We start from the raw sequence: 49,434 nt of genomic DNA, 5'->3' as shown, positions 1-49,434 counted from the left end.
TAATGGAATAAATTACAGCGATCGCGTTGCCCACAAAATTAAGCTTGCCGGTCCACTACTGCCGTGACAACCCTAAAATGGTGGGTTACGGCGGATTGATAGATTGCTATCACAGTCTAGGTTTTAGCCGCCTAACCCACCCTACGCTAATGCACATTTTTAGCTGTGTCACGGCACTACAAGGATTGGTAATTATAGGGGTTTAATTGGACTTCTCTTCCTTGAGCAGGGTCACCACCCGACGCAATACCCCATTAATGAACCGATATTCCTGTTCGCCACTGTAGCGTTTTGCTAATTCCACTGCCTCATTAATGGCAATCCGTTCATTGAGATTAACGTACAAAATTTCGGCCACGGCAATTCTGAGAATATCTTGATCGATACGCGCAATGCGCTCTAGCTGCCAATTCACCATCGCCTTAGAGAGCAGGGAATCCAACTCCTGACGGTTTTGACTCACCCGACTGAGCAATTCTAGGGCATAATCTTGAACTGATTTTTGATCGCGACATTGATGGAGAATTTCTGGAAACTCCATGGCACTTCCCAAACGATTAATCGCCGTTTGAGTCAGTTCAATGGATTCTTTCACCATGGCCCTAGAACTGGCAATATTAGGCGCTACGGTTTCACTCTCCAACAGGCGATCGCTGCCTCGCTGCAACTGAGCGGCTGCCACCTCCAAGGATTCTGAAGCCTCCGTTTGCAACATCTTTACCGCAGCTAACATCATTTTCTCCAGTGCTGGAGCCTCTTTTCCCCGATAATTAGAAAACTGGGAAAGACTGAGCAAAGCAAGTTCACGAGCAATTTGGCGCGGTTGCATAATCCATTAAAAGCCGAAGATTGGCCCTCTAACACTACTCAACTTCAGAAGATTCCTCCAGACTCAAAGAAACGGCCAGGCCTAGTTTTTCCGCCGGATTCTCAGTCACGGTCGAATTCTTCCGATCCTCTAGTGTATATCCTGATTGGCCCTTCGCAGGAGCGAGTAATCCCACCGTGGGGTTAACAATGCCTGCCGAAACCACCACCTTAAAGGCATCCTCAATGGAAATCGCTAAATTAATTACATCCTTCTCTGGCACGATCGCATACCATCCCGTTGTTGGATTGGGTGTTGTGGGGATAAACACATTAATCATTGGCTCTGGAAACTTGGAACGTAACTCTGGACTTAGGGGCCCAGTCACAAACCCCATCGACCATAGACCCTCACGGGGATATTCCACTAATACCACTCGCCGAAACTTATCTTTAGAATCTTTCAGCAAGGTTTCCAGCAATTGCTTTAAGGTCTTATAAACGGAACCGGCCAAGGGAATGGCCTGCACAATACGCTCCCCCACATCCAGCAACCAGCGGCCGGCAATATTCCGAGCCATCAGACCAATCACAAGGATACTAAGTAAGGGAACGGCTAATCCCACCACCAAATTGAGAAAATAGACCAAAATCGGATGCAGTCCATCAAACGGGTTGACCTGTTTGGGAATCCGAGTGAGGACATTAACCACCCAACTGGCGATCGTAATGGTGAGCCAGATTGTGGTTGCCAAGGGGATCACCACCAGCAACCCAGCAATCAAATCATTCTTTAAATCTTGCTTCAAGCGTTGGAACACAAAGATTCTGTACTCAGGGAACAGGGAATAGGGAACAGGGAATAGGGAACAGGGAATAGGGAGTAACCCGCTTTCTAGCCCGACTCCCGAATCTTGACTCCCCATCAAGATGATCCCCACTATTGGCTATTTTAAAACACTTTGCCGGCGATCTGTGGAACCGCCGACGAATTGATGGCTATCTACACGAAGGGAAGTCTAGGGAAGCAAGGAAGAATTATTCACTGACTTTGACTTCTTTGGGTTCTAGGGGAACTGCCTCTTGAGCATTCTGGGCAGAATCTTCCTGTGGCTTTAGACTGTGTAGATCTAAGTCAGGAACTGGTAAATACTGCATTTCCCAGGTTTTCAATAAAATTAGATACTCATAAAAGGCCTGTAGGGTACACCAAGCTAAACCAGGGGAACCGTCCCAACATCCGCCCAAAATAAAATACATATAGAAGAATCTTACAATCGGTCGAAAGGGCAGGCGCAAGGACAAATCTTTGAGCGCTCGTCGTCTGGCGACTTCAGTTTTCCCAAACACTAAATCAGCCCAATTGACGTTTCCCTTTTCCAGTTGACGGATAGTTTCGGCTGCTTCATCGGTGGAATAGCGGTTATGCTTTTCGATCCAGCGACTCAGACCTTTACTACAGGTATAGTGGGGATAGGTTTCTTTGAGAAATCCGGTGGGGCCATCACAGACTTCTCGTTCGGTGTGACCATAATCAGAAAACCAAACGCGATCGGGGCGCAGAAGGCGTAATTGATACCGAGGATACTGGGTACTGTGACGAATCCAACGATTCATGAAAATCACTCTCTCGGCCACATAATAGCCTACTTTGTCGGCTGATTTAATCGTCTCTAAACACTCGTTAAATAGCTCAGGAGTCATGCGCTCATCAGCTTCGAGGATGTAAATCCAAGGATGTTTAGCGGGGACTTCTTTGAGCATCCAGGTGCGTTGACGGCCGTGACTTTCAAATTTATGCTCAACGACGCGGACGGGATAACGTTGGGCTACTTCGACGGTGCGATCGCTACTTATCGAGTCTACAACAATCACATCATCGGATAATAGGGCCGATTCAATACAGGGGCCAATATCGAGTTCTTCGTTATAGGTGAGGATATAAATGGAGAACATTTTCAGTCAATCAGAGCGAATACTTCAGGGTCATGGAGCATCAATGGAGAGCAAAAAACCGATCGCCGATCCCTATCGGTTTCTAGGTGTGGGCGATCGGTTTTTCTCTCAGGGTCTTATCGACGGCGTTTCTTCCGTTTGCCACCGCCTCCGAGTTGCACACCAGCCAAACCAATTCCCAAATAGCCAACGGCCAATAGGGCCCCATTCATCGATTGAGACATAGATTTGAGCGTAGTGACTTGGGCCCTTTCTTCCCGTTGGGTTTTTTCTTGCTCAATTTGACTTCTAGCCCGTTGGGGTAGAGCATCAACCTGTTGATCGATGAAGTTATCGATCGCACCGGGATTATCCCTGAACTGTTGGAGTAACTGAGCTTGTTCCTCTGGTGCTTCCTCTAGAGCTTGTTGAAACTGCTCCTCATTGCTAATTAAGGTATTAATCTGGGTTCTAAACTGTTCGCGACGCTGATCTAAACCCGCTTGAAATTGCGGGTTGTCCAATTGCGCTTGCAATTGTTCTTCCGCTTGTTGGGCTTGAGCATCTAGACTTCTGAGGGCGCGGTTACGACTTCGCACCGTATCGATACTGTGGAGGGGAACCACTAAGAGATAGACCAGCCCTAAGACCAGGGAGACCAATACTGCTGCCGATCTTAACATCCCTTGTTTAGAGCTGCTGGTTCCCTCGGACTCTTTGATCCAAACTCCTCCTAACAGGAGGGCAACTCCCACTAAAGGAATTACACCTCGGTCAATGAACTGACTGGTAAAACTCAGTCTCCATTGGGGACTGAGCAGGTCAGGAGGAATGGCAATAATGAGAATATCAATAATAAACGAGACAATCATCACTAAGCCTACCAGTTGCAGTGACCGGGAGGCTAAGGGAGAGATAGGGTTGCTACTTGCTTTCATATCAAATGGTTACGTTTTGCGATCGGAATATTAAGAGACCCTTGAAAATGCCCTGAAGTCCTTGGACTAAGATGACCAGAACCAGGATAACATCGAAAACCAATGAACTGGCAAACGTGAGGTTGTCCTAGCCTCTAGGTTAGGGTGCTGGTTATATTACAGTTTAAGCGACTGTATAGTGTATGCATTATCCTCATATGGCTTCAGGTGTCTCATGTTTTCTAGTTTCACTCCAATTTTGACAAACGTCTATTGTGCGATCGCTCTGGTTACTTTAGGACTCGGTTTTTGGGCACAACCGGCCCTCGCTCGGACAGATGTTCTCCTATGGATGGCTCAAGAGGAGACGAGCAATGAGGATCTTCAGGAGGCTCAAAAGTATAATCAGCAAGGGATTGAGTTGATGAAATTGGGGGACTATGCTGAAGCGGTAGAAGCCTTTCAACAGGCGGTAGAAATTTATCCTGATTCAGAGAAAATTTATTCTAATCTGGGTATTGCTCTGGGCCACGATCGCCGATTTGAGGAAGCGGTGAATGCCTTTCAACAGGCCCTAGAGATTAATCCCCAGAATTGGGAGACCTATAATAATTTGGGTATTGCCCTAGGGAGTCAGGAGAAATACGATCAGGCGATCGCCGCGTTTCAGGAGGCGATCGCCCTCAATCCTGATGCTCCCATGTCTTACCATAATTCAGCCGTCGCCTATATCAAACAAGAGAAATGGGAAGAGGCGATTACGTCCCTAGAAGCTGCCCAGGAGCGCTATATTAACTTAGGCCAGACCGAGGTGGTTGAGTTAATCGATCGGGTTTTATCCGATTTGCGCCAGAAACTCGAACCCCCATCCAATTAACCATCTAGGGAGCGAGACGCTCCCATTCTAGTAATATCAACCGATTTCAGGAGTGCGGGCATCTTGCCCGCTTCTTGAATCCCATTTTGATGTCCGCTTGCGGAAACCAGGCTTGATATTAGAAGAAACTCGGTTGATGACGAATCAAGTTTAAAAACTCTTCACGCACTTTTTGGTCTTCCTTAAACACACCCACCATGGAGCTAGTGACTGTCCAAGAGCCGGGTTTTTGCACGCCGCGCATCACCATACACATATGATTGGCTTCGACCACCACCGCGACTCCTTGAGGGTCAAGGATTTCTTGGATGGCTTCGGCTACTTGCCGAGTTAGGCGTTCTTGCACTTGCAAGCGACGGGAATACATTTCCACAATCCGCGCTAATTTACTTAAACCTACTACCTTTTGATTGGGAATATAGGCCACATGGGCCTTACCCATAAACGGCAGCATATGGTGTTCGCACAAACTAAACAGGTTAATATCGCGCACGAGTACCATTTCATCATGGCCTTCATCAAAAATGGCTCCATTAACCAGCTCTTCCAAGGATTGATGATAGCCATTGGTGAGGAAGCGCATGGCTTCTGCCACTCGTTTGGGGGTTTTGAGCAGTCCTTCGCGTTCTGGATCTTCGCCGAGTTCTGCTAACATGGTCTGCACGGCATCGGTTAAGGCTTCATTGCTGACCTCAGAGGGAGGATGGGAAATTCTAGACTCCATACCATGGGTCGTAGCACGATCCGGCCGACTCGACAACGGTTGATTTTCCTTGGTCTTCTGATCCGAAGAAGAACTCATGGAAGGAGAACCATTAGAGGAAGCAATAGTCATAAGATAGAAAACTCTCTTTTCATTTCAGGTGGGTGAGCTAAGACAGACAAAGGGTCACTTTGCCTGGATTCAGATGGAGCCAGAGCAACTTGTCGTCAAGTGTCTGGCGGGGGTATTGTTCCATGCCTCGATCGCTGCTGAGGGAGGAAGCAATGGGGTTTGAGATCGTTTTGCAGTTATGGGGATCTAAAGAATCTAGGGTTGACATCACCAGAGATGCTTTGTAGCCCGATACTGGGGCTACGCTTTGGAGAAATTGAAATAAAGCCGGAGAAGTTGGGACAGCCCACGCCAGGGAGGTTAAGCCGTTGTCATCTAAACTTCTTCGATAAGCAAAACTCAAATCGGTAATGAGGGAAATGTAAACAATTGTTACTAGAGGTCATTATAACTCCGATCGCCCCGGTTAACACAAGCCCAGAGCCTAGGCGCTGGCTTCCAAAAAGACTCCAATCTGTCTAAACTTCTGATAGCGCTGGTCTCGACGTTGTTTAGGGGATAGGGTATCGAGTTCAGACAGGTGACGGAGGATAGAGGTTTTGAGGATATGAGAGGCTTTTAGGGGGTCGCCATGAGCGCCACCTAGGGGTTCAGGTAATAGGTCATCTAAAATCCCCAATTGTTTTAAGTCTTCGGCCGTAATTTTGAGGGCTTCTGCTGCTTGGGGAGATTTTTTAGCATCTTTCCAGAGAATGGCAGCACAGGCTTCTGGGGTAGCGACGGTATAGACCGCATGTTCAAACATCAGCAGGCGATCGCCCACACCGATGCCTAATGCTCCTCCCGATCCGCCTTCACCAATGACGGTGCAAATAATGGGGACATCGAGGCGGAACATTTCCCGCAAATTATAGGCGATCGCCTCTCCCTGTCCTAGTTCTTCTGCTTGCAACCCTGCCCAAGCCCCTGGAGTATCAATAAATGTTAGGATGGGCATCCCAAAGCGATTGGCATGATTCATCAATCGCATGGCCTTGCGATAGCCTCCGGGTGAAGCCATGCCAAAATTACGGGCCACATTATCTTTGGTGTCCCGGCCCTTTTGATGGCCGAGCATCACCACCGATCGCCCTTCAATGCGGCCAATACCGGCCACCAGGGCCGGATCGTCACCGCCACAGCGATCGCCATGCAACTCAATCCACTCCTGACTGATAGATTGGATATAGTCCAACGTCGAGGGACGACGGGGATGGCGAGCCAATTGCAATCGTTGGCCGGGAGACAAATTGGTAAAAATCTCCTCTCGCAGTTCAATCGCTCGTCCTTCCAACTGATGAATTTGATCCGAGACATCGACACCGTTTTCCTGGGCCAATTCCCGAATTTGTTTAATTCGGTTTTCTAGCTCAAACAGTGGCTTTTCAAAATCGAGCAGTAGGGGTTTACGTTCAGAGGTACTCACATTCACTAAAGGAAAATAACAGTTTATTGATCCACCCGTTTCCAATTTTATCGGATTCGGGTCATCTACAGGCAGATTTTTGCCTTACATTTTGGACAATAACAGGGGGCGAAATCCATGTTTTAAGGAAGATTTGCCTATTTTCTCCATTTTTTCCACGGTAATTTGATTACGTCCCCAAGAAAAACTCTCATACCACTGTTCAAATTCCAGAAGCATGGCTTCGGCAAAACAAGCAAATAATTGACGTTGAGGTACGTCCATTTGCACAATCTGCATAATTTGCCATTCAATATCCAGGGAATGTTCCACAATGCCGCCATTGACCACATACACTCCGGTATCTTGCAGTTTCGTGCCCAAATTTTTTGGATATCCCCCATCAATCATCAAACAGGGATCTTTCAACGTTGAAGGGTCAATTTCTACCCCTTTGGGCATACTCGCCACCCAAACCACCACATCGGCTAGGGGTAGAGCCTCTTCTAGGGCCAAGATCTTGCCTCGTCCGAGTTCCGATTGCAGGGTTCTCAGCCGTTCTTGATTGCGAGCGACTAATAGCAAATCTGCCACATCTGTTTTCTGGTTCAGCCATCGACAGACGGCACTCCCGATATCGCCGGTTGCTCCACAAACGGCGATCGTTGCTTGGGATAGATCGATCCCCAACTGAGCCGTTACTTGCTCCACCTGTTGGCAAATAATATAAGCGGTATGGGTATTACCGGTCGTAAACTTTTGAAAATCTAATTCTACATTTCGCACCCGTGGGTTGTCATGAAGATTAAATTCTTCAAAGATAATTGAGGAAAATCCCCCCAAGGCGGTGGTATCAATTTCATTTTTCTGGGCATGGGCCATGGCATTGAGAATTTTGCGGATTGCCGCTTTAATCCGCCGATTGGCAAGCATTTCAGGTAGAAAACACGATTCGATATACTTACCTTCAATTACTTGTCCGGTAGCACTGGTGACTTTTATGTTGTCCACAATTTGCGGGGGGGCAGAACACCAGAAATCTAACCCCTGATCTGCATATTCTGGATATCCCAAATCCCTGGCAACGGATTGGGCATGTTCTAAGCTAGTAAGGTGACCGATCAGACCAAACATGGATGTACTAAGTTAAGCCGTCTGCTATTTAGAGTAAAGGAGAATGGAACGAAATAGGAAATCGACAGCGCAAAAGACCGATCGGAGAGCTAAGTCCGACCGGTCTCTGTCCGCGAATCTGGGAAAGCAATAAATCAATGGAAAACTGTCTCAACCCAGGTTAACAGGGTCGCAGACCATAGGCAGACATCCGCATGATCTCCCCGGTTTTAAATCCAATGTTGCCGAGGGCTTCACCATAGGCAATCATGAAGTCTTCAATCAGGGATTCTTTTTCCATGGCTAGGATTTTGGCATCCTTTTCCACTTGATTGAGCATTTTCCAGACGATGGGCAAGTTTTGCCGGTTGGCTTCTTGCAGTTCGGCTTTAGAGTCTTCAAAGTTGGCTTTGAGCCATTCTTCTCCGAAGTTGAGATGGGTATATTCGTCTTTGACGACTCCTTCGGTGATTTTGCGAGCGAAGGGGTCAGCCACGGGAATATAGATATTGTAGGCGGCGATCGCAAAGCACTCAATAATCAAGGATTGGATCAGCAGACAGGTAACCACTTTGCCTTCGGCTAGAGCATCCTGAAAGTTTTGGTGCAGTTGATTAAAGTATTCTTTGGCAAACGCCATATCGGGGGTGACGCTTAAGTTGTTGCCGCAAGCCTGGAAGCCTTTCATGTGGCGTTTTTCCATTTTCGCCAGCTTGGTTAATTCTTCTTTGTCATTGGGCAGCAGACTAGCCAAGTTAATGTAATTGTCATAGGCTTCCTGTTCCCCTTCAATGACGATCGCATTGATCCGGCTATAGGCATCTTTGTAAGTTTCACTTTGATAGTCGAGTTCAGTGCTAACTGCAAGCTGCTGCATAGGTGATTAATCTCCTAATGTGTATGATGGTAATCCTGATTTGATGGCAAACCGTTTTTGCCGATGGGAGGACTGATGACGATTAGTAGGTTTAAGTGTAACTTAACCCTTGCCGGTTTTCATCTCATTCTGGGAAAGACCGCTCAAGAGTCGATCGCTCATCTCGGTCTCGATCCCCTGACCCTAGGATAATTTGCATGAATGAGTGCTATTTCATTGATTTATCTGATGATAGCGTAAAGTTATCCTCTATTCATCGGTCTGGAGAGTTAGATTTAGGAATCTGAGAGCCATTGTAGGCGGATGCTGGAGCGATCGCCTTCTTCATCGGGGAGCCGATCTTGTAGGGGAACCTCTAGAATTTCACTGGTGAGGGGGCCGAGTTGATTAAGCATGGATCTTAGATGGGGGGTACTCGCTCCTGTGTCTACAAACAGGCGATCGGCTAGATTCCCCAACCTTCGCCAGGTTAAATATAATTTGGCTACCGTTTGTTCGAGTTGGGTGGCTTGTTTGAGCAGTTCCGAGGCCGTACTTAAACACCCTAACCGCAAGCTCTCATCTAGGGCCATCTCTAAATCTACGGAGGATTGACTCAGGATTTGCACTTGGGCGGCTGCATCCAAATATTTGGCTAGACTCCGGGCTTCTGAGGTCATTTGTTTAACCGTTTCCACATCCGGGTTAGCCGCTACCTCTTGTTGAATACTCTGTAGGTGAGTATCCGGGAGTTTGCCCAATTCTTTGACTAAGGGGGCCAAATGCTTAGAAGCCATGGTTCCGGAGGCGGCTTTTTCCTTGACTTCATTGGGCAAGAGATCGGAAGACATGGCTGTCCATTCATCGGCCAATTGTTTCACTTCTCGGCGGGTAATGCGATCGCCCCGACTGGCTGCATCGGTGACCAATTGTTGCACTTCTACCGGTGCTTTTGCCGTTTCTACAAAGGCCCGTTTACTAAAATTATTCACCGATTCGGGGTCTAATTGTCCCTCTTCGACTAAGGTATCGGCGCTATTGGCCAATTGAATTAAAGAATAGGCTTGACTTTTAGTAATTTCCTTCGATTTTAACCAATTAATAAACCCCGTACCCCGACCATCACCGCCTTTTTTTTCGCGATCGCGGATCGCCCGCAAAATTCTACCCCGCCAAATATCCGTTTGCAAATCAAAGCGATCGCAAACCAACCAGGCCGTATCTAGACGCTCCTGAAACTCCTGATCGGCAATCTCCTCATCATCAGGATCGGGTAAATTAAAATCGAGTTGGGGTTGTTCCCCCAAAAGGGCTAATAAGTCGGCAGGGGACTGATCCATAACGGGCTTGGGTGGTGTGGCTCTTAAGATTTCTGAGTTTTTATCATACACGCTTTATTCGATCGTTGATAATCAAGAATATAGACATAGCTCCTAACTGTGAATGTTAAATCCTGCCACAGATCTAACCCCGACTGAACTCAAATCCGCCATTGTTAGACATCCCTTGGTGGTCGCTCCTAATGCCAATGTGCGAGAGGCGATCTCGAAAATGAGTGCTGCCCATCTGTGTTGCCACACTACTCGCACTCAAGACACTCAACGGAATCAACTCCACCTCGAAGTCCTCTCCAGTTGTGTCATTATCATCGACAACCAAAAAGTGATCGGTATCCTCACTGAGCGTGATGTCGTCCGTTTACTGGCCCAAGGGCAACCCCTTTCCTATTTGCGCGTTGAACAGGTGATGAGTCCTTCTGTTGTCACCCTCAAAGAAGAAGAGTTGACTGACTTGTTTTTTACCATTAACTTGCTCAAACAGCACCGGATTCGCCATCTCCCCATTCTCGATGCCCAAAACCACCTAGCAGGTCTAATCACCCATGAAAGCTTACGCCAGATCTCTTGCCCTATCGATCTATTGCGTCTGCGAGAAGTCCAAGAAGTGATGAGTCCCCAGGTAATTTGTGCGGCTCCTCAGACTTCTCTATTGCAGATTTCCCAACTGATGGCCAACCACCGGGTGAGTTCTGTGGCGATCGTAGAATCTCGTGAGACTTCTAGCGGTTCCCTCAATGTTCCTGTGGGCATGATTACCGAGCGAGATTTGGTTCAATTTCATAGTTTCTATCCCCATCTGCAAGACTACATGGCTCAGAGCTTAATGAGCAGCCCCATTTTTGCGGTTAAACCCCAAGATTCTCTCTGGAGGGTACAGCAAATGATGGAGCAATATTTTATCCGGAGAGTGGTGGTGACACGCGAGGATGGAGAACTGTTGGGAATTGTGACTCAAACTAGCCTGTTACAGGCTCTAAATCCCTTAGAACTCTACAAATTGGTGGAAGTCTTAGAAGGTAAAGTTAACCATCTAGAGGCAGAAAAACTGTCTCTGTTGCAGAGGCGCAACGCTGAACTCGAAGCCCAAGTGCAAGCGAGAACGGCTGCTTTGGAAGCGCAACGGGAGCGGGAGCAAGTGGTGGCCGATATTGCCAACCGGATTCGTAAGTCCTTGGATCTAGAAGAGGTTTTAGAGGTGGCTGTCTCGGAAGTGAGGAGGCTTTTAGGGTGCGATCGCGTGGTAGTGTGTGAATTTCAAGGCAAGGGCCAAGGGCACATCATTGCTGAATCCGTCGATCCTCAATGGCCCTCCGTCTTCGGCCATACGATCGCCGACTCTTGTTTTAGTAACCTAACTAAGGATCGCTCCATTGCTGTCCCTAATGTGGACAGGGCTGGCTATACCCCCTGCCATCTCGACCGATTAGCCCAGTATCACATCAAGTCCAATCTCGTAATTCCTATCGCCCTAGAAGAAAAACTCTGGGGATTTCTAATCAGCCACCAATGCGACCATTATCGCAACTGGAGTCAGGAAGAACAGACCCTATTAGAAGAAATTGGGGTACAACTGGCGATCGCCATCCGCCAAGCAAGCACCCACCAAAAATTAGTCCAAGAACTGCGGGAAAGACAACAGGCTGAAAGCCTCCTGATCGAGAGTCAGAAACGATACGTTACTCTAGCCCAGAGCCTGCCGGTAGGGGTATTTCGCACGGATGAGGCCGGTCAATGTGTGTATGTCAATCAGCGCTGGTGTCTATTGGCCGGACTCTCGGAAGCAGAGTCCATGGGAGAGGGATGGATGCAGGCCGTACATCCAGACGACCGGGAACGGGTGAGAAATACCTGGGTTCATGCTCTCGAACATCACTCTAGCTGTGAATTAGAGTTTCGTTTGCAACAGCCTGATGGCCAGATGTGCTGGGTTTATGCTCAATCGACAGTAGAGCGCAACCATGAGGGAGAGGTCATCGGTTATGTAAGTAGCATCACTGATATTAGCGATCGCAAACATATGGAAACCGATCTCAAACAGGCCCAGTTAGCCCTAGAAGAACTCAATCAAGACCGGGAAGATCGAGTAGCAGAAATTTGAGACCCGTTAGATGCTACGGCAATGGGATGGAACTGGACACCCGCGTCTCCTCCATGCTGATTTGTACGCTATGGTAATTTTTAAGGGAAAAACGGCTAACCGATGACCGATGACCGATTACCAGCGTGAAGCGCTGTAAACTGAGCCATGTTCTTGAACTTTACCATCTTGATGAAACGGAGCGAGTGTCACGACGCTATCCTCAGAGATGCCTTGGTTGTATCAGCCGATGCTCCCGTGAGTGAGGCGATCGCCAAAATGAGTACCGTTTGCATCAATTGCAACTTAACGGATAGTCACCAGAGGATGGCTGAGGATCTCTATATTAAATCCCTTTCTAGTTGCGTTATTGTCACAGAAAGTAGAAAAGTAACCGGTATTCTGACAGAGCAAGATCTGGTACGCTTATTTGCTCAAGGACAACCCCTAGACCAACTCACTGTTTCAGAGGTGATGACCCATCCCGTCATTACTTTACAGGAGGAAGAGTTTACGGATGTATCAATCGGGATTAACCGACTCAAAGTGCATCAAATTCGCCATCTACCGATTGTTGACCCGGAAGACAATCTGGTGGGATTGGTGACTTATGAGAGTCTGAGGCCAGGGTTTGGGCCGATGGATATATTGCGCTTGTGTTTAGTGCAAGAAGTGATGACACAGGAGGTGATTTGCGCGAGTCCCCAGGATTCCCTATGGCAGATTTCCCAAAAGATGGCCGAGCATTCGGCCGATTGTGTGGCGATCGCCGAAAATGGGGTTCCGGTGGGTATACTTACAGAGCGTGATTTGGTGCAATTTCATGCTTTGGGGGTGAACGGGGAACGGACGATCGCCGAGAATGTGATGAGTCATCCGGTATTTACCCTGCGACCGGATGATTCCCTGTTAGCAGCAGTGCAACTGATGGAGAAGCACTTAATCAGCCGTGTGGTGGTTACGTCTACTGAAGGCCAACTCTGTGGAATGATCTCAGAAACCCACTTATGGCGATCGCGACAGCGATGCGAAGCATTATCGCTCAACCCTCTAGAGCTATATAAAGTAGCCGAAAGTTTGGAACAACAAGTCATACACCTGCAAACGGAGAAGGTAGCCTTACTCGAAGCTCGCAATGCCGAATTAGAGCGAGAGAAACTGATGGCGGATATTGCTGCTCAGATTCGCTCTTCCCTAAGTTTAGACCCCATTTTGCAAACGACCGTGGAACAGGTCAGACCCTTACTGGGGTCAGATCGGGTGCAAATATGGCAGCAACAACCCCATGGAGAAGTCCAGGTCGTTGCCGAATCCATCGATCCCGGCCAATTGTCTCACCTCGGTGAGATCATCGGCTGCTGTATCCCAGAGATCGATCGCGACTCTTTTGAAGACGGGATTTGGAACCTCGCCAACATTGAAACCGCTCCCCTCTCCGAGGGTTATCGCCAACAGTTGAGGGACTTGGATATTCGATCGCAAATTCTAGTCCCTTTACATTGCAACAATTGCACCTCTCAAGTCTGGGGTTGGCTGAATGTGAGCGAAAGTGGGCAACCGCGTCTATGGAAACCGTCAGAAGTCAAGCTCTTGCAAGGGTTAGGCGTACATTTAGAGATTGCCCTTCAACAGGCAACCACCCACGAAAACCTACAACAGCAACTCAAAGAAAAAGAAGAGGCCCAACATCGTCTGCGCCAAAGTGAGAAACGTTACGCCAGTTTAGCAGAAGCCCTTCCCGTGGCTATTTTCCGCATGGATCGGGCAGGTCAGTGTATTTATGTGAATCGCCAATGGTCTGCCCTGACGGGAGTCCCTCCAGAGGAAGCTCTGGGAGACAAATGGATCGACACGATCTATCCAGAGGATCGGCCAAGACTGCTGAAGGCTTGGACACAAGCGGTTGAAAACAATGCCTCTTTTGGCCTAGAGTGCCGCCTGCAACATACGGATGGTCGGGTGATTTGGGTCTATGGACAATCGGTGGTCGAGCGCGATCATACTGGGGAAGTGCTGGGTTATGTGGGGAGTGTGACGGATATTAGCGATCGCCAATCCGCCCAATTGCGTATTGAACAGGAAAATCGCTTTTCTGGGCAAATTTTAGACCAAATGGCGGAAGGGTTATGTGTCTGTCATAACATTGAAGGATTTCCTTTTGTCCAGTTCACTGTCTGGAATCAGCAAATGGAAAGGATTACCGGCTATACCCTAGAGGAAATTAATCGCTTAGGCTGGTATCAGAGTTTGTATCCAGACCCGAAAATCCAAGAGCAGGCGATCGCTCGCATGGAGCAGATGCGAGACGGGAATAACCTGATGGCTGAAGAATGGGAAATTGAACGCAAGGATGGTTCTAAACGACTGATCGCCATCTCCACATCTTTACTCCAGGGTGAAGAAGGAACCCACCATGTGTTAGGGCTGATGCAAGATATTACCGAGCGCAAACAAACCCAAGCTGCCCTAGATAATTTGGTCATGGGAACCGCAGCAACCACTGGAGCAGATTTTTTTCCGACCTTGGTTGAATATATTAGCCAAACCCTCAAGGTTTCTTATGCCATCGTGACGGAAAGGGTTGAGGATAGACTCTCTACTTTAGCGTTTTGGGGTGAGGGGAGATGGCAACCCAATTTTAGTTGTGAGTTGGCAAACACGCCTTGCGAGCAAAGTCTTGAAGAGGGAGTTTATGCTTGTGTTGAGTGCATTCAGCAGCAGTTTCCCGACGATCTGTATTTAGCGCAAATCTCTGCCGAGAGCTATCTGGGAATTGCCTTACATAATACTCAAGGAGAGGCGATCGGTAATCTTTGTATTTTAGACACTCAACCCTTGCAAAATCCCCAGTGGGCAGAAAAAATCCTTCGGGTGTTTGCAGCTCGTGCAGGGGCAGAACTCGAACGCCAAAAAGCCAGCCGTCTCCTGGAAGAACTCAATCAGCAACTCGAACATAAAGTAATTGAGCGCACGGCGGCTCTACAGGATCGGGAAGCTCGCTATCGAGCGCTCATGGATGGAGCAGGGGATGCGATTGTGTTAACAGATTGCCAGGGCAAAATTCAGGAAGTTAATATCAAGGCAGAAGAATTATTCGGCTACAGTCGAGCGCAACTGTGCCAAATGTACTGGAGTGACTTGTTCCCACCAGAAGCATCAGTAGAGATTATAAGGGCGTTTGAGGCGATCGCCCATCAAGACATCTATCAACTCTTCGATATAGAGTGCCAAGATGAAACTGACGAGCTTGTGCCGGTTGATGTGTCTGCTTCCGTCATTACCATTGAAGATGAAACCTTAATTCAGGGAATTTTCCGAGAAATTACCACCCGCAAACAAGGGGAGCTAGAACGCCAGGAACTGATTGCTGAGTTATCTTGTTTTAAGGAGGCTCTCGATCAATCCGCAATTGTTGCCATTACGAATTCAAGAGGAATTATTACTTACGTTAATGAGCATTTTTGTTGGGTTTCCGGCTACTCACGGGAGGAACTGATCGGTTATACCCATCGAGTTGTCAACTCAGGCTACCATGAACCCGCCTTTTTCCAAGATCTTTGGCTTACCATTAGTGGCGGCAACATTTGGACTGGAGAAATTTGTAATCGCTCTAAAGATGGCCAGTTATATTGGGTTTCTAGTACCATTGTGCCCTTCATTAATGAGAAGGGTAAACCCTTTCAATATTTGACCATTCGCTTTGATATCACTGCTCGAAAATTAGCCCAACTCGCCCTGCAAGAGCGAGAAACTCAATTATTATTAGCTTTAGAGGTTTCTAAGGCGATCGCCTGGCAACACGATCTGCGAACCGATCAAATCTATTTTTCCTCAACAGTTACATCAGATATGCCGGTACAACTCTCTTATCAGGAGTCTTTAGCTAGGGTTCATCCTGATGATGTTGAAATTCTCGATCGCGCCAATCAAAGGGCGATCGCCGAAGGGGGATCGTTCCAAGTTGAGCATCGAGTGATCGTTTCTGAAGATCCAGACGATGCGGTTTATCTGTGGTTTGAAGTCAATGCCACCGTTGTACAAGATCCAAACGGAGAACCGATCCGGGTGATTGGCATGTCCGTAGATATTACGGAGCGCAAATTAGTCGAACAAGAATTACAAGAAGCCAAGGAAGCTGCCGAATATGCAAATCGGGCTAAAAGTGAGTTTTTAGCGCTCATGAGTCATGAGATCCGCACCCCGATGAATGGGGTTTTAGGTCTGACTCATTTGATCCTGAAAACTGACTTAAATGAAGAGCAGAAAGATTACTTAAAAAACATTGAAAAATCAGCCCAGTCCCTCTTGGCAATTTTGAACGATATTTTAGACTTTTCTAAGATTGAAGCGGAGAAAATGCAACTCGAAAAGGCTCCCTTTCAATTAGAATCAATTTTAGACAACTTGTATAATCTGTTTTCATTTAAGGCGAAAGAAAAAGGACTCGACTTGTTGTTTGAAGTCGATAGTGATGTGCCCAGTTATGCGATCGGAGATTCTCTGCGGTTGAGCCAGGTGTTAATTAATCTGACCAGTAATGCGATTAAGTTTACGGAACAAGGCTGTGTGATGATTGCTATTGAGACCTCCGCCTTAACGGAACGGTCGGTTAAGCTTAAGTTTGAAGTCAACGATACGGGGATTGGGTTAACTCCAGATCAGCTCAATACCTTATTTGAAGCCTTTACCCAGGCGGATGCGTCCATTAGTCGCAAATACCAGGGAACTGGGTTAGGATTAGCCATTTGCAAACGTCTGGTGACGTTAATGGGGGGCATGATTCAGGTCGAAAGTCAGGTGAATCAGGGGACGACTTTTTCTTTTGAATTGGAGTTTCCGTATTTGTGTGGTTTAGGGGAGAACTATCAATCTTTGGAGCTACCTAATTGGGAAGGCTTCAGGGTATTGGTGGTTGACGATCATCCTTTTTCTAGGGAGATGCTCATTAAGATCTTAAATTCGTTTGGCTTGCAAGCGATCGCCGTGGGTTCTGGCCAAGAGGCGATCGCTTCCTTACAAGAGACAATGGATAAGCCGTTCGACCTGGTTTTAATTGATGCTTATATGCCCAGAATGGATGGTGTGGAAACTTTAAGAGAGATTAAATCCGATGCCAATTGGTCTGCTATCCCTCACATTTTAATGGTTACCGCCCATTCTCAAGAACGGTTTCTAGGAGAGACCCCTTGGTTAGATGAGAATCATTTGGTGACTAAACCAATTAATCGCTCTCAATTATTAGAGACGATTATGATTATTTTGGGCTATAACGTCCCTCTGCACGACAATAGACTCACTCCTTCTGGTTCTGTTTTAGAGGAAGAACTGCAACAGATCCAAGGCGCTCAGATTTTGTTGGTCGAAGATAATGAGGTGAATGCTTTGATTGCACGGGAGTTGTTGCAGAGTGTGGGGCTGAAGGTGGATTGGGCGACAAATGGTAAAGAGGCGATCGAGAGAGTCAAATCCTACGCTTTCGATCTGATTTTGATGGATATTCGGATGCCGGAGATCGATGGATTAACGGCAACGGGGAAGATTCGGGCAATGGCAGAGGAGGGAGATTTAGAAACGGAGCGGTTTGCGACTGTGCCCATTATTGCCATGACTGCCCATGCTATGGATGGCGATCGGGCTAAAAGTTTAGCCGCAGGCATGAACGATCATGTGGCTAAACCCGTGAATCCAGACGAGTTATACTCAGCTCTCGTGCGCTGGATTCCTCCAGGAATGTATACTCCAGCCCTAGAGGTGAGCCGCGCCAGCGATGAGTCGCATCAGAATGAAGACCAGAAACCCATTACCCCCTCTCTACCTGGTATTAATGTTGATGCCGGTTTAGACCGTATTGGAGGCAACTGGGAATCCTACGAAGGATTACTGAAGGTATTTTATCAACAATGTCAGGACTTTGATTTACATTTCCAGGCCGCGATCGACTCTCAAAACTGGCTACAAGCATTAGAACAGGTTCACAGTTTGAAAGGAGCAGCCGGTAATATCGGAGCCGAACAAGTGTACCAATGGGCCCGGACTTTGGAACAGATGCTGGGATTAGAGACCCTCAATATTGAACAGTTGCAGCTCGGTAAAGTCAAATTACTCGAAGCCTTAGAGGAAGTTCTAGAGGGCATTCAAGGGTTACCTGAGACTCAAGAAGAGCAGAAACAATGGAACCGGGAACGGATTGCGGGCTTGATTGGTGAGATTCTAGAACTACTAGAGACCGATTTGATTGAGGCGATCGCCTTAGTAGATGATTTAAAACACGAAGCGGCTAATACTCCCCTAGAACCAAAAATTTCCCAGCTCGAAGATCAGCTCGAAGACTTCGAGATGGATGAGGCTTACCGTTTATTTGAAGATCTACGCAGAATGCTCTAGTCCATCCCTCGATTCGTCGGGGTGAAGACCGTTCTGAAAAACTGAGACAAACTATGACAGTGAAAGATCGTAGGGTGGGCAGGAGGAGAGCGCGACATCATTCAAATTCGACAAACCAACCCTGCCCACCTTACCCCATACTTTGAGTCCGATACTTTGCATAACAATTTAGGGAGCGAAGTCGAAGGGAGAAGGGGAAAGTCCCTGCCATTCCCCAACAGAGGGCGCATTCATGTCTGCGATAGCGGAAAGCGCTGTAAATCCTCTTAACCTTCAGCTCCTTCTTCCGCTTCTGGGGGTGGAGGGGGTGGCAATTCAGCCGGTAATAGGGCGTGAATCTCCATTTCTGTCGTTAACGTGGGCGTATTCTGAGCCACTAAACTCCCCCCTTGATACAGTACCTCTTGGGAAGTCGGATCGACTGTTACTCTCATCGACTCTATAACCAACAAGGGTTGCAGACGCTCAAGATTGAGTAACACCAACCGAGTCTGATCGAAGGTTCCGGAAAATTGGAGGCGGTAGCCCCTGCGCCTGAGTTTACCATCGACTTCTGTCCCCAAGGAGCCATCCTCTACTAATTCGATCCCCTCAGAATCTGGCTCAAACTGGATTAATTCGACTCCTCGTTCCTTGAGAATGCGATTAATATCCAGCAGTAGCGTCTCTAGAGCGGCATCATCGGCAAATAGGGTCTGAATTTCTTCGCTTTGCTGCTTGGCTAACTGTTGGTCTTCCTGAGCTGCCAGAAGCTGATTTTGTAGTTCTTGCTCTTGTTTAACCTGAATTTGTTTATCGTTGACTTCTGTTTGCAGTTCGTTGGTTCTCTCCATGGCTGGCCGCAACTGGCTGATGAACAAGTATCCAGCAATTCCTAAGCCAACCACACCAATGCCGATGCCAATAATTAGATTAATTGGACTACCGCCTTTGCTCTCTTCTTCGGCCCCGACGGTTCCTAAATCTCCTGCTAGTGTCATTATTCTAAAATCCCCTTTTGTCTAAGTGTTTCAATACGACTGACTAATCCAATGGCTCCTTTACTTTCGAGTTGGGCCATTAATTCTGATGCCCCTTTGTCGGATAGGGGAGTTTCAATATTAAAGGCCACCACATCCGGGAGCGTTACTTCGATATCGCTACCTTCTGGAACTTCGACTTGAGTGTTATTAGATTGCAGACTTGCCCGTAAGAGTTCCGTTTTGTCGCCACCGAGAAAATCGGAGTTTTTTAGCAGCAGCATAAAATCATTGACATCATCAAAGCTGCGGGCAGTTCCAGTGATTTGTAGCCCTTTTACATCCATGGTTGCGTTTGGGGTTTCTGGAGGAGCATTGGGATCTGGCAGTTCGATCTCTATTTGTTCAACGCTACTAATTTGGATGGTAGCCGGAGCGCGATCGCGGATTTCTTGCAGCAGGGCTGACCAGGGTTTAATCTGGTTAAACACCGTTGCTAGAGCCAAAGTTTGGGCCCGAATCGCTTCAGTTTGGGCTTGTACTGACTCAATTTCTTGGGTTTTCGCTTCCTGTTGTTCAATGTTGGCGTTAATGCCGTCTAACTGCGCTTGTAGTTCCGCGTTTTTGGGGTCAACAATAAATAGTTTCCAGCCCAAGATTGCGCCCACGGCGGCCGATCCCACCACTAAACCCACGATAATGGGAAGCACCTCTGTGGGACTAGCGCTACTTCCACCACCACCTCCACTTTTTTGGGTTGTTGAAGGAGTTTCTAAATATCCGGGTCTATCTTTAAGAAAATTAATATCGAGTCCATACATGGGGTTTTACCTCTACATCACATATCGTAAGCCTAGACCCAAGGCGATACCTAATCCTGGTCGCTGGGCGGGAGGGATTTCCATTTCTGCTTCTAAAGAGAGAGCTTCAATGGGATCGACTTGGGAGGTGGGAACACTAAGCCTTTGGGTTAAAAATTCATCTAATTGACCGATTCCTGCCCCACTACCGGCTAGGAGAAGTTGGGCTACTTCTTGGTTTTCCCCTTGGTTTACATAAAAGTCAATCGATCGCCGCAGTTCATCGGCTAATTCTCCCAATACTCTTACCATAGCAGCCGCGCCAGGGTTGGAGCCAGTCATCCCCGTTTGCACACTATCGACAGGAGTGAGGGGAATGGTCATTCCTTGGAGGATTTCCGGGTTGCGGGATGGGGGCAGGTTCATGGCTTGACAGAGGGCATTTTGAATCTGCTGGGTTCCGATGGGAACGGTGCGGGAAAATTGGGGTACACCATCGACAACGATCGCGATTTCTGTGCCTTCAAATTCTATATTGGCGATCGCCACCGCTTCCCCTAGGGCAAATTGCCGCAACTCTTCGCGAATGGTACGAATCAGGGAAAAGCTACCAATTTCTAACACATCCAGCCGCAATCCTGCCTGTTCAAAGGTATTAATATAATTATCGGTGACTTCTTTGCGGGTCGCCACGAGTAAAACCCGTACTTTTTCAATCCCATCATCATCGACCATCAGATCGAGTTTCTGGTAATCTACATCGGCTTCTTCTCGTGGGAATGGGAGATATAATCCCGCTTCCTGGTTCAGTACCATTTCCCGCAGTTCGTTATCATCTAACTCAGCCGGAACCGGAATTAGGCGGGTAACGGCTTCTCGTCCAGAAACCGCCGAAGCAGCATTTTTAACGGTTATTTTATTTTCCGCTAAACAGGTTTGAATCAGTTCCGCCATGGCAGGAGCATCGAGAATTTGTCCGTCTTCATAGATGCCTTCGGGCACTTCTAAGGAATGAAAAGACTGGAGTTTATAGGCTTGACCCTTTTTCAGGACTTGAACAATATTAATCTGTTCGGGAGTCAATTCGACTCCAATCCCTTTTGGTCGTTTTGAGACTAGACTTTTAAGTTTATCAAGAACAATCACAGCAGTAGCTTCCCTAAGTTGGAGTCGGGCGATCGCCTCTTTCTTCGACAAGAGGTGGTAATAATCCTGTTATAGCTTAATTGGGGTTCAACGTACCGGTCAATTGATTCTTGAGCCTAGATGCTTGATAATTATAGCTTTGCTCTTTAGGTTGGGTTATGATGCTCTCTTTTCGTCGTAAGTCGTTTTGGGTTTGGATGGCGATCGCCTTTTGTCTCACTTGGCTGATCAGTTGTGGCGCTCCCCAACCCAACCGTTCTGCTTCCGGGGAAGTGGAGTTTTGGACGATGCAATTGCAACCCAAGTTTACGGATTATTTTAACGATCTGATTGCTGAGTTTGAGGGGCAAAATCCAGGCGTAACTATTCGTTGGGTGGATGTGCCTTGGGCGGCGATGGAGAGTAAAATTTTAACTGCGGTAGCCGCACGCACGGCTCCAGATGTGGTGAATCTGAATCCTAATTTTGCTTCGACCTTAGCGGCTCGTCAAGCTTGGTTACCCCTAGAAGAGAGCCTGAGTGAGGGCGATCGCGATCTCTATTTGCCAGGTATTTGGAAAGCCAACACCCTCAACGAGATGACGTTTGGTTTACCCTGGTATCTCACCACCCGGATCACCCTCCATAATCAGTCTATTTTGCAGGCAGCAGGCATTACCGAATCCCCCACAACCTATGCTGAATTAGCCCAAGTTGCCCAACAAGTCAAGGAAAAAACGGGGAAATTCGCCTTTTTTGTCACCTTTGTCCCCGAAGATTCCTCGGAGGTTCTAGAGTCCCTGGTACAAATGGGCGTGACGTTAGTAGACGAGCAGGGAAAAGCTGCGTTTAACACTCCTGAAGGCAAAGCCGCTTTTCAATATTGGGTGGATTTATACCAAAAAGGCTGGTTACCCAGGGAAGTGCTAACCCAGGGACATCGACGAGCCATTGAACTCTACCAAGCGGGAGAAGTGGCGCTATTATTCTCTGGAGCAGAATTTATGAATGCGATCGCCACCAACGCCCCCACCATAGCCGAAGTGACCCAAAGTTCCCCCCAAATTACCGGAAACACCGGTAAAATCAACGTTGCCGTCATGAACCTAGTCATCCCTCGTCAAACCGCTCAACCCGAAAACGCCCTCAAATTCGCCCTCTTCGTCACCAACCCCCAAAACCAACTCGCCTTTGCCCAAGCCGCCAATGTCTTGCCCTCCACGGTAAAATCCGTACAAGAGTATCAAGCCCAACTCAAATCTACTTCCCAATCCACTCCCGTAGAAACAGCCCGCTTAATTAGCTCTCAGCAATTAGACTCCGCAGAAGTCCTCATTCCCGCCATGAAAGGCTTAACCGAATTAAAAGGAGCCATTTACGACAATCTGCAAGCCGCCATGTTAGGCGAAAAAACAGTAGATCAAGCACTATCCGATGCGGCTGAAACTTGGAATAGCCTCAGTTTTTAAGAAAGTTCAATAATCAGATTTCTATCCTTTAGTGAATGCCCAATGATACACTGTAGATTGCGATCGCACTGTTCCTCCTACCATCTGCACGTAATCCTATGGTCTTTAATTGGTTTCGCCGCCAGTTTAATCGCTCTGAGTCCCCTTCTGAAACCCCTGCACCTGCCCCAGAACCGCAACCGGAGCCGGAGCAACTGGAGCAGGCTGAAGCGGAAAAAACTCAAGAGGCTGTAGATTATCTGGCTTGGGCAAAGGCTGCTTATCAAAATATTCAACAACAAGAAGCCCAAAAGTCTGCTGAAGTTGAGGAGAAAGTAGAAGAACCGGAAGCAGAGGTGATCCCGGAAGAACCTGAAGAACCAGAACCTACGGTTGAACCTTCAGAACCGGAACCAGAACCAGAACCGGAGCCAGAACCGGTAGTTGAGAGCAAAACAGAAACAGCGCCCGAACCGGAACCCATCATTGAAAGTGAACCGGAACCGCAACCCGAACCCACGCCAGCGCCTCTCTCCTTCCTAGAGCGAGCCAAAGCAGAGCGGGGAGCGAGGTTAGAAGAGCTGAAAGAAAAGGCAGTTGAAGAACCGGAACCAGAAACAAAACCCCGTCGTTCTCCAGCCCCTGAAGAGTTAGATGAAGATTTCCTTTGGTCGGCTGAGGTACTCGCCAAGCAAGGCAGACGACCGGATGAGGTGTCCGTAGAAGAGATTAATTGGTTACAACAGTTGCGCCAGGGATTAGGGAAAACCCGGCGCGGATTGATTAATCAATTAAAGGCGGTTGTCGGTCAAGGGCCCCTGAATGAGGACGCAGTTCTAGAAGTCGAATCCTTGCTCTTGCAGGCAGATGTAGGCGTTGAAGCCACCGATCGCATTATCGAACAATTACAAGCCAAGCTGCGCGAGGAAAGTTTACCCCCAGAACAGGCGATCGCCTACCTCAAACAACTTCTCCGTAATATTCTTGACTATCCCGGTGGCCAAGCCTACGATACCACCTTTGCCCCAGAACAAAATGTCCTCAACATTTGGATGTTAACCGGAGTCAACGGCGTAGGCAAAACCACCACCATTGGTAAATTAGCGCACTTAGCCAAAAAATCCGACTATCAATGTTTAATCGGTGCAGCCGACACCTTCCGAGCCGCCGCCGTCGAACAAGTAAAAGTTTGGGGAGAAAGAACCGGCACAGATGTGATTGCCAATCCTGGTAAAAATACAGATCCCGCAGCAGTTGTTTATGATGCCATCAACGCCGCACAATCGAGAAAAATAGACCTCTTACTCGTGGATACGGCTGGGCGACTGCAAAACAAGAAAAACTTAATGGAAGAACTGAGTAAAATTCGTCGCATTATTGACAAAAAAGCCCCCGATGCCAAAGTAGAATCTCTGTTAGTTTTAGATGCCACCCTAGGACAAAACGGCTTACGTCAAGCCCAAGTGTTTGCCGAAGTCGCCCAACTCAGTGGAGTCGTTTTAACCAAATTAGATGGTACAGCCAAAGGCGGCGTTGCCCTCGCCGTCTCCCAACAATTAGGGTTACCCATCCGCTTTATTGGTGCAGGAGAAGGTATTGAAGATTTACGTCCCTTTTCCAGCTATGAATTTGTAGAAGCCTTAATTAGTGGATAATTATGAATGTTATCTTTCGCGAATTTAATCCCTTCGATGTTTGGATCTGGATGGAATTTAATACAATTCCTAGTGATGCAGAAAAGCTGTATGTGCAAGAAGCCTTTGATGCTTGGTATTATTTGGGCAAGTTGGGCGGATTTAATGCAGAAAACCTGCAAGTGCAAGAGGAGGGTTTAGAACTGAGTTATATGAGCTATGATGGGGAGCAAGCCGATCGCTCCTTGATGGCGTTGATGCATAATATGGGAGACTTAGAATACCAGGGAAATTGGGGACGCTGTTGGTTTGACCTGGGAACCAGTGATGCTCTGGCTCTCGATATCCTGATTAATGCCTTGCGGCAACTGAGTCAGGAATACGTGGCCCTTGAAACCTTGGTTATTGGTGGCGTTAACGCAGATTGGCCGATTCCGGAAACCCAAGATACCTTTGTGCAATATTAAGTCTCATCATGTCTAAGAAAAAGCCAAAAATCCGCGTTATTGCTCTGGGGCTGATTCGAGACGGCGATCGCCTCTTCCTCTCCGAAGGTTATGATAAAGATAAAGACCAAACCTTCTATCGCGCATTAGGGGGGGGTGTTGACTTTGGGGAAACCTCCCGCGAAGCACTCAAACGGGAATTTCAGGAAGAATTAAACGCCGAACTCACCGAAATCGAGTATTTAGGCTGCATAGAAAGCATTTTTACTCATCAAAGTAAACCCGGTCACGAAATCATTCAACTCTATCGCGCCCAATTTGTAGACCCCACTTTTTATCAGCAAAACCGCTTTACCTTCCACGAAAATAAACGCAGCAAAACCGCCCTCTGGGTCAATATTGAGGCGTGTAAATCAGGAGAAGTGCGAGTTGTTCCCGCAGAATTTTTAGCCTATCTCTAGTATCGTACCTGGACTAAGTTTTAGGATTGGGTTTCGATTTTAATTTTCCCAGAGTGAAAGAAGAGGGATATATTCAAGTCTCGATCTTTAACTGCTCTTTTGATCTATGTCAACCAACTGTTGCTTCAAGTTACGAATTGCTGTGCTGGTGTTTCGCTGATAAGCAAGGGTCAAACATTGGGCAACCACATCCGCAAGGTTTACCTCTGGGAAATATTGGCTTTGGGATTGAACACTATACTCATTTCCTTGAAGTTGGTAAATCAAGAGTTTTTGGTTACGAAATAACCAAACTTCTGGCACTCGATAGGGCAGATAATCCTGGGCATCTGAATAACTGGTGACATCAATTTCCAATACCAAATCTGGTGGGGGATCATGGAGCCAATCAATCCGTTCCTTACCTGAAACAGCTTGCCAATGGTCAATATAAAAACAATAGTCCGGCTCGATGCCACTTTCTTCTGGCAGTTGCATCGTCACTGGGGTAAAGGCATCATATTCGCGCCCTGTCCAATCCAGCAACACTTTGATCAGGTCTGCGATAAGACTGGCATCTCGTCCATGTTTTGCCAAGGGAGACATGAGGAAGACTTCTCCAGAATGATATTTAATGCGGGGAATGGAACCGTCCCCCCGGCGATCGCATAAGGTTTGATACTCTTGCCAGGTTCCCGGTAGCCGCACCACACTGCCTGGTGGCAGTTGAATTTCGTCATTAGAAATAACCGCATACATGGTGGAGTTCCTCAAATGGATTGAGCATAACCTTCACATTTTACCTTCACATTTTAATAGTATTGGGGAAACGCCCGCGATCGCTTGTTCCTCTCAGAAGGCTATGATCAAGATCGAGACCAAACTTTTAGGGGTTCCCCCAAAATTTTTAACCTATCTCTAGGGGCGAAACCTATTTCGCCCCTACCAGACTTATCGGAACATACTACTGACGGAACTATCCTCATGGATGCGCCAAATGGTTTCCCCCACTAAATTCGCCACAGACAGCACTCGCAGTTGGGGAAAATGTTTAGCTTCAGGTAATTGAATCGTATTCGTAACAATCACCTCTTCCAATACGCCACTAGAGAGACGTTCAACGGCTGGATGGGAAAAAACCGCATGGGTCGCGCAAGCATAAACCTGTCTTGCACCTTTTTGGCGCAGCATTCTCGCCCCTTCGGAAATGGTTCCGGCGGTATCAATCATGTCATCGACTAATACAGCCGTTTTGCCTTCCACATCTCCAATTAGATTCAGAACTTCGGCCACATTGTGAGCTTGACGGCGCTTATCAATAATCGCTAAGGGCGCATCATTGAGTTTTTTGGCAAATGCTCTTGCTCTAGCGACTCCACCGACATCCGGAGAAACTACGACCAGATCGGGTAATTGCTTACTTAAAAGATAATCAATTAAAACGGGAGAACCATAAACATGGTCACAGGGGATATCAAAATAGCCTTGGATCTGGGCAGAATGTAAATCCATGGCTAGGACGCGACTGGCTCCAGCTTCGGTAATCAAATTCGCCACTAATTTAGCGGTAATTGATTCACGACCGGCTGTTTTACGGTCAGCTCTGGCATAACCATAGTAGGGGATAACGGCTGTAATTTGGCGGGCAGATGCTCGACGACAAGCGTCTATCATGATCAACAATTCCATTAAATGGTCGTTGACCGGGGAACTAGACGGTTGAATTAAATAAACATCGCAACCGCGAATAGACTCTTGTATTTGAACATAAAGTTCGCCATCAGCGAACCGTTTACGAACCATTGGCCCTAAATCTACCCCCAGATAGCGGGCGACTTCTTGAGCCAAAAGTAAGTTAGCAGAGCCAGCAAATAACCGAAGGCGGTTATTTTCATTGACAGATGGTAGCGTTGGCTGAATCGCCAAAGTCGCAGAACGGATCACGACAAACCCTCGAAGCGCACTCATTGGCGATCTTATCACTAGAAATTGGGTTATTATTATGTATTTTTTATGAAAAGTTTATGATTGAGCGATTAAAGAGGGGGGAGAAATAGCCCAAAAACCTGATTATGGGGTTAACTAAGGGAGAATTTGGGATTAGGGCTGGGTTAAGGATTGATGCTGGAAATCAGGCGATCGAGTTCGGCTTGCATTGTGGTTTGTACAACCTGATAGCATTGATCGACATAATAGCGATCGCGGGCTGCTTTGCGTCCGTGCCGGTCAAACCGGATGGGTTTACAGATGCGGGTATGAACCTGGATGGGTAGGGGAATGTGGGGTAGGGGGCCAAAAGCAATACCCCAGGGCAGTCCGAGATAGATGGGGAAGACTTCCGGATCGAGGTTATAGAGCCAAGGGAGTCCCCATTCATGGAGCTGTTTCATCAGGGGATAGATATCGCCGAGAACCATGAGGGTATCGTGGGCCCCGTAGGAAATGGCGGGGACGATGGGCACGTTTTGCCGCAGGGCGAGTTTAATAAATCCTTTACGGCCGGCCAATTCGATTTTATGGCGTTGGGAATAGGGACGGAAAACGTCTTGCGCTCCTCCGGGATAGACGAGGACGCTGGCTCCTTTTTGGAAGGCGGCGATCGCCATTTTTGGGTTGGCTCGAATGGCTCCAAGGGCGACCACTTCCTGGGCGACACGGGGGTTGATCGTCCAGATATGGGGGTGCGTTAGTCCGTAAACCAGGCGCTGTGTGCCAAAATGACGAAACCAGTCATAAATCATCATTACCATGTCTGGAGAGGCTAAACCGCCGTTATGGGAGCCAACAATCAGGACGGGTTCATCGGTGGGAATCTGATGCCAACCCTCCGTTTGCACCCGAAAATAGTAATCATACAACCAGCCCCAAATCGACATCCAGGATTCAATCACTTCGGGGTTTCGTTCGTCTAGAGACCATCCATCTCCTGGTTTTTGATGCAGATTGTTGGTCATGGGGGGTTCAGAGCGGCGATCGCATCCTAGGGGACGCGGGTCAAATCTTCATCTTTAACCACTCTTTTGATCTCTGTCAACTTAAGTTTATACAGCAGAGTCTTATGCTAACCATAGCTGTCCTCACTAAGTTCGTATCATTGTGTTAAGGTCTGTTTCAGTTTAGTTACATTCAGCCGTAAGTGGCCCAGAAAATTCCCAGAAAGTGATACGATTCCATTCGTGTTGTGTAACGATTGTGGAGAAAACCTTTGGGTATAAGGGTTGCTGTAGTTGGATCGGGGCCAGCAGGTTCAAGCACTGCTGAGACCCTAGCAAAGGCAGGGATTGAAACCTATCTGTTTGAGCGTAAGCTAGACAACGCGAAACCCTGCGGTGGAGCGATTCCCCTCTGTATGGTAAGTGAATTTGACTTACCCCCCCAGATTATTGACCGGCGCGTGAGAAAAATGAAAATGATCTCACCGTCGAACAGAGAAGTCGATATTAATTTAGACCGGAACGACGAGTATATTGGTATGTGTCGCCGGGAAGTGCTAGATGGCTTCATGCGCGATCGCGCGGCTGAACTCGGCGCGACTTTAATTAACGGCACGGTTCATAAACTCGAACTTCCGACCAATAGTACAGATCCCTACACCCTGCACTATAGTGACCATTCTCAGGGAGGTACGGTGGGAGTCGCCAAAACCCTCCAGGTGGATGTGGTAGTCGGTGCAGATGGGGCCAACTCCAGGGTCGCTAAAGCGATTAAAGCAGGAGACTATAATTATGCGATCGCCTTCCAAGAGCGTATCCGTCTCCCTGACCATCTGATGAATTACTATGAAGACCTGGCGGAAATGTATGTCGGAGACGATGTATCCCCAGACTTCTACGCTTGGGTATTCCCGAAATACGACCATGTGGCCGTGGGAACGGGAACCATGAAAGTGAACCAAGCCAAAATTAAACAACTACAAGCCGGAATTCGGGCCCGGGCAGCCAAACGCTTGGTGGGTGGAGAAATCATTAAAGTTGAAGCTCACCCCATCCCCGAACATCCCCGTCCTCACCGGGTACGCGGTCGAGTTGCCCTTGTCGGTGATGCAGCAGGAACGGTAACTAAATCTTCCGGAGAAGGGATCTACTTTGCGGCTAAATCCGGTCGCATGTGCGCGGAGGCGATCGTCGAGTTTTCTAACAATGGTCAACGCATTCCCACGGAAGAAGACCTCAAGGTTTACCTCCAACGCTGGGATAAGAAATATGGTTTGACCTACAAGGTACTCGATATCCTGCAACAGGTCTTCTATCGCACCGATGCCACCCGCGAAGCCTTTGTAGAGATGTGTTCGGACAAAGATGTACAACGGCTCACCTTTGACAGCTACTTGTACAAAACCGTGGTTCCTGCCAATCCTTTAGTACAAATGAAGATTACGGCTAAAACCATTGGTAGCTTGCTCCGGGGTAATGCCCTAGCTCCTTAAGTGCTGTAAGGTGACATACTGTAGTAATCACCGATTAGAATAAAGATTATATCGAATCCTCCCTCTACATGAGGGAGGATTTTTTCATCAATCGCCCAAATCTTGAATCGCTTGCCCCCAATTGCCAGAGAGACTATAGTTTAAGCTTAAAATCTTGAGCCATAATCCCGGATAGCGATCGCCCATCCATCCCGCACACCATCGAGTAAACTGGGGAAACCAGGGACGTAACAGGGCGTGAATAAAAGCCTTCGTGGTAAAACTGCCATAGGTCGATAACCAGCGCAACAGATCCTTGGCTCCCGCTAAGTCCCAGATCCACAGGAGTAAGGCAGGATTTTTGAAGGCTGCTTTTAAGGCTAACCGGTTAAATAACAGCCAAGTGGTGCGATCCTTGATAAAAGTATCCGCCACTTCTGGCGGTTCATCGGCCAATAACCCGAAAAACGTATTCAGCATGGAGTTAATGAGCTGGGGTTGAATATGGCGATGGGTGGGAACCATCATCCCCTTAGAAAAGAGCCAGGTGACGGCGGTATTATCTTGATAGGCACGAATGGCGGCTAGATGTTGACTGCTCAGTAGATCGTACTTGAGCGCCACATCTAGCAGAGCAGTTAACCGGGGAAGGTTACGCACCAAGGAGCCAAACCCAGTAAACACCAAGGGAGACTGGAGGGAGGCCGCATCACCAATGGCCAAGACGCGATCGGCCGCTATAATGCGATCGCTATTACCTAAACTAAAATGTCCCGGAATATAGCCAAAAGTCGGCTTTTTCCACACCAATTGATCCAGATCGCAGCGTCGATACTCCGGCAAAATCGTAAAAAAGTCCTCATACATTTCCAGCAAAGAACCCGGATTATCGGGATGCACTTGATGATAGTGGAACAGATAAAACGTTAACTCTTGACCCGCCCCAGGGAATAACTCCCAAATCAACTGCCGTCCCCTAGAAACATCCCCATGGCTATTCAAAACATCCCCATAATCAGAATCCCAAACTCCCGGTTCAAACCCGCCATCAATCATCGCGCCCACGGTGGGACAAACACTATCAAATGCCCGATTTCCATTCAACTGCCAGGCAATGGGCGAAGCTGTCCCCATAGCATCAATCAGCAGCCGCCCTTGCACTTGAGATGTTTCCCCAGTGCCCAAATGCTTTAAGGTCAACCTCACCCCATTGTCGGCCACTTCCGCATATTGAAATTCCGTTTCATCCCGAATTTCGCCCCCCGCTTGCCGTAATTTTTCGCCGCAACTGCCCAACAGCTTATCGGAAGCCATGGCAATATTCAACACTTTAGGCGTGTGCAAGACTTTAGCTCTCAGATGCTCCGGATTATTGCTATCGAAAAACTTATTAAATCCATCTACATATTCCCGTGCAATTAAGTCTTCAAACTCATCTTCCGTAAACAAGCCTAACTCAATTAATCGAGCAAATTCATCCCTAGAAATATTCCATTCCCGATTCATGCGACCATAGGGCAAACGCTCAATCAATAACACCCGATAGCCTCGCGCTGCCATGACTGCGGAATGGATAGCTCCCAATGCACCGCCGATATAAATTAAATCGTAAGTATTCTCTGCCGATAAAGGGGTTTGCAACGGGCGAATGACTGGGCTAGGAATTTGGGGATTTCGCACATTTTCCCGCCATCGTTTTTCCCACCAATATACCCGGTTTAGGTCGTATTCTCCCCTGGGCATTTTCTGGAAATAGCGCACCGTTTGCGGATAATAGGGGGCTAAGGCTTCAAAAATGGACTGTTTGGAGAGGTCGATTTCTGGAGGTTCCGGGTATTCGTGGGGGAATTGTCGCTGGAGCTGGTTTTTGAGGTGATTAATCACTCTGCCCTCTTGGGGAATGGGCGTGTTTGACCAACGGAAGAGTTTTAGATAAGTGGTGCGCTGTACTGACCAAACGAACAGGGACAGGGGGTCTCGTTGAGGGAAATGGAGCCTGAGACCATCGGCAGTGAGGAACTTCTCCCCGATGGGGGGGTCGTAGTGTTGCTGTAACCAAGTACGCACAGCAGAGGTATCGGGTTGGGGGATTTCTAAATAGAGGAGTTCTTGCATGGATTCTGAAGGAGGGCTTAAAAATACAAAACCAGTCTTGACAAAAACAAAAAATGTGTTATAATCGCGGTTACGTGATTATAATAATGTTACAAAAGTTTACATTATTCTCATTATCCCTTCAATTGAGGTTAAACCGATTCAGATAACGATGAACTACCCAATTCCAGAGCATTCTCAAGATATCATAGCGTTGCGCCACAAGCCTGTAGATGAGGAGTTGGTGGCGGCAGCGATCGCCGGAGTGATTAAGATTTCCCGTTCCCAAGGTCAATCCTTAGAGGATCTCAGAGAAGAAATCTTAGCCGATGATGGCTTTTTAGATGCTTCTCAACGCAGTTGGTTAAGTCATGTGCTGGCAGATGCCTGGCATTTAGAATTAGGAACCTCGGATCGCAGACCCTAATTTAGATACACTAAGAACAGGGAAAAGTAAGGGAGGGAGTTGCAGATCGGGAGAACTCGATCTGAGGAAAGTCCGGACTCCCGAAAGACCAGACTTGCTGGGTAACGCCCAGTGCGAGCGATCGTGAGGAGAGTGCCACAGAAACATACCGCCGATGGTGCATCAAGCACACAGGTAAGGGTGCAAGGGTGCGGTAAGAGCGCACCAGCAGTATCGAGAGGTACTGGCTCGGTAAACCCCGGTTGGGAGCAAGGCAGATGGAACTAAGGTTGGTCTTTTACCGGTTCCAGCATAATGAAACCGCTAGAGGTATGGGGTAACCCATATCCCAGATAGATAATTCCCCCCAAGCTCTCATAGCAGATCTTGGAGAACAGAATCCGGCTTATGACTTACTTTTCCCTCTTTTTGTATCAGGAAATAGGTTGGGTTTAAGATATGCGGTTGAGGCGGTTGCGTACAGAGAGACGGAAGATCGATCGCACACAAAAGATGATAAACACGCCCGATCCACACAGGAGAGCGATCGCCCATCCTGAAAATTGACCGACAAACAGGATACTACTAGAAATCAAGGTAAAGCCAGCCCCATAGAGATAGAGTAAGCTTTGTAGTCCTAAGCTGAGAGACTCTAAGAGACGATCGCTCTCTTTAGCCCTCACAGAAAACGCTAAGTCTCCGGTTTCCATCCGTTTTTCTAACTGTTCAAACCATTGATCGGTAACCGTTGGTTTTTCAAAAGGAGACTGCACCCACAACTTCACCTGTCGTAGAGTTTCCCCCACTAAATATCTTGTCCCTTTTCCTGCGGTGACTTCCCGAATAAAGGGTTGAGAAGAAGCCGCTAAATTATATTCTGGGTCTAAAATGCGGGCGATACCATCAAGAGTTGTGAGAGCTTTTAACACAAACGTCATCTCGGCGGGTAAGCGGAACGGTTGCTGCTCAAACATGGTATAGAGTTCATCCTTAATTAAAGTAAACTCGCGGAAATTCACCGGCCGTTCCGTAAACCGATCCAACAAAAACGTAATCAAGCGGCGCACAGGGGTCATATCGGCCATGGGTTCAATTAATCCCATGTTGATTAGGGTCTCGACTACCTCATCCGTATCTTTGCGTAAGACAGCAAAAAAATTGCGGATCATTTGGTCTTTAGCTAAAGACTGAATTTCCCCCATCATGCCAAAATCATAGAAAATCAGTTGCCCTTTGGAGGTTACCGCTAAATTACCGGGATGGGGATCGGCCTGGAAAAAACCATCTAAGAGGAGTTGCTTGAGATAACAACAAATGCCAATTTGATTAATTTTCTGAGGATCTAAACCGCAGGCAATCAGGGCTTCCCGATTATCGACTTTAATACCGGGTAAATATTCAATCGTTAACACTTTTTGGGTGGTGTAGCGCCAATAAATGCGGGGAACAATAATTTCGGGATAGTTGGCAAAGTTTTGCTGAAAGCGGTCTGCATTTAAGGCTTCTTGTTTATAGTCAATTTCTTGATAGAGAATGCGAAAAAATTCATTATAGATGGTTCGCAGTTCATACTTGCGCGTCCAGGCAAACAGGAGTTCGGTGACTTGGATGGCTCGATAAATGGCTTTAGCATCCACATCAAATAATGCTCTTAAACCAGGACGTTGAACTTTGATCACCACTTCTTCCTGGGTGTGGAGGGTGGCGCGATGGACTTGGCCGAGACTGGCAGCCGCGAGGGGAATGGGGTCAAAGTCTTGGAAAATTGCGCCCACAGATGCGGCAAGTTCGAGTTCGATAATGGCGATCGCCGTTTCTGGGTTGAAAGCAGGAACTTGATCTTGCAGTTGTTCCAGGGCTTCTACATATTCCGTAGGCAGGAGATCCGCTCTGGTGGAGAGAGATTGACCGATTTTAATAAACGTGGGCCCTAGTTTAAGCAGGGTTTTCACCAAACCCCTAGCTCGTTTACGTTTGAGGGCGGAAGAGGGCCCCCCGCGCCAGCGATCCCAGAGCAACAGAGCAATGAAGCGAAAGGCCGCCAAAAAAACTTGAATTTGACGGATGACGGGAGAATAGGTGAGTTGTTGCCAGCGCCGGGATCGAGGTTGAGTAATTTTGAGCATTCTGGGGGTTACCCGTTAAGATTCACAACCGCTATCACAGCCTAGCATTAACTCTGGGGAAGGATAAGCGTAAAACAAGTTTCCCAGGAGGATCGAGAGTTTAGGGGCTGACTGCTGACGGTAATGGTTCCTCCTAATTGTTCCACTAAAGCTTTCACCAGGGCTAGACCTAAACCGGTTCCGGCGATCGCCCGATCGGTGATTCCTGTTCCACGACGGAATTTATGGAAAATTTCTGGTAATTCCTGCTCCTCAATGCCTATTCCTTGATTGGCGATCGCCACTTGCACCCCCTCTATCCCCTCTGCGTGATAGGGTTCGACGGCGATCTTCACCTGAGTCTGGACATCAGAGAATTTGCCCGCATTGGTTAATAGTTCTGCCAGAATGCGCTTGAGGCTTTCGGGTTCTGTTTCCACGGTTTTCACGTCTGGGGCGATTTCTAGGTCTAAAGTCAACTGCTTATGGCTCCATTGACTCTCAAATCCGGCGGTCATGTTATCCATCAGCCCTTGCAGTTCCAAGGCTTGACGCTCCATGTCCACCGTCTGTTCTTCCAATTCTTGCAGGGCTAGTAAGTCATTGATCAGATGGATTTCCTGTTGGCATTGGCTCTCTAAAATTTCCAGATATTTTTGTTGGCGATCGGGCGAAATTCCCGGTTGACGTAACATCCGGATCGCCAAGCTCATGCTGGTTAAAGGAGTCCGCAATTCATGACTAATGGTACTTAAAAATTCATCTTTTAGTTCATTAAGATGACGCAGTTCTTCCACCTGGCGGCGAGTTTGTTCATAGAGTTTCGCCTGCACCTTGAGGCTTAATTCCAGTTGGGCTGTGCGTTCAGCGACTAAGACCTGGACTTGGCGCAACCTCTGGGACATGGCTGGCCCCGCATGGGATACAGAAGCGTCAGTTTCTAGTGATGCCATCTCCCAGTCTACGTTATGATTTTCCATATCATGATTCCACTCTGGAGGACAAGCATCAAGAGATTTTAAGAGATAGGGTAGGTTATAATGGGTGGAGTTCACCTTAAGGGTACAATTCATATCCGTGTTTTCCCTTGCTTTCAGAACATTGTGTGGCATCATGGTGTTGTACCCCCAGATTGATGAAGAATCAGTGAAAAAAACCGTAAAAGGGTTAAGATCGAATCAGATATCTATGGCTCAATGGCGAATAGAAAAGGGTTGAAACTAACTCTAATTCTTTAATCCATTGGGGAAGATTTCTAATCCACAAAGCCTAATCACAGGGTACAATAAGGTTCTACCAAAAGAAATCCGAAAATTCCGCAAACTTTTTCCCCAGGCAAGCCATTTCGTCCAAAGTGCCTCTTTTTTTATCTTTTTTTAATCTTTTCGTAAGCAATCAACCTAGGCTAGGCCATGACCCAGGTACAAGACTCCCCAGAATTCCCGCCCACCCTTTCTTCCCCCATTATTGGAACCGTCAAAGGCCCAGGTGAAACGGGAAATCAATATGTGTTTATTACAACGAATAATCGCCAAGTCAAAATCGGGGAATTTGTTTATTATTCGTTGGTTTCTGGGGATCGAGAGCGGGAAATTCTCGGCAAAATATCAAAGATAAGTCTAATCGATCACTTACCCGATCGCATCTTTGCAGATCCAGAAACCAGTCCAGAGGCGATCGCCGCTTTAGTCGGATTTACGGATAAAAATCCAGAATTGTATGAAGTGACGGTAGATGTAATTGGGTATTTTCACCCCAACTTAGGATTTCTTAACCCTCGCCAGTCCCCCAATCCGGGAGCTAAGGTGATGTTAGCGAGCGATCGCCTCTTACAGTCGGCAATCAACCGCAAACAGCAAGCAGAAGTGGGGAGCGCCCACATGGGGTCAATTCTCCTGCGTCCCGGTGGCAATGTGCCCGTGGTATTAGATGTGAAAGAATTAGTCAGTACCCACTTAGCCATTCTTGCGGGCACGGGTTCCGGTAAATCCTACACGGCTGGGGTACTGATTGAAGAATTTCTCGCCCCCCATAACCGCGCCCCCGTCTTAATTTTCGACCCCCACGGAGAGTATGGAACCTTAGCCGACTTACAAGGCCATGGCGCATTTCGCGGCGAAGATGGCTATAGTCCCCAAGTGAAAATTTTGCTGCCAGAAGACGTGCATATTCGGCTGTCGTCTTTGGACTACTACGATATTTTGATGCTGTTGCCGACGATGAGCGATCGCCAACAGTCCATCCTCAGCAAAGCCTTCAACATCCTCAAAAAGCACAAAAACTCCGAATATCGGTGGGATGTACAAGACCTGATCGCCGCCGTTTATGAAGCCGATCGCCAAACCGACGACGAAGGGAACGAAAAAGTGGGAACTTCAGCGCCCGCTCTAGAATGGAAACTCGAACGGTTAGAGCGATCGCCCCATTTCCACGCCTACAAACACCTCACCCCCCAAAACCTGTTTGAACCCGGACAAGTCACCGTTCTGCAAATGAACGAAATCCCCCAAGAAGAACAACAAGTCATCTGCGCCGCTCTCCTGCGCCAAAGCTATCAAGCGCGGATGAACACGCAAAAACAAAACCTCCTCCCCGACGATGACAACTATCTTCCCTTCCCCGTCTTCATCCTCCTCGAAGAAGCCCATCGCTTCGCCCCCGCTCACGAACCCTCCCGGTGTAAAGCCATGCTACGAACCATCCTCAGCGAAGGGCGTAAATTTGGTTTAGGAGTCGGACTGATCACCCAGCGCCCCGGTAAACTCGACTCCGACGTACTCTCCCAATGCATGAGCCAATTTCTACTCCGCATCATCAACCCCGTAGACCAAGACAGCCTCAAACATGGGGTCGAAGCCGCCGGACGGGACTTGCTCAACGAACTGCCCGCCCTCACCAAAGGTCAAGCCATCATTGCCGGAGCGTGCGTCAATACCCCCGTTCTCTGTCGCATCCGCCAACGGCTCACCCGTCACGGAGGCGACACCCTCAACGCCCCCGAACTCTGGCAACATTACTTCCAAAAAGACCAGCAGCAACAACGGCAAGCCAGCGCCGCCCCGCCAGCGAAACGAGAAGCCCCCCAAGTGTTTAATGGCAGAAGTATCGATTGATATGTGGCGATCGGTCTATATTAGCGAAATGAATAAGTAATGGGTACTATGAACTTTTACACCGGGTTGATCGTCTCTAGATCTATAGAGACTAGACCAGCCCTGTATTTTCCTGAAGTCTGAGGGGATGAGATGAATAGTGAATTAGGTCATGCTTAATGTACCTGAGTTTCTATCAAATTCCCCGATCGATGGGGTGAAGGAGAAGGTTATCATGTGGAACACTCGTAAAATTGCACCGATTATGATCCTATTGTGTTTAGGAATGAATCCTGTTTATGGCCATCTTCTGCCCTCGGAGCAACCCCTAGACTCTTTTGCGACTTCCGAGCAGAGCAACCCCAATCTCATACAACCCTTGGTGAATCCAGCAGCCAGAGATCAACGGGGCGGCCGAGGAGATTGTACCTGGTTAGGATGCTAGTATCAATTAACAATTAACAATTAACAATTAACAATTAATAATTAACAATTTTCATGTCGGCAACAGCCGAAAAAATTAAAAATGGGTCTTGGTTGGGGGCCCAATGTCCCCATTCCCTATTCCCCATTCCCTATTCCCTATTCCCCATTCCCTAGCGCGTAGCGCTACACGAACTTATGACCATAGACTTAGGGCGATTCTACCAAGCTTGTAATCCATCTGCACCGTTAGACTTGGGCGATCCAGACAACCGTCGTTATTATATTGATTTTTCTTCTGTGCGGGGGGGCAAAATTGTCAAAGCTTTGGGTCGTACGATCATCACCCTATCCCCCGATCGCCCCACTTGCCAACTGTTCACCGGCCATATTGGCTGCGGGAAATCCACCGAACTCCTGCGCTTAAAGGCTTTGCTAGAAGAACAAGGCTTTGAGGTCGTCTATTTCGAGTCCTCAGAAGACCTGGATATGGGCGATATCGACATTACCGACATTTTACTGGCGATCGCCCGTCAAGTCAGCGAACATCTACAGCAGCGCTCCATCGAACTGCAACCGCGCACCTTCAAAACCCTGCTCAAAGATGCCGTAGACTTCCTCCAAACCCCCATCGACCTCAGTGCCGAAGCCTCCATTCCCGGAGTCGGAGACCTCAGCGCCAACACGAGCGGCGAAATGGAATTTTCCCTTCCCCTCGGTATCGCCAAAATCACCGCCAAAACCAAAGAAAGCCAAAAACTGCGCCATCGTCTCCGCAACTATCTCGAACCCCGAACCGCCAGTATCTTAGCAGCCATTAACCAAGAACTGCTGCAAGTCGCCAACAGCCAACTCAAGCGTCAGGGAAAAAAAGGATTAGTCGTTATCGTCGATAACCTCGACCGGGTACATAATCAAGCCGGGCCCACCGGACGACTCTTACCCGAATATCTCTTCATTGACCGGGGAGCGCAACTGCGTCAACTCGACTGTCACCTCGTCTATACCATTCCCCTCTCCCTGATTTTTTCCAGTGAATGCGAAACCCTCAAAAATCGCCTCGGAGGAGGCATTACCCCCAAAGTCTTACCCATGGTTCCCGTCAAAACCCGCAGTGGACAACCCTTTTCCCAGGGAATGGAACTGTTGCACCATATGGTCTTAACCCGTGCCTTTCCAGACCAAACCCTAGAAGAACAGCAAGGCCATATTTTAGAACTCTTTGACCACCCCGACACCTTAGACCGGCTCTGTGAAGTCAGTGGGGGTCACATGCGAAACCTGTTAGGAATGCTCTTTAGTTGTCTGCAACAAGAAGACCCGCCCTTTACACGGGATATACTAGAAGCAGTGATTCGAGACCGCCGGGATTATTTAACCACCTCCATTAAGGATGAGGAATGGGAACTGTTGTATCGGGTGGTTAATCACCAAAGCGTACAGGGAGACCTCGAATACTTGACCCTATTACGGAGCATGTTCGTCTTTGAGTATCGAGATTCAGAAGGCTCTTGGTTTGCCCTTAATCCTGCCCTATGCGAGCATCAAAAGTTTAAACAATGGTTAGCACAGAACAACAGTGGGAAGATTGCGACTTCATAGACAATGAACGGGCCCTGAACCAGTTGGCGCGAGCGATTACCCTGTCTCAAGGTCAGTTTTCCTTAATTCTGGTACGCTGTAACTATGGTCAACTGCGAGAAAAGGTATTAGAGCAGCTATCGGAGGTGTTGAAGGCGCGATCGCCTAATTTTTCCTCGTTTAGATGCCTGCAATTATCCCCCAATGTTACCCATCTCTATCGCAGCGTTAAAGCCGATCTAGCCCTAACTCCAGATCAACCCTCTGCATTATTGGTCTTAGGTCTAGAATCGGTCATTAACTTAGAAGAAATCTTAATTTCCACCAACGTTATCCGGGACGAATTTCGCAAACAACTCAACTGTCCCCTCGTCTTATGGGTTAACGATCGCCTACTCTATCAATTTTTGCAACTTGCCCCCGATTTTGCCAACTTTGCCGCCAATCCCATCTCCTTCGATCTCAGCACCAAAGCGCTCTCGACCCTCATTCTCCAAAAATCCCAAACCTTATTAAATAATCTCTTAAGTCGTGAGCAGAAACAACTTCTCACCTTTCCCCTCTCTTTTATTAACTCCAAACGGGGAGGATGCGGCCAACATCGAGCCGAGTTAGAATTTGCCCTCTCGACCTTAGAGCGTCGAGAAGCCCTGTTTGCTCCCGGTTTACAAGCAAGAGTTGCCATTCTGTTAGGTCATGACCGACTGATGCAAGGTCAGATTGAAGCCGCGATCGGCTATTATCAAACCGCCTTAACTTACGAACAACAGTTATCCTCTGACGGCAATTTAGAGCATCAAGGCTTACTCCTATTTTATCTGGGCCTCTGTTATTTTTATCCCGCCCAAGAGAAGCCCGAACAGCAAGAATTATGGGAACAATCTTGGTATTATTTTCATCAATCTATACAGTGCTTTCAAGAGGCTGGACGGCAAGATTTAATGGCACAAATCACGGGACAAGTCAGTGATGTACTGCAACATTTGCAAGACTGGGAAACCCTGTTAGAGTTTACCCAAACGTCCCTAAATTTACATCAGCAGTATGGCTTACCCCTTCAGTTAGCTCTCGATTATGGTTTTTTAGGCAAACTAGCCCTAGGACAAGAAGAATGGGAAACAGCCCGCGATCGATTCGAGCAATGTTTAGCCATCTTAGATTCAGAAATAGACCCCAGTGACAGCAATACTTTCACCCCTGTATCCCAGGGATTATACCCTCTCCTTTGGTCTCAGTTATTTCAATTACAATTCGTTCGATGTTTGCGCCATCTGAAGCAGCAGGAACGGGCAAATCAGAAGTTAACACAAGCAAAACAGAAGCTAAAAATAGCGATCAAAGAAAGCAATTCTCGCCACGACCCACACCGATATTTACGCTTATTAAAAGGCGTGCGATCGCTCTATTTTCACGAACAGTGTTATCGAGAAGCCTTCTTACTCAAACAAGAACAGCGTGCCGTCCAATCCCAGTATGGATTACGCCCCTTTGTCGGTGCAGCCCAATTAAGACCCACTCAACAAGCCTTAAATCCCCTCTTTTCTAATCCGATAGAAACCGATGAAAAAATGGGAGGAGTTGCCGAAGCCATCTCCACCTCGAACCGTCAAAATGATGTTCAAAACCTAGTTTATCGGATTAGTCGTTCCGATTATAAAATTACCGTCATTCATGGCCCTTCTGGAGTCGGAAAAAGTTCAATTGTTAATGCAGGATTAGTACCCACTTTACACCGAAAAACTCTCGGCGATCAAATTCCGATTCCCGTCGTGATGCGGGTCTATTCCGATTGGGTAGTGAACTTGGGGAAAGCCTTACAGGAATCCTTAAAACCCTTTCAATTTAGCCATTCTGAACTTTCCGATTACACCCCAAAACTTTATCTGCAAAACTTAGATGAAATCGCCGAGCAAAATGGATTAACGGTACTCATTTTTGACCAATTTGAAGAATTTTTCTTTGTCTGCGATCGGACTGAAAAACGACAAGAATTTTATCAATTTTTAGAACACTGTTTGCATCGCTCTGGACTCAAAATTATTATTTCGATTCGGGAAGATTATTTACACCATCTCTTAGAAATTGAACAAAATATATCCTTAGAGGGTATCGGCTGTAATTTGCTCGATAAAAGTAACCGCTATGCATTGGGTAATTTTTCCAGAGCGCATACCTTTGAAGTCATTAAAAATTTGACTCGTCACACTCAGTTTGAACTCGATGATGATTTAATTGAAGCCTTAGTTGCAGATTTATCTGTGGGAACCCATGAAGTGAGACCCATTGAATTACAAATTGTTGGCTCTCAACTTCAAGACCTCAACATTACCACATTAGAACAATATCGTCAAGTAGAATCCAAGCAGAAATTAGTCGAGAACTTTTTGAACTCCGTCATTGAGGATTGTGGCCAAAAGAATGAGTATCACGCCCGCAAAGCGGTTTACTCTTTTATTGATGAAGACGGAAATCGCCCCCTAAAAACCAAGTCAGAAATTTTAGTAGAAATGGGTTCCGATCTCGCCTCCGAAACCCTGACCCTAATTTTAGAAATTTTCTGTGGTTCAGGCTTAATTTATCTGATTCCCGAACAACCCGAACCGCGCTATCAGTTGATTCATGATTATCTAGTGGAGTTTATCCAAACCCAGAAAAATCAGGCGATTAATCAGGAGCGATCCCAACTTCAGCAACAAAATGCCCAAAACCAGAAAGAAATTGACCAATTACGCCATCAAAATTTGCTCATTTCTAAGTTAGCGGATGAGCGCTATGAACTGGTGGAAAAAAACTTGGGGGATTATAGTCCTGATGCTGAAAATCATTCCATTTCTGACTCCGAAGCCCTAGATCAGGAAAAGCAACGGTTTTCAGAAGGACAGTTTATGCTGGACAAACTACGCCAAGAGAATGATTTATTAACCGCATTAGCTGAAGCGAAAGCGAAAGAAAAAAAGAGCGAAAAACAGCGCAAATTGATCTTAAATTCTCTTTTAGTGGGTGCAGGTTGTTTTATTGTCGGGTTAACAGGATTTGCTTGGAATGGAGTGATTAATCAAATCAAAACGTTAGGCACATCGTCCGAGGCTTTAGTGGGATTAAATAAAGAAATTGAAGGCTTAACCACAGGAATTAAAGCAGGAGAGCAAATTAAAACTACACCATTTGTGCCAAAATCGGTGTCGGATACGATTGAGAAAACCTTATCCTATGCCGTTTACAAAATTAGCGAAGAAAATCGCTTAGAGGGTCATAAAGATGGGGTTTATGCAGCCACCTTTAGCCCCGATGGAAAAGTGATTGCTACCGCAGGAGAAGACCGCACAATTCGCATTTGGGATGAACAAGGAAAGCCTGGTTTTACCATTCCCGGTCATACAGAGGTTATTACCAGTTTAGTATTTCTAGACGATGGCCAACGGTTAGCATCTGGCAGTTGGGATCATACGATTAAAGTATGGAATTTAGGCCAGTTGCCTGAGTTGGCCGCAGTAACCAGCTCAGATCGGATAGAATATGTGGAATTAAAGGGCCATACTGACCAAATTATTGACCTAGCTGCTAATCAAGATCTAGAGAATCCGTTAATGGCTTCTGCTAGTCGCGATAAAACGGTGAAAATATGGAACCAAGATGGCTCTGAGGTAGTGAGTTTACCCCATGATTCTTCAGTTTTAAGTGTGGTATTTTCTCCCGATGGTCAGTGGGTGGCGACGGCGAGTTTAGAGCGTAAAATTCGTTTTTGGCGCTTGGATGGAACCCTCGTGAAAACGTTTATCACTGAGCAAGAAGTGTATGGGATGAGTTGGTCGCCCAGGGGATTGTTGGCGGTTGCCGGTCAGGTAATTGAGGAGCAAACAGGTCAGCGAAAAGGAACGGTTGGTTTTTGGACTGAAGAAGGGTTGATTACTGAAATTGAAGCCCATGACGATACAGTTTTGGATGTACGATTTAGTGCGGATGGTGAACAGTTTGTAACGGCCAGTAAGGATAAGACGATTAAAATTTGGAGTGCTTTAGATGGCACTTTACAAAAAACGTTAATGGGTCATACCCATTGGGTTCCCAAGGTGGCGTTTAGTCCGGATGGAAATCGCATTGTTTCAGCAAGTTTGGATAAGTCGGCGAAGGTGTGGCGTTTGAATAAGGCTTTGATGGAGGTTTGGGACGGGGGTGGGCCGCTCAATGGGGTGAGCGTGAGTGGAAATGGTCGGAAAATTGCCACGATTGGGGAGAATGGCATGATTACCCTATGGCAGCCGGATGGGAGGAAGTTGAAGTCCTGGAAAGGTCATCAGGGAGAGGTTTGGGGGGTGGCGTTTACACCAGATAGCCAGCAGTTGGTAACCGCAGGGGACGATCGCCAAGTCAAAGTCTGGAACCTAGAGGGAGAGCTGCTGCAATCTCTGAAAGGTCATCGGGATGTGGTTCTCAGTGTCAGTGTCAGTCCGGATGGTCAGTTGATTGCTTCTGGGAGTAAGGATTATAGGGTGAAGTTGTGGCGCAGAGATGGCACATTATTAAAAACCTTGGTTACGGATAATTCTGCCATTAATTGGGTCAGTTTTAGCCCCGATGGTCAGCTTGTGGCTGCTGCCAGCGATGAGGGACGGGTGAAGCTCTGGCGCACAGATGGCACTCAGGTGGGCACTCTGCGCCATCGGGCAGGAGTTTGGGGAGTAACGTTTTCTCCCGATGGTCAGGCGATCGCCACAGCCAGTTATGATAGTCGGGTCAAACTCTGGAACCGCCAAGGGCAACTCCTGGTTGAACCCCTGGAACATGAAGGCAACACGGTCACCAGTGTTGTTTTTAGTCCAGACGGAGAACGATTAGCATCCGCCAGCCATAACATGATTCGCCTCTGGCGCAAAGATGGAACCTTACTGCATGTACTGACTGCAAGTTCCCATCGTTCCATCAACGGACTCAGTTTTACCTCCGATGGCAAAACCCTGATTTCCGTCGGTGGAGATGGACGGGTTACTCTATGGCATTTAGAGCAGTTAGAGCTTGACCAGTTGCTGGAAACAGGGTGTGAATGGTTACAAGGCTATTTGGAGAATAATCCCACCGGCCAAGAAGAGAGCCTCTCTCTGTGCGATTGAAGAGTAATACAGTGATCAAACAGAGACTTGTACTTTCTCTTGTACCTGGAGAGATTGCTGAACCTGAACAAAAGCGTCATAAATCGCAACTTCTGATTGCACAGCTTCAAAGCTCACTACTAAACAATAAGGTACAGTCGCATCTTCATTCTGATTCCAACCCGGATGTGCAACTACAGCAATACAGAATCCCTCACGTAAGTTATAGGACTTTACTATTGCCCAGTCTTTCTGAATCGTTCCATTACTTCTTGATATTTTCTTAACTATACCATCAATTCCTTTCGGTCTCTTCTTTCCCTGAGAATCAGGTTTGAATTGCTTTTTTCCTAGTGTCCACTGAAATCCATCTGCACCTTTTTCTACATCCTCTCCAGCTTTATATTCTTTAATAACTTTTTCCAGAAACCGATCCGGATTTTCTCCTCGGTTACTACATCTCCAATCTAACCAAGTCGATAAATACTTGCGACGATGCCGACGAGTTCGACGAGGTTCAGCCACATAAGACAAAGTGATTTCAACCAGAAAATCAAGGTCTTCATCCGGTCTTAGAAACATCTCTGGAATCTGAACTTGATAAACTCTAACTCCTCTAGCGCTAATCCTCTCATTGCCTGGAGTAATTAATGTTATACGATTGGGAGTATTCTCTAGAGCGCGATCAAGATTAGGGATACCATAACCCATTGTCCGAATCCCTTGATAGAGTTTTTCTTTTGATTCATTTGTCCAGTCCGGTAAACGTGCTGATTGAACAATTAAAGCACGATAAAGTAAAGCACTCTCTTGAGGAAATTCTGCGGCTAGAGCAGCAGCAATGTGAGAGACTTTAGGCACGGCAAATGAAGTCCCCACAGCATCAGCACTAACTGGTTTACCTCCATTGCGGGTTGAACGTACTAGCTCAGGACAAACACCTTCTGGTGTGGAAAAATTTGGTGAAATTGCTGAGTCAGTAACATAATCTCCACCATACTCAACAACTTCAGGTTTAATCGTGTCCCAAATTCCTAATCCCGTACAAGAGAAAGCAGAAGGATGATCTTTTTCTGCCATTGACCGCAAATTGGAATCTTTATAAGTCACATGAGCAACAGAGCCAACAGTTAAAGCCTGGAAACTTTGAGCAGGATTGGCAATCCTTGCAGATTTCTCCAATAAATAATCTGGGTAATATTGTCCCTTTTGAAGATGATAATCAATAGATGGTCGGGTTATAAAGTCTGTTTTAGGATTTAGGTTGCCTGCTGCTACTATAAGTAGAATATCTCCTTCTTTCTCCCAAGTAAGCTTATCTATCGTAGCAGCCCAAGCAGACATAGATTGTGTTCTGCAAGGACGAATCGCGGCAATAGAGTGATTAAAAATTCTAGTGCTGAACCGATCGTAATAGTATGCAACAATCTCTTCTAAAACTTTCGGAGGAAATAGATCTCTAGGTAACTGGTTATCCCGATTGAGAATTCTGGCGTTTTGAAGCCAACATATAGCTTGTTGGTAATCCATTTTAGGTACTCCACGAGGATAAAGAATTGCACCAGCAACTCTCGTTCCATGTCCACCATATTCAACATAATCAACTGTTGTATCCAATTCTTTAGGAACCCATGACTTGGAATGATGGGAATTAATGGCAGCTTTTAGTAGAGGATGGAGTTCTTGAATACCACTATCAATCACACAGACTTTAGGTGCATTTTGCTCGGGCGCTTCTAGAGTAAATGCTTTTGGATCGGATTCAGAATCACTAGATCTTGCTGAAGGAACACTAAATTCATCAGGTTTACTGACATCAAAAATATAGGGAAAATTGAGAACTAGATCCTTTAAACCTTTGCCGCTAATTCTTATTCGACAGGAAAAACTATCTGAAAATGGTATACTCTTTAATATGTCTCCACGGTATTGTCTAATAAATGAATCAAGTTTTTGTTCGCGATCCCAATGTAAATTATCGAACTCTTGCTCAGATAAATGATTCTTGTCTAGCCACTTTGTTATGCCTTTTTTAAAGGTTTCATCACTTTTATATTGTTTTCTATTTGGATACCTTGAATATTGCTCTTGAACCTTAATACAAGAAATCCCCACATCTACAATGTACTCTTGTTGCTCACGAAGATTCTCCCACTCAGCTTGAAGACTATCAGAAAGAATATATTCTGGACGTTTAGTTCCTTCTAATATGTCCCAAATTTCTGGAACTTTGCCGACATGCTTTTCAGCCTCAATAAAGTTATCGATCTTTTTCCTCAGTTCTGATAACTCTGTATCTGCTGATGCACCAATGATATACCCTTGCTCTAAGTCAGCAACTACTTCAATACCAAAGCTTTTGAGATCTTCAGCATTAAAACTATCAGGATCGACTTCTAAGATAAAGGAAACTGCGTCTGGTAGCTTTGGTTTGCCCTCTTGCTCACGTTTCTTCTGCTCTTCTTGCCAATGGGTTGTGATGAAATCAATCGAAGATTTTAGCTTTCTACTATGTCCTCCAGCATTCCCTTGATTTCTCAACGTAATATCAGATTTTACCCCCACAAAAAGCCTCGCATTTCCTTCTCGGACTAGACGTAGTGAAAGATGAGGATATTGCTTTGGTCGATCAGACATGAGAAACTAAAATCTCTTGAATTGACTCTTCTAGATGTTCTTGAATAACTAGCTCTTCTCGATCTAATATGGCTCGTTTAGCTGCATTTTGTCCAACCTTCACAACTTGTGCTGCTGAAAAGTCGATCATTTGTTGTACAATCGAACTCCAATTAATCGAACCTAGCGATACTGAGTAAAGAGTTTGTTTAAGGATGGCTTCAATTTCTAACTCTGTTGGTTTAGGAACTTCAATTACATCATCAAATCGCCGCCATACCGCTTCATCCAAAAATTTAGTTAGATTAGTTGCAGCAACCAGTAAGCCATTGGAGGCTTCATACTCATCAAGTAACTGAAGGAAAGTATTGACCACTCGCTTAATCTCCCCAACATCCTGGCTATCTTCACGAGATTTAGCCAGTGCATCGCATTCATCAATAAATAGCAAGCAAGGAGATGCAGCAGTAATTTCAAATACCTCACGTAAGTTGGTGGCTGTTTCTCCTAAGTAGGAAGAAACCATGGCATCAAAGCGTACTTTAACCAGAGTTAACCCAGTGTTCCAAGCAATACGCTCGGCTCCCATGGTTTTACCACAGCCTGGCGAGCCATGAAGTAAAATTTTTTGACGATAGCGCAAACCGTGATGAGCCAAACGCTCACGAGCAGCATATTCCCTTTCAATTCGGCGAAACCGATTTTCTACAATCTCTGAAAGGATCATATGATGTCGCAGTGCTTCACGAGGTATCGTAACAATAAATGGATGGTTAAATCGGTGTTTACTCGATAATCGGGTCAGCGATCGCATATTCTCTGGTTTCGAGAACACAGGGTTTGAGGTTGTAGGAATTTCCCGATGGGCATCCGTCGCTAAATTTTTGGGTTTGGAAGGGGGAGCGCTTTTTTGGATAATACCTTCTAGCTGTTCAGCAAGTCTTGTGTGGCCTAGTTTTCGCTCTTCTTCAACGATAATCGACAGCATACTCTGTGTGGCCTGTGAATCTTCACTGGCAACAGCACGAAATAAACGTTTTAGCACTTCTCCCTTCATCTTGTGCTGGGTCACCCGAAAGCGTTGGCTTCAGTCCTACAATACCGAGACTCTGCTGAAATGTTAAGAAAACTTCACAAAAAGAGAACTTTCTGGTTTAGTCTGAACGTAGCTCTCTCAAAAGTCGTGAAGTTGATTTTTTATTCAATTATAGCTTAATTTATGTGAGTTTGGGATAACCTGAAACCCTAATGCTGTTGCTATAAAATAGGATCATCTCTTGGCTCACTGTCCCCCATTCTTCTATCATGGTTTCAGTTCATCCCCAAATTGAGTATCCAGAAAGCGACGGGTTACCCTTGGCTGACAATACGATCCAATTTCGCTACATTACAACCATTCAAGGCGGTTTAGATGCTCTGTATAGCAATGACCCGGATGTGTTTATTGCTGGAGACTTGCTCTGGTATCCCGTAGAAGGAGATAATGTGACTCGTGTAGCTCCGGATGTAATGGTGGCATTCGGTAGACCTAAAGGCGATCGCCGCTCCTATCGACAATGGGAAGAAAATAACATTGCTCCCCAAGTGGTCTTTGAAATTGCTTCACCGAGTAACACGCTCAAAGAATTAGAAGACAAAAAACTGAAGTTTTATACCCGTTATGGAGTCCAGGAATATTACCTGTTTGACCCAGATCGAAGCAAGCTAAAAGGATGGATACGTCAGAAACAGGGGAATTTAGTGCCGATAGCATCCATGCAAAATTGGGTGAGTCCCCTGTTAAATGTGCGGTTTGTGCTGACAGAGGCGGGAGAATTGCAACTGTATAGTCCGAGTGGAGAGCGGTTTGCGACTTATGTGGAGGCGATCGCACGGGTAGAAAATACGCGGCTAGAACTCGAACAAAAAGACCTGGAGCTTGGACAAAAGCAGGAAGAGATCGAGCAACTCAAGCAGGCCCAGCGTCAGGCGATCGCCCCATTAGCAGCTATGGGACTCGATGCAGAGGCGATCGCCCAAATCCTATCCTTATCCGTTGAAACAGTACAGGATTATCTGCAATAGACCATCCTAACTGTATTCAAGCCAGATACACATCCACAAACGTCGGTGCTAAAGCTTGAGAAAGTCTTGCCAACCAATCCGTCCCTTCCCATTCGATCCTACCGGCCAACAAGAGAGCTTGTCTCTGTGCGATTATAGTCAATTCAAATAACAGTGAGACATTTTTGTAGGGGCGAGCGGCCGC

At 46.9% G+C, this 49,434-nt stretch carries 34 protein-coding genes and 1 other RNA gene; 15 read left to right on the top strand and 20 right to left on the bottom strand.

Annotated elements, in window-relative coordinates:
* Nucleotides 1–202 precede the first annotated feature (202 nt).
* The 4 genes from nusB to hpsJ-B all read right to left on the bottom strand — a co-directional run bounded on the left by nusB (nt 203) and on the right by hpsJ-B (nt 3,680).
* Entirely contained in the window at nt 203–829 is a 627-nt protein-coding gene (gene nusB, locus PMG25_RS06045; RefSeq protein ID WP_283766003.1) for a transcription antitermination factor NusB, read from the bottom strand.
* A 34-nt stretch (nt 830–863) separates the two neighbouring features.
* Nucleotides 864–1,628: a DUF502 domain-containing protein gene (locus tag PMG25_RS06040; RefSeq protein ID WP_347178755.1), complete on the bottom strand. Its 765-nt coding sequence runs from the start codon at nt 1,626–1,628 to the stop codon at nt 864–866.
* A 217-nt stretch (nt 1,629–1,845) separates the two neighbouring features.
* Nucleotides 1,846–2,763 carry a glycosyltransferase family 2 protein gene (locus PMG25_RS06035; RefSeq protein ID WP_283766001.1) on the bottom strand — a complete coding sequence of 306 codons (918 nt, stop codon included), beginning with the start codon at nt 2,761–2,763 and terminating at the stop codon, nt 1,846–1,848.
* Between the two features lie 116 nt (nt 2,764–2,879).
* A complete protein-coding gene (gene hpsJ-B, locus PMG25_RS06030) occupies nt 2,880–3,680 on the bottom strand; it encodes a hormogonium polysaccharide biosynthesis protein HpsJ (protein ID WP_283766000.1) in 801 nt (266 codons plus the stop codon).
* A gap of 238 nt (nt 3,681–3,918) precedes the next feature.
* Between hpsJ-B and PMG25_RS06025 the strand changes: the two genes are divergently transcribed.
* Entirely contained in the window at nt 3,919–4,536 is a 618-nt protein-coding gene (locus PMG25_RS06025) for a tetratricopeptide repeat protein (RefSeq protein ID WP_283765999.1), read from the top strand.
* A 118-nt stretch (nt 4,537–4,654) separates the two neighbouring features.
* On the opposite strand, the gene folE is transcribed toward PMG25_RS06025, so the two are convergent.
* The 5 genes from folE to PMG25_RS06000 form a co-directional block, all read right to left on the bottom strand.
* Nucleotides 4,655–5,371 (bottom strand): GTP cyclohydrolase I FolE, encoded by a 717-nt coding sequence (gene folE / locus PMG25_RS06020; RefSeq protein WP_347178752.1) that lies wholly within the window; start codon nt 5,369–5,371, stop codon nt 4,655–4,657.
* A gap of 424 nt (nt 5,372–5,795) precedes the next feature.
* Entirely contained in the window at nt 5,796–6,776 is a 981-nt protein-coding gene (locus tag PMG25_RS06015; protein ID WP_283765998.1) for an acetyl-CoA carboxylase carboxyltransferase subunit alpha, read from the bottom strand.
* An 84-nt stretch (nt 6,777–6,860) separates the two neighbouring features.
* Nucleotides 6,861–7,889, bottom strand: coding sequence for a long-chain acyl-[acyl-carrier-protein] reductase (locus tag PMG25_RS06010; protein ID WP_283765997.1), 1,029 nt, complete (start codon nt 7,887–7,889; stop codon nt 6,861–6,863).
* Nucleotides 7,890–8,049: 160 nt separating this feature from the next.
* Nucleotides 8,050–8,745 carry an aldehyde oxygenase (deformylating) gene (locus PMG25_RS06005; RefSeq protein ID WP_283765996.1) on the bottom strand — a complete coding sequence of 232 codons (696 nt, stop codon included), beginning with the start codon at nt 8,743–8,745 and terminating at the stop codon, nt 8,050–8,052.
* 275 nt (nt 8,746–9,020) lie between these two features.
* Nucleotides 9,021–10,064: a hypothetical protein gene (locus PMG25_RS06000; RefSeq protein WP_283765995.1), complete on the bottom strand. Its 1,044-nt coding sequence runs from the start codon at nt 10,062–10,064 to the stop codon at nt 9,021–9,023.
* Nucleotides 10,065–10,167: 103 nt separating this feature from the next.
* Between PMG25_RS06000 and PMG25_RS05995 the strand changes: the two genes are divergently transcribed.
* Both PMG25_RS05995 and PMG25_RS05990 read left to right on the top strand, forming a co-directional pair.
* A complete protein-coding gene (locus tag PMG25_RS05995; protein ID WP_283765994.1) occupies nt 10,168–12,162 on the top strand; it encodes a CBS domain-containing protein in 1,995 nt (664 codons plus the stop codon).
* Between the two features lie 147 nt (nt 12,163–12,309).
* The gene (locus PMG25_RS05990) at nt 12,310–18,525 is read left to right on the top strand and encodes a PAS domain S-box protein (protein WP_283765993.1); all 6,216 of its coding nucleotides are present in this window, start codon (nt 12,310–12,312) and stop codon (nt 18,523–18,525) included.
* A gap of 266 nt (nt 18,526–18,791) precedes the next feature.
* Here the strand turns inward: PMG25_RS05990 and PMG25_RS05985 are convergent, their stop codons facing one another.
* Genes PMG25_RS05985 through pilM form a run of 3 tightly spaced genes read right to left on the bottom strand, consistent with a single transcriptional unit; the run spans nt 18,792 to nt 21,427 of the window.
* Nucleotides 18,792–19,505 (bottom strand): hypothetical protein, encoded by a 714-nt coding sequence (locus PMG25_RS05985; protein WP_283765992.1) that lies wholly within the window; start codon nt 19,503–19,505, stop codon nt 18,792–18,794.
* A complete protein-coding gene (locus PMG25_RS05980; RefSeq protein WP_283765991.1) occupies nt 19,505–20,305 on the bottom strand; it encodes a PilN domain-containing protein in 801 nt (266 codons plus the stop codon). The genes PMG25_RS05985 and PMG25_RS05980 overlap by 1 nt, the downstream gene beginning before the upstream one ends.
* A 12-nt stretch (nt 20,306–20,317) precedes the next feature.
* A complete protein-coding gene (pilM, locus tag PMG25_RS05975; protein WP_430540868.1) occupies nt 20,318–21,427 on the bottom strand; it encodes a type IV pilus assembly protein PilM in 1,110 nt (369 codons plus the stop codon).
* A 164-nt stretch (nt 21,428–21,591) separates the two neighbouring features.
* Between pilM and PMG25_RS05970 the strand changes: the two genes are divergently transcribed.
* From PMG25_RS05970 to PMG25_RS05955, 4 genes are all read left to right on the top strand, one after another.
* A complete protein-coding gene (locus tag PMG25_RS05970; protein WP_347178754.1) occupies nt 21,592–22,878 on the top strand; it encodes an ABC transporter substrate-binding protein in 1,287 nt (428 codons plus the stop codon).
* 98 nt (nt 22,879–22,976) lie between these two features.
* Nucleotides 22,977–24,512: a signal recognition particle-docking protein FtsY gene (gene ftsY / locus PMG25_RS05965; protein ID WP_283765989.1), complete on the top strand. Its 1,536-nt coding sequence runs from the start codon at nt 22,977–22,979 to the stop codon at nt 24,510–24,512.
* Between the two features lie 2 nt (nt 24,513–24,514).
* Nucleotides 24,515–24,958: a DUF3531 family protein gene (locus PMG25_RS05960; RefSeq protein ID WP_283765988.1), complete on the top strand. Its 444-nt coding sequence runs from the start codon at nt 24,515–24,517 to the stop codon at nt 24,956–24,958.
* Between the two features lie 8 nt (nt 24,959–24,966).
* Nucleotides 24,967–25,398 (top strand): NUDIX hydrolase, encoded by a 432-nt coding sequence (locus tag PMG25_RS05955; protein ID WP_283765987.1) that lies wholly within the window; start codon nt 24,967–24,969, stop codon nt 25,396–25,398.
* Between the two features lie 87 nt (nt 25,399–25,485).
* Here the strand turns inward: PMG25_RS05955 and PMG25_RS05950 are convergent, their stop codons facing one another.
* The 3 genes from PMG25_RS05950 to PMG25_RS05940 all read right to left on the bottom strand — a co-directional run bounded on the left by PMG25_RS05950 (nt 25,486) and on the right by PMG25_RS05940 (nt 28,331).
* Nucleotides 25,486–26,136 (bottom strand): Uma2 family endonuclease, encoded by a 651-nt coding sequence (locus PMG25_RS05950; protein WP_283765986.1) that lies wholly within the window; start codon nt 26,134–26,136, stop codon nt 25,486–25,488.
* A gap of 192 nt (nt 26,137–26,328) precedes the next feature.
* Nucleotides 26,329–27,345, bottom strand: coding sequence for a ribose-phosphate pyrophosphokinase (locus PMG25_RS05945; RefSeq protein WP_283765985.1), 1,017 nt, complete (start codon nt 27,343–27,345; stop codon nt 26,329–26,331).
* Nucleotides 27,346–27,488: 143 nt separating this feature from the next.
* Nucleotides 27,489–28,331 (bottom strand): lysophospholipid acyltransferase family protein, encoded by an 843-nt coding sequence (locus PMG25_RS05940; RefSeq protein ID WP_283765984.1) that lies wholly within the window; start codon nt 28,329–28,331, stop codon nt 27,489–27,491.
* A gap of 251 nt (nt 28,332–28,582) precedes the next feature.
* On the opposite strand from PMG25_RS05940, the gene chlP reads away from it, so the two are divergent.
* Nucleotides 28,583–29,803 (top strand): geranylgeranyl reductase, encoded by a 1,221-nt coding sequence (gene chlP / locus PMG25_RS05935; protein ID WP_283765983.1) that lies wholly within the window; start codon nt 28,583–28,585, stop codon nt 29,801–29,803.
* An 87-nt stretch (nt 29,804–29,890) separates the two neighbouring features.
* On the opposite strand, the gene PMG25_RS05930 is transcribed toward chlP, so the two are convergent.
* Complete coding sequence (locus PMG25_RS05930) at nt 29,891–31,897, bottom strand: NAD(P)/FAD-dependent oxidoreductase (RefSeq protein ID WP_283765982.1); 2,007 nt, start codon at nt 31,895–31,897, stop codon at nt 29,891–29,893.
* Between the two features lie 151 nt (nt 31,898–32,048).
* Here PMG25_RS05930 and PMG25_RS05925 point away from each other — a divergent pair, with 151 nt between their 5' ends.
* Nucleotides 32,049–32,303, top strand: a complete 255-nt coding sequence (locus PMG25_RS05925) for a hypothetical protein (RefSeq protein WP_283765981.1) — start codon at nt 32,049–32,051, stop codon at nt 32,301–32,303.
* Nucleotides 32,304–32,325: 22 nt separating this feature from the next.
* Nucleotides 32,326–32,707, top strand: an RNA gene (gene rnpB, locus PMG25_RS05920) — RNase P RNA component class A.
* A gap of 27 nt (nt 32,708–32,734) precedes the next feature.
* Here rnpB and PMG25_RS05915 read toward each other — a convergent pair.
* The gene (locus tag PMG25_RS05915; RefSeq protein ID WP_283765980.1) at nt 32,735–34,408 is read right to left on the bottom strand and encodes an ABC1 kinase family protein; all 1,674 of its coding nucleotides are present in this window, start codon (nt 34,406–34,408) and stop codon (nt 32,735–32,737) included.
* Nucleotides 34,409–34,455: 47 nt separating this feature from the next.
* Entirely contained in the window at nt 34,456–35,460 is a 1,005-nt protein-coding gene (locus tag PMG25_RS05910; RefSeq protein WP_283765979.1) for a sensor histidine kinase, read from the bottom strand.
* A 339-nt stretch (nt 35,461–35,799) separates the two neighbouring features.
* Between PMG25_RS05910 and PMG25_RS05905 the strand changes: the two genes are divergently transcribed.
* The 4 genes from PMG25_RS05905 to PMG25_RS05890 all read left to right on the top strand — a co-directional run bounded on the left by PMG25_RS05905 (nt 35,800) and on the right by PMG25_RS05890 (nt 44,591).
* Entirely contained in the window at nt 35,800–37,500 is a 1,701-nt protein-coding gene (locus PMG25_RS05905) for an ATP-binding protein (RefSeq protein ID WP_283765978.1), read from the top strand.
* A 214-nt stretch (nt 37,501–37,714) separates the two neighbouring features.
* On the top strand, nt 37,715–37,924 hold the full coding sequence (locus tag PMG25_RS05900) for a hypothetical protein (protein WP_283765977.1): 210 nt from the start codon (nt 37,715–37,717) through the stop codon (nt 37,922–37,924).
* Nucleotides 37,925–38,100: 176 nt separating this feature from the next.
* Nucleotides 38,101–39,504, top strand: a complete 1,404-nt coding sequence (locus PMG25_RS05895) for a P-loop NTPase fold protein (RefSeq protein ID WP_283765976.1) — start codon at nt 38,101–38,103, stop codon at nt 39,502–39,504.
* Entirely contained in the window at nt 39,462–44,591 is a 5,130-nt protein-coding gene (locus PMG25_RS05890; RefSeq protein ID WP_283765975.1) for an nSTAND1 domain-containing NTPase, read from the top strand. The genes PMG25_RS05895 and PMG25_RS05890 overlap by 43 nt, the downstream gene beginning before the upstream one ends.
* A gap of 15 nt (nt 44,592–44,606) precedes the next feature.
* Here PMG25_RS05890 and PMG25_RS05885 read toward each other — a convergent pair whose 3' ends face one another.
* Together PMG25_RS05885 and PMG25_RS05880 are read right to left on the bottom strand one after the other, a co-directional pair.
* On the bottom strand, nt 44,607–47,207 hold the full coding sequence (locus tag PMG25_RS05885) for a S8 family peptidase (protein ID WP_283765974.1): 2,601 nt from the start codon (nt 47,205–47,207) through the stop codon (nt 44,607–44,609).
* On the bottom strand, nt 47,200–48,243 hold the full coding sequence (locus tag PMG25_RS05880) for an ATP-binding protein (protein WP_347178753.1): 1,044 nt from the start codon (nt 48,241–48,243) through the stop codon (nt 47,200–47,202). Before PMG25_RS05880 ends, PMG25_RS05885 begins: the two co-directional genes overlap by 8 nt.
* A 248-nt stretch (nt 48,244–48,491) precedes the next feature.
* Between PMG25_RS05880 and PMG25_RS05875 the strand changes: the two genes are divergently transcribed.
* Complete coding sequence (locus tag PMG25_RS05875) at nt 48,492–49,250, top strand: Uma2 family endonuclease (protein ID WP_283765972.1); 759 nt, start codon at nt 48,492–48,494, stop codon at nt 49,248–49,250.
* Nucleotides 49,251–49,434: the final 184 nt, after the last annotated feature.

Origin of the sequence: Roseofilum capinflatum BLCC-M114, from assembly GCF_030068505.1 — a bacterium.
GTDB classification, from domain to species: domain Bacteria; phylum Cyanobacteriota; class Cyanobacteriia; order Cyanobacteriales; family Desertifilaceae; genus Roseofilum; species Roseofilum capinflatum.
This window is presented reverse-complemented; position numbering and strand designations above follow the sequence as displayed.

Excerpts from the sequence above, each read along its gene's own strand:
- nusB (WP_283766003.1), bottom strand. The coding sequence starts at position 829 with ATGCAACCGCGCCAAATTGCTCGTGAACTTGCTTTGCTCAGTCTTTCC.
- PMG25_RS06035 (WP_283766001.1), bottom strand. The coding sequence starts at position 2,763 with ATGTTCTCCATTTATATCCTCACCTATAACGAAGAACTCGATATTGGC.
- hpsJ-B (WP_283766000.1), bottom strand. The coding sequence starts at position 3,680 with ATGAAAGCAAGTAGCAACCCTATCTCTCCCTTAGCCTCCCGGTCACTG.
- folE (WP_347178752.1), bottom strand. The coding sequence starts at position 5,371 with ATGACTATTGCTTCCTCTAATGGTTCTCCTTCCATGAGTTCTTCTTCG.
- PMG25_RS06010 (WP_283765997.1), bottom strand. The coding sequence starts at position 7,889 with ATGTTTGGTCTGATCGGTCACCTTACTAGCTTAGAACATGCCCAATCC.
- PMG25_RS06005 (WP_283765996.1), bottom strand. The coding sequence starts at position 8,745 with ATGCAGCAGCTTGCAGTTAGCACTGAACTCGACTATCAAAGTGAAACT.
- PMG25_RS06000 (WP_283765995.1), bottom strand. The coding sequence starts at position 10,064 with ATGGATCAGTCCCCTGCCGACTTATTAGCCCTTTTGGGGGAACAACCC.
- PMG25_RS05995 (WP_283765994.1), top strand. The coding sequence starts at position 10,168 with ATGTTAAATCCTGCCACAGATCTAACCCCGACTGAACTCAAATCCGCC.
- PMG25_RS05990 (WP_283765993.1), top strand. The coding sequence starts at position 12,310 with ATGTTCTTGAACTTTACCATCTTGATGAAACGGAGCGAGTGTCACGAC.
- PMG25_RS05985 (WP_283765992.1), bottom strand. The coding sequence starts at position 19,505 with ATGACACTAGCAGGAGATTTAGGAACCGTCGGGGCCGAAGAAGAGAGC.
- PMG25_RS05980 (WP_283765991.1), bottom strand. The coding sequence starts at position 20,305 with ATGTATGGACTCGATATTAATTTTCTTAAAGATAGACCCGGATATTTA.
- PMG25_RS05970 (WP_347178754.1), top strand. The coding sequence starts at position 21,592 with ATGCTCTCTTTTCGTCGTAAGTCGTTTTGGGTTTGGATGGCGATCGCC.
- ftsY (WP_283765989.1), top strand. The coding sequence starts at position 22,977 with ATGGTCTTTAATTGGTTTCGCCGCCAGTTTAATCGCTCTGAGTCCCCT.
- PMG25_RS05960 (WP_283765988.1), top strand. The coding sequence starts at position 24,515 with ATGAATGTTATCTTTCGCGAATTTAATCCCTTCGATGTTTGGATCTGG.
- PMG25_RS05955 (WP_283765987.1), top strand. The coding sequence starts at position 24,967 with ATGTCTAAGAAAAAGCCAAAAATCCGCGTTATTGCTCTGGGGCTGATT.
- PMG25_RS05950 (WP_283765986.1), bottom strand. The coding sequence starts at position 26,136 with ATGTATGCGGTTATTTCTAATGACGAAATTCAACTGCCACCAGGCAGT.
- PMG25_RS05945 (WP_283765985.1), bottom strand. The coding sequence starts at position 27,345 with ATGAGTGCGCTTCGAGGGTTTGTCGTGATCCGTTCTGCGACTTTGGCG.
- PMG25_RS05940 (WP_283765984.1), bottom strand. The coding sequence starts at position 28,331 with ATGACCAACAATCTGCATCAAAAACCAGGAGATGGATGGTCTCTAGAC.
- PMG25_RS05930 (WP_283765982.1), bottom strand. The coding sequence starts at position 31,897 with ATGCAAGAACTCCTCTATTTAGAAATCCCCCAACCCGATACCTCTGCT.
- PMG25_RS05925 (WP_283765981.1), top strand. The coding sequence starts at position 32,049 with ATGAACTACCCAATTCCAGAGCATTCTCAAGATATCATAGCGTTGCGC.
- PMG25_RS05915 (WP_283765980.1), bottom strand. The coding sequence starts at position 34,408 with ATGCTCAAAATTACTCAACCTCGATCCCGGCGCTGGCAACAACTCACC.
- PMG25_RS05910 (WP_283765979.1), bottom strand. The coding sequence starts at position 35,460 with ATGAATTGTACCCTTAAGGTGAACTCCACCCATTATAACCTACCCTAT.
- PMG25_RS05905 (WP_283765978.1), top strand. The coding sequence starts at position 35,800 with ATGACCCAGGTACAAGACTCCCCAGAATTCCCGCCCACCCTTTCTTCC.
- PMG25_RS05900 (WP_283765977.1), top strand. The coding sequence starts at position 37,715 with ATGTGGAACACTCGTAAAATTGCACCGATTATGATCCTATTGTGTTTA.
- PMG25_RS05895 (WP_283765976.1), top strand. The coding sequence starts at position 38,101 with ATGACCATAGACTTAGGGCGATTCTACCAAGCTTGTAATCCATCTGCA.
- PMG25_RS05890 (WP_283765975.1), top strand. The coding sequence starts at position 39,462 with ATGGTTAGCACAGAACAACAGTGGGAAGATTGCGACTTCATAGACAAT.
- PMG25_RS05885 (WP_283765974.1), bottom strand. The coding sequence starts at position 47,207 with ATGTCTGATCGACCAAAGCAATATCCTCATCTTTCACTACGTCTAGTC.
- PMG25_RS05880 (WP_347178753.1), bottom strand. The coding sequence starts at position 48,243 with ATGAAGGGAGAAGTGCTAAAACGTTTATTTCGTGCTGTTGCCAGTGAA.
- PMG25_RS05875 (WP_283765972.1), top strand. The coding sequence starts at position 48,492 with ATGGTTTCAGTTCATCCCCAAATTGAGTATCCAGAAAGCGACGGGTTA.